The organism is Vibrio sp. Isolate32, from assembly GCF_022397955.1.
Lineage (GTDB): Bacteria > Pseudomonadota > Gammaproteobacteria > Enterobacterales > Vibrionaceae > Vibrio.
In genome coordinates this window covers 1-41710 of record NZ_JAKEUQ010000029.1, presented here as the reverse complement: position 1 = coordinate 41710, position 41710 = coordinate 1, and the positions used below count along the sequence as shown (strand labels likewise).

Genomic DNA, 41710 nt, shown 5'->3' with positions numbered 1-41710 from the left:
GTGGTGGGCACAAGTACAGGAGAGTGGAATTAAGCCATTGCAAGAGTTCGCACGAAAACTGAGTCCTTATCTTCACGGCATTATCGCATCGGCAAGTTATCCGCTTAACACCTGCACATTGGAAGGGATAAACAACAAGATAAAACTAATCAAGCGAATGGGATATGGGTATCGAGATACAGACTACTTCTTCTTGAAGATAAAAGCGGCTTTCCCCGGAAAGCCGCGATGAACCTTTTTTAGTCTAGTGTTAACCTAAAAATTACTTGAATTATGGTAAAAAGGTTCATCGTGGGTTAGCGGGAACTAAAAAAGCCCAAACCAATGTGGTTTGGGCGGATACAAGTATGGGAGTTAATAAGGAAAATGCAGTAATTAAGAAAGCAGAGAGAAAAACAAGTTTGGCGTCCTGTTAAACTTCTAAATACTCTGTTTTCTACTTAATTTATGACTCTCCATTTCGGATTCAGTTCCCAGAAAATTCATTAAATTTTTCTTTTTTCTTAAACCTCCCTCGATTCAATTGGTTAGTGACGATATTTTCATACTGGTACGACCAATTTGTGAAAGTGTGATGTTGCTTGCTTGTTAAATAAATGTTCTCGTCGTATATTTCAAACAGTTGTTTAATACGAGTGATTGAAATGGCACCAAGAAGTACAACCAAAGATAAAATCTTAGACGTAGCTGAAGGCTTGTTTGCTGAGCATGGTTTTAATGACACCTCTTTACGTACTATTACGGGCAAAGCGAATGTCAATCTAGCATCAGTGAACTACCACTTTGGCGATAAGAAAACTCTGGTTCGTGCAGTACTCAATCGCTACTTGGAAGCATTTATGCCTGCATTGCAAGATGCACTAGTGAACTTAAACTTGAACGAAACGTATTCTATGAGTGACGTGTTTGAGTCTTTAAGACAGCCACTACGAGCACTGAATGATGTGAGGCCTAATGGTACTAGCCGATTCATGTTACTTATCGGCAGAGGATATACGGACGTACAGGGGCATTTACGTTGGTTCATTACGACTCGTTATAGCGAAGTACTGACTTTGTTTACCAGCTCAGTAATGAAAGCTAACCCGAACCTCACTCAAGAACAGTTATTTTGGCGTTTGCACTTCACCCTCGGGACTTGTGTATTCACCATGGCTTCCAGTCAGGCTCTCGTAGAAATTGCAGAGAATGATTACGGGAAGAAAATAGATGCCAAAGCAGTGGTCGATATTTTAATTCCATACTTGGCCGCTGGCATGTCAGCAGAAGAATAAAACAATAAAAAGCGAATAAATTCACAACCAATATAGTGAACAAAAGGATCTGAACTATGAGCTCTCTAAGACAAAAATGGGTAAGTGACCCAGCTTTTAAACTCTTTAAAAAAGTACTACCACCACTATCTAGCACTGAGAAAGAAGCGATGGAAGCGGGTAGCGTGTGGTGGGACGGAGAGCTGTTCTCTGGTAAACCAGATTTCACTAAGCTGCACCAATACCCAAAACCTCAACTTTCGTCAGAAGAGCAGTCTTTTATCGAGAATGAGCTAGAAACCTTGCTTTCTATGCTTGATGACCATCAGATTGTGAAAGAAGATCGAGATCTTCCAAAGGAAGTTTGGAACTTCTTACGTAAAGAGCGCTTCTTTTCGTTGATCATTTCTAAAGAGTACGGCGGTAGCGAATTTTCAGCACACGCTAACTCAACGATTGTTACTAAGATCGCAACTCGTAGTATCAGTGCCGCGGTTTCTGTAATGGTTCCTAACTCACTGGGTCCAGGTGAGCTTCTATCTCACTATGGTACTCAAGAACAGAAAGATTACTGGCTGCCACGTCTTGCTGACGGTACAGATATCCCATGTTTCGCACTAACTGGCCCAGAGGCTGGCTCTGATGCCGGTGGTATTCCTGATGTCGGTACTGTGTGTATGGGAATGCACGAAGGTAAAGAAACACTGGGTATCAAGCTTAATTGGAACAAACGCTACATTACGTTAGCACCAGTGGCAACGGTGCTTGGTCTAGCTTTCAAACTGCATGATCCAGAAAAACTACTTGGTGATAAAGAAGACATTGGTATCACTTGTGCGCTTATCCCTGCTGATCACGAAGGTGTTGTGATTGGTGAGCGTCATGACCCACTTGGTCTTGCATTCATGAATGGTCCAACACGCGGTCACGATGTGTTTATCCCTATGGAATGGCTAATCGGTGGCGCAGATTACGCAGGTAAAGGCTGGCGTATGCTGGTGGAATGTCTATCTGCAGGTCGTGGTATTTCATTACCAGCACTGGGTACAGCAATGGGACACCTAACTGCGAGAACAACAGGTGCATACGCATACGTTCGTAAGCAATTTGGTATGTCGATTGGTAAATTTGAGGGCGTTGCAGAGAGTCTAGGTCGTATCGGTGGTTTAACGTATCTACTAGAAGCAACACGAACTCTGACGACGACATCGCTTGATATGAAAGAGAAACCTGGCATCGTAACGGCTATCGCTAAATACCACATGACAGAAATGGCACGTACAATTCTGAATGATTCAATGGATATTCACTCTGGCCGTGCAATTCAAGATGGCCCAATGAACTACTTGGCTGCACCTTACCTAGGTATTCCGGTGGCAATCACAGTAGAAGGTGCAAACATCCTGACTCGTAACCTGATGATTTTTGGTCAAGGTGCGACACGTTGTCATCCATACGTATTGAGCGAGATGGAAGCGGCAGCTAACCCAGACGAGAAGCAAGGTGCGAAGGACTTCGATAATTTGTTGTTCAAGCATATTGGTCACGCGACTAAGAACACGTTCGGCGCGTTTGGCGCAGCACTGACTGGCTCTAAGTTCATTAAAGCCGATATGAGCGGTCCAACAAAGCCGTACTACCAAGACCTGACTCGCTTGAGTCGTGCGCTCGCAGTAAGTGCGGATTTCGCAATGCTTACACTAGGTGGCGAACTTAAACGTAAAGAGCTTATCTCGGCACGTTTAGGTGATGGTCTAAGTTACCTATACATGGCGTCTGCAGCGCTTAAGAAGTATGAAGACGAAGGTCGTCAACAAGCTGACCTAGACTACGTGCATTACGCGGTTCAACACTGTTTCCATAACGCGGCTAAATCGCTACAAGAAGCGTACAGAAATTTCCCGAACAAGATGGTTGGTAAAGTACTTAAAGGTCTAGTGTTCCCTGTAGGTAACCACTTTGAAAAACCAAGTGACAACCTAACGGTACAACTGGCGGAAAGCTTGATGACTCCGGGTGCACACCGTGAACGTCTGACTCACCTTTGCTACATCGGTAAAGAAGAAGAGGATAGCGTTGGCCTAATGGAGAACGCGTTCAATGCGATGTACAGCATTAAGCCTCTTGAGCGTAAGATCTTCAAAGCGGTGAAAGAGGGCAAAGTAGCTCGTAAAGGCTTACTGCAAGATAAACTTGCTCAAGCACTGGCGGCAGATGTTCTTACTCAAGATGAAGTTGACCAAATCATTGCAGCAGACAAACTACGCTACGCAGCGATTCAAGTTGACCACTTCAGTCATGACTTTAGTGAAACTTTGACGCGAAAAGAGTTAAAACCTAAGCTAAATAGCGTTGCTTAGATAAAGAAATGACAAAAGGCACCTAATAAGGTGCCTTTTTTTGTTTTTGTCGTAGAAGTCGCAATAGACGCGTTAACAAATGGTGACTGAGTCAGCAAATATTCGTTGAGTGCTCCAACCACTTGCATTTTCACCACATTTTTACAGAAATTAGATGCCATTTGCGTACGAAACTTTTATCCTTAACCTGATTTTTTAAGGAAGTTGAATATGATCATCAAACCTCGAATTCGCGGATTCATCTGTACTACAACACATCCAGTCGGTTGTGAAGCTAATGTAAAAGAACAAATTGCTTACACAAAAGCTCAAGGCCCAATCGCAAACGCACCTAAACGTGTACTAGTTGTTGGCTCTTCAAGTGGCTACGGCTTGTCTTCACGTATTGCGGCTGCATTTGGTGGCGGCGCTTCAACTATCGGTGTTTTCTTCGAGAAAGCCGGTACTGAGAAAAAGCCGGGCACAGCTGGTTTCTACAACTCAGCAGCGTTCGACAAGCTAGCTAAAGAAGAAGGCCTGTATTCAAAAAGCCTGAACGGCGATGCTTTCTCTAACGAAGCGAAACAGAAAACAATTGATCTGATCAAAGAAGATCTAGGTCAAATCGATATGGTTGTGTATTCACTGGCATCTCCAGTGCGTAAAATGCCAGAGACTGGCGAAGTGATTCGTTCAGCTCTAAAACCTATCGGCGAAACGTACACATCAACAGCTGTTGATACCAACAAAGACACTATCATCGAAGCAAGTGTTGAGCCTGCATCTGAAGAAGAAATCAAAGACACTGTGACAGTAATGGGCGGTGAAGATTGGGAACTTTGGATCAACGCTCTTTCTGAAGCGGGTGTTCTAGCTGACGGTTGTAAAACTGTTGCTTACAGCTACATCGGTACTGAGCTAACGTGGCCAATCTACTGGGATGGCGCGCTAGGTAAAGCTAAGATGGATCTAGACCGTGCAGCATCAGCGCTGAATGAGAAACTAGGCCAAACTGGCGGTACTGCAAACGTTGCTGTTCTTAAGTCTGTTGTGACTCAAGCAAGCTCTGCAATCCCTGTTATGCCTCTTTACATCGCTATGGTGTTCAAGAAGATGCGTGAAGAAGGTATTCACGAAGGTTGTATGGAACAGATCTTCCGTATGTTCAGCCAACGCCTATACAAAGAAGACAGCAGCGCTCCAGAAGTAGATGAAGTGAACCGTCTACGTCTAGATGATCTTGAGCTTCGCGAAGACATCCAAGACCACTGTCGTAACCTATGGCCTCAAATCACAACTGAGAACCTAAAAGAACTGACTGACTACGTAGAGTACAAAGAAGAGTTCTTGAAGCTATTCGGTTTCGGTGTTGAAGGTGTTGATTACGAAGCTGACGTTAACCCAGTTGTTGAATTTGATGTAGCTGATATCTAATTCAATTTATCGAATCTAAACGAAATAGGCGCTCATGAATATATATAGTACCTTAAACTATGTATAATGTGTATTAAGGCAGAGAAATCTGCCTTTTTCTTGCTCGACACGCAACATAGGACTATAGTGTATTATGTGTTTAACATGTACACGGAAGGTTAGTTTGTCATCAGTAAAAGTTAGAGCAACGATTGTAGAGGACAATACGGGCATCAAAAGCCAACTGCCTATCTTGCTAACTGAGCAAGGAGAGTTAAGTACGGTCACAGACTACCTACTCAAGCTAGAGGCAGACGGTGTGAGTAACTCCGTCATGAATGGGTTTATTCAAGCAGTGTCCTTGTTGCTGGATTATATGGAAGCAAATAGAGGATTGTTTGACGATCCGAAGTTGCTCTTTCAGACCTTTTCTAAGCGATTGTATACAGGAACGATTGGTGAGGATGGACTTGACCCATCAGGTTTGTATTGGGTGCCAAGTTCAACCAGTAACGTGAATAAGCATATTCATCGATTGACGGCATTTACAGATTGGTTGGCAAACAAGCACGGCACTGCGTCCATGAATCCCTTGCGTAATGCTACCCCGCATGAGCAGCGATTGAATTACGCTGCATGGTATCGCAAAAACCAAAACGATTTCCTTGGTCATATCGAAGATAAGACCGTCAATAAAACCATCCGTAAGGCGCGAACTATTAAGGGGCGCACACCACTCACCAAAACCGAAGATGACGCCATCGCCTTTCCTGAAAAGCATTGGGAAGATTTTTATATGAACGGCATTGGTGGCGCAAGCGACCCACGAGTGGCACTCAGGGATAAATTAATACTCCTGCTCATGCACGGTGGCGGATTACGCGAAAGCGAGGCTTTAACCCTTTGGGTGACAGATGTGTTTGAAGACCCCTATGAGCCAGATAGTGCAATCGTTCGAATTTACAATGAAGTCGATGGCAAAGCTCCAAGTGACCCTGAAGTTCGTTCTAAAAATCAGAATAGAGAAACGTACTTGAAAGAAAAGTATGCGCGTATCCCTCGACAACGAATGAAAGGCACAGCACATCTCGGCTGGAAATGTCGCGTTGTTGACCATAAAGATAACTACATCCGAGTCTGGTGGTTTCCAACCGACTACGGCAAGACATTTATGGCTCTTTGGAAAAACTATCAAAAGTATCGCGCCAGCATCGACTGTCACCATCCTTATGCGTTCATTTCTTTTCATCACAGCGCGTTAGGCAATCCTTACACCATCAACGCTTTTCATGATAACTACGCCAACGGCTTGAAGCGCATAGGTTTAGAGCCAAACAAGGCAGAAGGCAAAGATCCTCACGGGCATCGACATAATTACGGCAGACGATTAGAACGCGCAGGACTATCCCCCTTCTTGATTCAACGTTGTATGCACCATAAGTCCCTAGACTCACAAATCCCCTACACAGGAAAAGGTCAGCAGGAACTCTCTGACGAACTGACCCAAGCCACACTGCAACTGGCAAACCCCGAATCCAAAGTCAAAGCACTCGACTGGAAAGCTCTGGTTGAACATGGTTTTGATGACATCGACCCACAAGGGTACTTCACGGGCAAACATCCAAAATTGAGAGGCAAATAATGGCGAGAAAAAATGACGGACGTTCATCGGATTTAACCTTCTCATGGATGTTGACCACACTTGGTGCGGAGTGGCAGCAATGGCAGGAACTGGCTGCTGAATGGATGACGACACAAACCGCTAACATTTCTGAAAAACAAAAATCTTTGACGCGTTTTTTTGAATCTTATCTTACTGAATGTGCGCCTTACGCAATCGGTAATATAGATTTGTTTTTTAAGGGTTACTGCGGGCATCGATGCTCTAGCGAAGAGCTAGAAGTGCTAATAAGAAAAACGGTAAATGACTCTAACTACATTCAAAATTTGGTGAACTTTACTTGTGATTTCATTGATTACGTTATTCAACATCATTGTTCTGTCGAGGATGATAATGGCGATTTAGTGCCTGCATTTGAAAACCCACTGAGTAAAATCAAGCGTAAAAATTTGACTACTGAGACCGTGCGTAATCCGTTGCCGTATCGTTACATTCAGGACTTGCGCCAAATCCTTTCTCCGTTGCCTGACAAAACTGGACTCACAGTCATTGAACAAAATCTCAAGGAAGATGAGCAACTACTTCCAGCTTATCACTATCGACATTTCAAGGACTGGACATGGGCGCAGCAGCAAACAGGGCAAAGCGTAAACAGCACTGGTGGTGACTGGTTTGAAGTCGAACCTAAACTGATTGATAAAACCGACCCTGACTGCGTGTGGCGCACCAAAGATGTAACTCGCAATGGCAATAAAGTAACCCTTCACCAAATCTGGTCGCCCGTCAAAGCAATGGTGATATTTATGAAACTCCACCTACCATTGCGTACCTATCAGGTGCGTATGCTAGACAGTGGAGAGGCCGACACATGGCGCTATGAGCAAGGTCAATGGATACTTAACACCAAACATGATTTTGCACTTGGCAGTGAAAAACGCCCGTTCGGAAAAGGCATCTTCCGCCGTATTCACGACACCATGACTGGACTGCATTCAACAGGTCTATACATCAACACCAACAAAACCGCCGATCAGAACAAAGATGAACTGGAGCGGGGTTACATCATCCCTTGGCAGAACGAAGAAGTGCTGTACTGGCTGGAAAAACTACGCAACTGGCAAGAAAAGTATAATTCGATAACAAAATCTACCGACTGCACCACACTGCTGAGAAAGCACACGGGTACAAAGAAATCGGACAAACAGCTAGAAAGTATGGGCGAGACTGCTTTTTTGTTTCGTGATGTCTCTGCAAGTGGAGAGGATAGACACAAACCAATTACAGGTGACGCAAATATAGCGCCTTTCTGGTATCAACTCCTATTGGCGTTAGAAAATCACCTCGCAGAGCAAGGCAATACCTTGGATAACGGAGAACGTTTAAATCTGGTTGTGGACTACCCAGAGGGTACGCCAGAACGAAATAAGGTTGCCACACTCTTTCCTTTACACAGTTTGCGAGTCTCACTAATCACGGCGTATACAATGGATACTCAATTGCCACTACCTGTGATTTCTAAGCTATTGGCAGGGCATACACGTCTGTTGATGACCATCTACTACAACAAAATTACTCCATCCGTGATGGCAGAAAAAATGGAAGAAGCGCATGACGCACTGGATGTGAAATCCAAGCAGTCGGTGCGTAATTTCCTCAAAGATGCCTCTATGGAGCAAATTCAATGCAAGATGGTCTATCATAGCGATGATAGCATTCAGGCGGCATTAGCTAACCGCAATCCAATCGGTTGGGAAGATCGCTCGTGTGGATTGTGTTTGGTTGGCGGTAACACCGTCAAATCGGATGAAGTCAGTACCCTTGGTGGTTGCTGGAACGGTGGTGAGTTGATTAGAGAAGCAAAAGCCGCTGCAAATCGCATTTACGGCAGCGTACCCCACGGTTCTGAAAACTGTATTCGCTGCCGCTGGTTTATTACTGAAGCACGATACCTGCCTGCGCTCAATGCCCACTTCAACCAACTGAGCTACAAAGCACATCAGGCTGCGAACCTATCTGTGGAAATTGAAGGTGAGCTGGAAGCCCTCAAAGACGAACAGTTCTTTTGTGAAGAGCAAGGCAAGCCGTTTATCAAACACGATGAACTGCAAGCCCTACAGCGCCGTTATGAAAAACAGCAAGTCGAAGCCGATGAATACACAAAAGACTGGATAGCGTGTTTTGAGCTTATCAGCAAAATCATTCGTGTCGAAGAAGCCAGAAATGAGGACGACACCAAAGATAAACTGATTGCGGTTGGCTCTGAGCAAGATGTCAGTCATGCCTTGAAGTTTATTGAAACCGACTCTGAGTTGCTGCACCTATCGCTGCTTTGTGACGATGCAGAATTCTATCCCGACTTGCAGGATGAACTGCGTAAAACACCTGCCATAGAAAAGCGCTCACGCAAGCTCAGCCGTGTGCTGATGAAAAAGGGCTTTGAGCCGATTTTCATGGAGATGGACGACAAACAGCAGCTCATCGCTGCCAATGCCATGCTGCGCCAAATGGCAAAAATCGCCGACCCAGACGACAAACTTGAAGGCTTCCGCAAAGTGGCGAGCTACATCGAAGCGGGTGAATACCTGACCGATAACAAGTTGTTTTCCGAGGGTATTAACGCACTGACGGATAAAGCCATTAATCTAGATGGCATCGCACTACCGAACTTATTGGAGGACTAATGGAACTCGATATTGATGTCATTCTGGCGGACTTAAAAGATGGCAAAGTACCTCGCACGCAGCAAAACCTCGATAAGCTCAACGACACGCTGAAAGCCTATGCGGAATCAGGTCAGCGCGATTTCTCCATTACGCAAATTGGGCGAGTTTCTGCCGAAAATGGCGGATTGGCGTATGAGGCTTTGCGTGCTACCCGTAACAAGCACTACCGAACACTCATCGAAGCATGGGCGGCAAAGTACAATACCAGTACCAAAAAACCGCTATCGAACACCTCACGGTCTAAATCCATCCCTGCGGATAATAAACTGTTAGAGCGCATCCCAGACCCTGCGGTACGCGCCTTGTTTGGTCAAATCATTGCCGAGCGTAACCGTTACCGCAAAGAGGTTAATTTGCTCAAGCAACACGCCAATATTACCATCGACAAACGCCCTGTGCGCCAGTTTGACACCACCGCAGAACCAAGCGTGGAAGTGCTGCCATCCCTATCAGGCGTACTCACCGAATCAGAGAAAAAAGCCTTAGCGTATGCCATTTCTGATGAATGTATGGAAAAGAACGACTGGCAAACTACTCAGGCGGGGCAAGTAAAAGACAAGGAATACAACTGTGAAATATTCCCTAGAGGCTTTGTCACAGGACTTCGCAAACTATTGGGTGAGGTAGATGACTAATGGCAAGTGGGCAGCAGAAAGCGCAACAAAATCTTGAGGCATTTGAGGTCTGGAAAGCCACACAGACCGACGACGACTTTAAACAAATCGTGTTCAGAGGTCAGCTTAATCGAATCGAAGTAGCAAAAGGAATTGGTTGCGGCAAATCGGCGTTAAACCAAAATCCTGCCCTCAAGAAAGCACTCAAAGCCTTAGAAGATGAGCTGCGCGGTAAAGGCGTACTGCCACCGTTGACCGACGCTGCCAAGAAGAATGAGGGCAAACCTCAAGCCTACGACAACACAGCAAATCGAAAGCTTCTCGATTCAAAGCGGGTGTCGTCATTAGAAGCTGAGAACATTGAATTAAAAGCCAAGGTCAAGGAGCTTGAAAAGCGACTTGAGCGCTTTGGTGAGCTATCTGAAACCTTATCCGAAATGGGGTTGATGCCACGATGAATACCGCTTTGCATGAAGACCAAATGCGTGTAACCAGTATCCCTTATCGCTCGACCAAGATGGTGATATTCAGCGGTGTACCGCTGGCGAAGGACTCTTACAAAACCAATAGTGGGAAGTATTACGTCACCATCAAAGCCGACCCCGATAGCATCCCTGTGCTTCCAACGCTGGGTCAGCATTGGTCAGTCAAAGGCGCTCGCCAGATAGAAAATATGGCGATGGGTGATTATGTGGTGCAGCAGCACACTTATGAATCACCCAAGCATATTGAATGCACTTTACCCGAAACAGGTGAGCAACTGATACGCTTTATCGCCAGAGAAAGTGACTTTAAAGGTATTGGCGAAAGCAAAGCTAGGGCGCTCTGGCAACTCTTGGGTAAAGACTTCCATGCCACACTGAGAAATGACACCCCAGAGTCCAGAAAGCGTCTGACATCGATTCTGAGTGAAGATTCAGTGGAGGCGCTCTTTAAAGGGTACGCCAAATATAAAAATCTGGCACATTGCAACTGGATGAGCGAGCACAACATCCCCGCCAGTGTGCAGCAACGGCTGCTCAAGCATCACGGTGAAGCCTCCATCGATGTTATCAAGGATAATCCTTATGCTCTCATGGGCTTTGGTCTTTCGTTCAGTGCCATTGAAGATATTATCAAGGTAACGGATTTTAAGAGCGATGTTGCGAAGGATGACCCAAGAAGGCTCAGCGCTGCTCTGGAATCTTTGAAAGACAAAACACTAGTTGCTCAGGCGTTCAAAGCGGGGCACGACAAAGCGCAGTACATTTTAAACCCCGACACGGGAACTTATCATCCCACCGCGCAACTCCTGATGGAAAGTGTCGTTGCCAAACGGCTAAATACACTGATTAAACGAAATGACTTGTTTGATGAAAACGCCAATGCTGCGTATTGCTCTGCGSTTGCRGAGCTTCCCTACGAMYTAACSMSTAAACAAATCGAAGCCGTCACAACGTGTCTGGATAATTCGGTAAGCTGTATTACGGGCGGTGCAGGAACAGGCAAGACAACGGTACTCAGAACGGCACTCAGGGCTTACCATCAACTTGGATTTGAAATACACGCCGTGGCGCTCAGTGGTCGCGCTGCAATGAGACTTCATGAGTCCATCGGTTTTGTTACCTCAACCATTGCCAAATTGCTGCGTGAAGACCCTATTGAACCCAGTGTCGATAAACCCAATCACCTACTGGTGATTGATGAGGCAAGCATGATTGACTTGCCAACCATGTATCGTCTTGTGAATCACATTCACCCCTCTGTACGATTGATATTCACTGGCGACCCCGATCAACTTCCACCCATCGGCTGCGGCAAGGTGTTGGCAGACATCGTTGAAGCAAAAACGGTGGCGAATACGATGCTAGACATCGTTAAGAGACAGGAAGGTTCAACGGGTATCCCCGAATACTCAAAGCTCATTAATCAAGGTGTGACGCCTGAGCAATTAAGTACAGGTGCAATACGCTTTCACGAAACCAGTAAAACAGACATTGCCAAAGTCTGTTGTGAGCTGTGAGCTTTACCCTGGCGACCCCGATCAACTTCCACCCATCGGCTGCGGCAAGGTGTTGGCAGACATCGTTGAAGCAAAAACGGTGGCGAATACGATGCTAGACATCGTTAAGAGACAGGAAGGTTCAACGGGTATCCCCGAATACTCAAAGCTCATTAATCAAGGTGTGACGCCTGAGCAATTAAGTACAGGTGCAATACGCTTTCACGAAACCAGTAAAACAGACATTGCCAAAGTCTGTTGTGAGCTTTACCAACAGTGTCCTGAAAGCAGTCGCGTCATGGCTCCAACCAAGGCACTCGTATCAGAAATCAATAAACTCACCCAACAAGCCGTTAACCCAGATAGCACTAGCCTTGAGTTCGAAATCAATGGTGATAAGTTCTTTTTGCCACTTCGCATGAATGATGCCGTGTTATTCACGCAGAACCATTATGACAAAGGCATTCAGAACGGCTCACTTGGCACACTAACCAACGTCAAACCTTCTGGTGATAGTTACGGTGAAGTGACACTAGATACAGGTGAAAAGGTCGAGATTACACAATCTGTACTCGATTGCATGGAGTTGGGTTACGCAATCACCCTACATAAAGCTCAAGGGTCACAGTTTCCGCGCATCATCATCGCTCTGCAAAACGGAAGAATAGTCGATAAAGCATGGCTCTATACGGCAATCACGAGAGCTGAAAGTGAAATCCATATCGTTGGTAGTAGCGATGATATGAAGCGTATCACCGAGGCACCTAGTCACTCTTATAAGCGGAATAGCTATCTGAAAGAGCTGCTGGGTTAGCAGTTTCAAACTCGTTTTTGCCCCATTATTAGTTACAGCCCAAATTGTTGACTCAGACAATTTACTAGTTTTAATATACAAAAAGTAATGTGTGGAAAAAACGCAAAACCTGCCCCCAGATTGAAGAGCAGCTTCAAAAAATATCAAGGTCGAGGTAAATAATTATGGATACAACAAAAAGTTTTAGGCTGTGGAGCAAGGAAGTATCCAAGCCGCAACGCGCCATTACATGGCTCTTCCTAGTTATGACGGTGCACATGTTCCTTGACTCATTTAGTTTATTCACAGATTCTGAATTTCTGGTCGACCAAAGTTACTCTAAAGACATGCTATTTGTATCAGTATTTGCTACTGTGATATTGATTTTGACCGTGATGCATTTGCATGATAAGGGACTATGGAAGATTTATAAGCAACAAAATAAACATCCGATACTCGCTAAAGGCTCGCTGCTGCTTTCGCCCTTACTTGTCTGGGTTATGCTGCATCTGTATTTCTCGAAGACACTCCCAACCATCTATACAATAGTCAATGGGCAACCTGTACAGGTAAAGGAAAGGCTGATTAAAAAAGACGAGAATCGCCGATACCATTGCAATATTAGGCTTGAGGTCGAGAGGACGGCCACCTTCGTTTATTGCATTTCGAAACAGACGTATTCCCGCCTGCCTGAAGGCGAGTTTGAGGTGACGCTCATAGGGAAAAAGACAGAAGCAGGTATATTGGTGGAAGAGGTCTGGTATCAAGATGAGTTTAGATTGTAAATGTAGAAGTCACCTACAATTGATCATAAGGTTTGGACGTTACAATACTCCAGCTAATCTGGTAAACGTTAAATTCGTGATTCACCAAACTCATTTATGTCCAGAGGCTTCATAGACCTGAAGTTTTACTCATGGCGCTTTTCTAAAAAGTGCCAGCTAGCTCAGATCTGCCCCTTTTCGTGTTACCACACATTTTTACCCATGCCGACAACCCACGATTTACCCTACTTTTGCTATTGTATAAGTTGCAGTGCATGAAATAAATGTGCTTTTAGCGATGTAATTGGCTCGTTTATCGAGAGCTAATAAATGAAACGTCTTAGATATCAGTAAGATGGTTTCGGTAGCCAGTGAGATAATGTGCCAGATCAAAAGACTAAAGTGAGTTGGCTTGTTTTGTTTGCAGTGGATTTTCATGAAATTGATAAGTATTTCATTATAGATTAAATACCTATGCGTTTTGGCATTCACGTATTTAAAAACGAACCAGCAGATTATTAAAGGTGTTATGTTTAATCAATCCATATAGGAAATACAACTATGCCAACTGTACGCGTAAATGGTCAAGATACCGGTGTTGATGCAGACGATGCTCGTGAAGCCTTTCGAAGGTTAGGTGAAGCTATAAGAGACGCGGCGGAAGCTGCTGACCCAGATGATGATGTTATTGAGGTTGAAGTTCCAGATACAAGCGATATTGATCCAGAACCAGAGCCAGAAGATGACCCAGATGACTTTGATTTTGATGAGACAGGCTATTTGGCACCCGGTACTGATCCTGACTCAATACCACCACACCTACTACCATATGTGCGTGGAATAAATAATAGAGATATTCGAATTGCGGAACTAGAAAAACGACTTACGGAGGCTTCTCTTGAAAGAAGAAGGCTATCCGATTTTCAAAATGCAGTGTTAACTGGTAGGACAAACGTATTAGTTCGCAATCGGAACTGACAAGGAGCAAGTCAATGCCACTAAAAAAAATTGACCGGGGGCATAACACGTGGCCGCAAAATGAAGGGTATTGGATGTTGTTTGTGGCTAGAGACTATGTACCAGGCCATGCTTTCATAGTGTGGGCTACAAGAAATCGAGTTAATAATACTTGGAAGAGTTTCGAAGGGTACGGATTGTATCCAGATCCAAGTGCCCCCTCATCGAAAATAGCTTTTGGCACGGTGCCTGGGGGCGTCGTAATGGAAAACATCCGCAGCTTAAATGGAGCTAACAATGGAGTAGCTGTAGCTGTCACTAAACAGATGTATGACTACTCAAAAACTAATGTTTCTGCAATCTCTGCGTATCCTTCTGATTATAATCTGTACAATAAAAACTGTGTTCATTTTACAGATTTAGTGGCGAGGAGCATTTCATTGATAACTCCAAACATTGATGATTCTCTGACTCATCCACAATCATATATTTCTAAGTTGAGGGGTATGAACAATTAAACATAATAATCATATCCACTCGGACATCAAATAGAAGCGCCCGGTCCTTGTGCTTCTATTTGATGCCGGTGATGTGAGGCGTTACTTTTCTATACCTAAGCTAATCCTTAGTTTTCTAATTTAGTAAAGTTACTGACTCATTTATGTCCAGAAACGTGTCACAAGCGATGGTCAAGAAATGTGATGGTCAAGAAAAATCATAAATGCCTAGCGAGTAGTGAGCTGCGCGAGCGTCAGGAGTGGCTTTATTATTTTACTTTACCATCATGTCCCTTAAGTACCCTTTTGGCAGGGTGATGGTTTCACGCAGTGAGACCATCTCCTTGCTAAGCCTTCAGGGACAAAAAAGCGTACACACTATTATACATGGTATGTACGCTTATGAGTTCCATAAGAAGCATTTCTATTAAAGGGCTGTCACTCACTCACACGCGAATAGACATACTTTTTACTATATACTCCGATGTGCGGGGCTTTTTTGTATCTGTAGTAAAGTTAATTGCATGGGTTAGGTATGTTGTCATTCCCTAAAGCGAGGCACGAGCGTAATAGAGAATCTTATGCTCAGAGGTAATAGTGAAAAGATGGTTGGAAAGAGATGCGCTCTACACAGTGCAAAGCGCAAATTTGATTCTAGCTGGTGGAGTGTTTACGAAAGGTTAAACAAACGCTTTAAACTATGAATAAAACCGGATGGCTTATTCTCTTTTTGATAGATGTTCAAGCCATCGTAGAAACTCGCCATGAACTCAACACGGACTTCATCGTCTGTGCTTCTTGATAAGCGAGACAGTAGCTTGGCGGTCGCTGCCGCGTGATCATTAGCTAGGCTGTAATCCATACCTAGTCGACCTTGAATGAACAACCATAAATGCGTTACTAACTTTAACTGCTGAGAGTTAGAGTTTTGAAACTTGTCGCTATGCTCACTGCCTACCGTATTATCGAACACACTTTGCATCGCTTCGCTAGCGTCTTTATTGTTCTCAAAACGATAGCTGGCATCGATATGTTCTTTGGTCAGTAGGCCAAGCAGTGTCTGACGTGCTGAATTATCAGGCTTATTCTCACAAGCGTGTTTAAACAGAGCGTGGTTTTGGTCGATAAAAGACGAGAGCTCTTTCTCGAAACCCGTCGCAATCGCAGTTACTGAATCTAAACCTGACTCTTTCAAGCAAACGTGAAGTTTGGTTCTAGCTTGTTGGTTTTCTTCAAGCTTTTGCTGATTACTGGTTGGAAGCTCAGTCATTACTCTGTAGCTCTTCCCACGTAACTTCAGCTGATTGCGTGTCGCTATTAATGAACGCAGAGTTGCCCGTCAGCATAACTGAAAGGTCCATGGTACGCTCAGTCATTGCGGCTAATTGCTCAATACCATCGTTGTCTAGACGAACAATTTGGGCTTTCAGGTAACCGAATTTACCTTTGTTCTGCTCCCACCAAACGTTTGATTTAGTGTTGAAGCTGAACACACGAACAGACTTTGATAGGCGAGTGGCTTTCTTAACACGTTCTGTGTCAGGTTCGCCCACATCGATCCACTCAAGGATCTGGTCATCTAAAGACTTCTGCCACAAATCAGGTTCTTCGATAGTCGACAACCCTTTAGTAAATTGAAGCTCCGGTGAAGCATTGATACAAAATGCCATGATACGAGCCATCATACGCTGTTCTGTTTCAGAAGGGTGCTGTGCAATCGTTAGATTAAAAGAGTCGTAATAGTCGCGGTTCATATCAGTTAAAGAGATACGAAACTTGTAGATTGTCGGTTTAAGAGCCATTGGTGCGGTGTCTTAGGTAAAAATAGTGAAGGGGAATCTTACCTTAAATCTCTGAATAGCGGGTAAAAAAATAGCCAGCAGAGGCTGGCTATTTTTAGAAAGCTTTAAAATACTAAATTAAAGTACTTTGATGCTGTCAGCTTGTGGGCCTTTTTGACCTTGAGATACTACGAACTCAACTTTTTGGCCTTCAGCAAGAGTTTTGAAACCTTCGCCAGTGATTGCAGAGAAGTGTGCAAATACGTCTGGACCGTTTTCTTGTTGAATGAAACCGAAGCCTTTAGTTTCGTTGAACCATTTTACTGTACCAGTAACTGTGTTAGACATGATGTTATCCCTAAAATTAATTTTTATAGTGAGCCAATTGTGGCACTGATAGCGTGGAAAAGTTTATTGCTATTGCGTACAACACAACGGGGTTACTAGTAATCCAACGAAATGTTTATATACAAAGAACTTTCTTTCTAGCCGGAATCGAGTCTAAATCAAATCAGGGGATAGTCAATCGAATACATAGGGAAAGGTTGCAGAAACTTGGGGGTAGTCAAACTTTGCATTCCTTAAATATCATGTAGTTACAGTTGTATGGTGATTTCTTGTCGTTTTTGTGAAAAACATAGGTAAGTTTGATGACAAAATTAGAGTGGTTGCACTGTTTTTACATATTCTGCTTTCGGAAAAGAAAGCCGCTAAATTGACCTGAAGCCCCGTATTTAACGGCTTTATTTATAAAATCATCTAATATTTATGCTGATTGTTTTAATGGTGTAGCTACCTTTTTAGACGGTAAAGGTTGCCATTGTCAGTACTAAAGAAGATGTCACCATCTGGTGAGGTTTCGATGTCTCTGATTCTTTCGCCTAAGCTTTCTAGAATACGTTGCTCGTCAGTCGCATCACCTTGCTCATTGACCGTTACTACATTGATATGGGTAAGTTTAAGTGCACCTGCTAATAGTTTTCCTTTGAGCTCTGGGAACTTATCCCCTTGATAAACCACTAAGCTGCCGGGGGCGATTGAGGGAATGTAGACCTTTTTAGGCGCTTCGATGCCTTCTTTGGTTTCAGACTCACCAACGCTGATTGGCCCCCAATACTCTTTACCATGAGATGTGACAGGCCATCCGTAGTTGGCACCCACTTTTATTAGGTTAATTTCATCACCACCACGTGGGCCATGCTCAATCGACCATAACTTTTTGGTAGGGAAGTCGTAGAACAGCCCTTGCGGATTTCGGTGGCCATAGCTCCAGATTTCGTTGAGAACTTTGTCGTCGTTTACAAATGGGTTGTCGCTTGGTGTGCTCCCGTCTACATTCAAGCGCAATATTGAACCTGCATGAGTTGAGGTATTTTGCCCGTTATCTCGATCTCCACGGTCGCCAATCGAAAAGTAGAGGTGGCTATCATCGAAGGTAATGCGACTGCCAAAGTGACGTCCAGTGTCGGTTCTCGATTCTGAAACGAATACATCTTGCCAATTAGACACTTCACCATTTTTGTAATCAGCAGAAGCGAGTGTGGTTACACCTTCGTCATCGATGTTTTTGCTGTAAGTAATATAGAGTTTGTTTTCTTCAAAGGGCGAGAAGGTGATATCTAATGCTCCGCCTTGGCCTTTTGCCCACACATTAGGAAGTCTAAAAAGTGTGCTCTGATCACCCGTTTTTAAATTAACATGTTTGATCACACCTTCTTTTTCTGTGACTAGCATGGATCCTTCTTCAACATAGGCGAGCCCCCATGGAATCTCGAGCCCATCGGTGATCTTCTAAGCTTGCCACGCAAAAGCCGTTGTTGAGGTAAGGGGACCAGACACAGCAAGTGCCAAAGCTGAGGTGAGAATACGGTGATAAGTGTTCATTGAAGTCCCTTCATTGTTGCGATCTAGTGTTAGTCTAGCGTGTGTCAGTGACAGGCGGAAAGTTAAGGTGTGTGAAAAGTGACTATTCACATATTTAGTTCAGCCAGTGTTGTATGATTATACGAGCTAACGTATGTTTACCCTGCGACAGTCCAATCGATCCTTTCGGAGCACCATGAATATCATACCTGCAACATTCTCTCTATCTTCTATATCTCTATGTTGTGAGGTTGATAAACCAAACCTTTTGACTACGTGCACAGCCTCATGAGCCGTCGATTTGATTTTAAGTCAATCTTACTGGCGTGTTTGGTCATCAGTATCGGCCAACTCAGTATGGGTTTGGTATTTCCTTCTTTACCTTGGATCGCAAAGGACTTTGATGTCTCGCTAGAGCAAGCTCAGCTGTTGGTGAGTGTCTACCTGCTAGGCTTCGGACCTTCGCAGTTTGTTTATGGTCCAATTTCAGATGCTTTAGGGCGTAAAAAGGTACTATTGAGTGGCTTACTACTCGCTATGCTTGGCTTGTTGATGATCATCTTCTTCAGCCATTCTTTTACCAGTATGGTGATGGGGCGCTTCCTACAGGGGTTAGGTACAGGCTGTTGTGCTGTATTGGCTCGCGCTTCCACACGAGATAGATTCAACGGGGCTGACTTACCATTAGCGATGTCTTACATTGCGATGGTTGCGTCGATTACACCTCTTATTGCGCCCGTCATCGGTGGCTTTATCAACTTCCACTTTGGCTGGAGTATGGTGTTTATCTCGCTACTTGGCTATGTCTCATTAGCTTGGGTCGTATTGGCGTTTAAATTCAAAGAAACCGTTGTACAGCTGTCGCCAATTCCCTCCCCAAAGAAGATGGCATCGCAATACAAAGAGCTACTTACTTCCCGCTACTTTATGAGCTTTGCGAGCATTGGTTGGCTTAACTTTAGTCTCATGATCACCACGGTGTCGGTGATGCCATTCATCATGCAGAACCAAATCGGAATGACATCCGATGAATACGCGATGTGGGCGGTTATTCCTGCGTTGGGTATGCTTGGCGGGACAAGTTTGTGTAACCGTATCCGTCCAATGTTAGGTAATAAGAAAACACTGTTATGCACGCCTGTGTTACATATTTCGGCAGCGTTGTGGCTTTTCTTTTGCCCACTTGAACCGCTTTATCTAATGCTAGGTCAGTTTTTGATGATACTGGGGAATGGTATCGCGTTACCTTGTGCTCAAGCTTTGGTGATGTTGCCTTACAAAAAGAACGCAGGTGCAGCGGCTGCGATGTCGGGAGGCGGCCAAATGGTTGTGTCTTCGCTGGTAAGCATGGGGTTGGTTAAACTTGGTCTTGGCGAAGCGTGGCATTTGTCATTGGTTATCGCACTATTCACTGCGATTACGTTATTGAATATTTTGCGTGGCTTTAGTAGCCAAGAAGCCAGAGACGCTCAGCTTAGCTAGTGAAATGAGTTATCGAATCTAAACTGAAAGGCCACTGACATGAAGAATTTCAATAGCCTTTTTAATGCTCTAACGGCTTTGGTTTCATTTGCCGGGATATCTGCTATTCGCAAACCACGGCGACTTTCTCACTGGCTGCAGTCTTAGCTGGGACCGGATGGTCGATCAGTCGAATAGGGGACTCATAGAGCTCAGATAAGGCCTGTTCATTAAGTAACTTATCAGCGCTGCCTTCAAAGGCGATTTTACCTTTCTTTAGAGCGACTCTGTGTGTCGCGTAACGCAGTGCAAGGTTCAAGTCGTGCAGAATCACGATGATACCAACGTCTTCTTTCTTATTGAGCTCTGACAGCAAACCCATCAATTGGAACTGGTGATGAACATCTAGCGCGGATGTTGGCTCGTCGAGAATCAATACGGGAGACTGTTGGGCGAGCAACATTGAAACCCACGCTCGTTGGCGTTCACCGCCGGATAAGTCATCCGCTAAAGCTTGTGAAAACTTGGTAACGCCTGTTCTATCCATAGCTTGTTGGATAATGGATTGATCTTCAGCGTTCCAACGGCCAAACGCGCCTCGCCAAGGAAAACGTCCTAAACGAACCAATTCTTCTACCGTTAAGCCTGCCGAAGCAGGGAGCTTTTGAGGTAAATACGCAATATTCTTGGCTAAGTCTTTGCTTTTGAAAGAAGAGATAGAAGCGCCATCCAGCTTTACTGTGCCGTGATCAGGTGTCATTTGACCTGAGAGCAAGTTAACCAGCGTTGATTTACCAGAACCATTGTGACCAAGAACGACCGTAAGTTTATTGGTTGGAATGGAAAGCTCGTCAATTGAGAGAATAGTGCGTTCGTAACGAACTATTTTTATATTTGAAAGCTGAAACATGTCAGTCCTGGATTTTTAGATTAAGTGATAGTGATAGTGTTAAGCGGTTTTCTTATTGTCTGGGTGTCTAGGGCAATCGTCACAATATTTTCTAGAGTCACACTTGTAGACTAAGCAACAACTGACCCTAACGAGCTTAAGCAACCCTGTTGTATCGTCGACTTTGAGGCTGTCTAAGTGGTTCTCTGGTAGTTGGCACGCTGTTAACCATAGCCTTGCTTGCTCAGTGATGTACTCATTAGTCAGGCTTTGTTCGCGCTGTTGCAGTTTGATCAAACAACCCAACAGTAGATCTGCGAGTAAATGGTTGGTAAACCCCGGGCGAATGCGTGTCCACTCGCTAATCTGGCTGCGGAAAAACTCTGTAAGGTCCAGTATGGCTTGACCCGCATGTGGGATTAGCTCTTCTGGTGTACCGTGTTGGTGATCACCATTAAAGAAGCGGTATCCTGTGACGAATTCTTTATACCTAAACTGACCGATATTCTTGATATCTGGCAATGAATGAAGGCCATAGATAGAAACGAAGGTGACGTAGATTGGCTGCCAGCAAACTAGATCCCAAGTTCGGGTTAACCAATAAGCTTTACCTGCTTCGGAATGGTTTTCCGCTAAGCCATCGTAAACGCGCTTTATCTCGATGTGGCTTTTGTCATTTGTGATGGCGATACTTTTGCTGCTCAGAGAACCATAACTGCCTTTTTAAAGGCGAAATCTGAACTCATCGCAAGCTGCGTGCTAGGGGCGTTGTTGCTTTGTGTGACCGATAGTTTGGCGATTTTCTTGGCGCAATGGTCATTGGATATGATTCCTACAGGAACGGCAACTGCGGTGATTGGTGCACCAGCTTTGATCATTATTGCTCGTAAGCAAATGTCAGCTCAGGATCAGCTATTTTTCTCGATGCCTAAAGGGCCAAGGTCTATTTCACCTCTGGCTTATTTATTAAGGGGGGCGATGATCTTCGCTTTACTGGCGTTGAGTACAATGTCACAGCCAGCTTCTGATATGGGCTACTTTGTTATACCAGATTCATTTGAATGGTCTATTCGTTGGCCTAGAATGTTAACCGTAATATTCGCTGGCGGCGGTTTTAGGCCTGATTTTCAGTAGCTTGTTTATGGGATACTCGATTCATTCATTAAGCCCGTGGGTAGCGTTTTTAGGCAGTGCGATTGCCTTATGTTTGTTGCTGCTCCTTGGTAAAAAGCATCAGTTTGCACTTTCGATTCTCATTCTCACTGGTATCTCATTGACCGCCGTGTTGGAGGCTTTAGTGCAATTTTCTCTAACACGAGTCGGCGAGGGGAAATACACTTTATTGGCTTGGTTGGCAGGCTCTACGTATCGTGTTGAACCTGATACCGCGACGATCATGGCTTTAGTTGTCACCGTTTGTATTGGTGTTGCCTTATTGCTGAGCCCTTGGGTGACGCTAATTGCAACGGGTCGTCAATTCGCGAGTGCTAGAGGGCTGAATATCAACATCGCCTATGTGGCTCTGTTGTGTATTGTCGCGGTTTTATGTTCGATGGTAACAACCACTATGGGGCCGGTCGCTTTTGTTGGTCTACTGGCTCCACATATCGCCGCTATGGTTGGTGCTCGCTTGGTTCGAGAGCAGATTATCTTATCGTTTTTGATTGGTGCTGCACTGATGCTATTCGCCGACTGGTTAGGACAAGTGGTGGTGTTCCCAGCTCAGCTTGCGGCAGGCACGTTGGTTTCTATCATAGGCGGAAGCTACTTCATCTTCTTGTTGCTGAAATCTCGGAGAGCGTAAGTGAAGGCCCAGCACTTTGTCTGCTGAAATCAGTATTAAAGGTAGTGATTGATGTTATCTATCGCTGCCTTTTTAGTTTGTATGCGTTATTCAACCTGAGCGTAAAATGATCAACCTAGCTCTCGCTTTTGATACGCAAACTTTGCATATGTTAACAAGATGTATGACGCTAAGGTCTGACCACTTAGTTGAGTAGCCCATATGACCGACCTATCTCGTATTACTTGTTCCATTGATGAAAACCAAATTGCGACGGTGGCATTAAATCGCCCTGATAAGCTAAACGCCATTGATATGGATATGTTTCAAGGCGTTAATGACATGGTTAAGGCGCTTAAAAACAACACGGAAATTCGAGCTGTGATCGTGAAAGGTAATGGAGCTGATTTTTGTTCCGGACTTGATGTGAAGTCGCTGCTGAACAGCAAATCTGGTGCGATGAAGCTTTTGTTTAAGTGGTGGCCAACACGTCCTAATGCCGCGCAGTATTTCTCGGTTGGTTGGCGAGATATTCCATGCCCAGTTATCTTTGCAATCCATGGCCGCTGTTGGGGAGGTGGCTTGCAATTGGTGAGTGGGGGGGACTTTAGAATTGCTAGCCCTGATGCGAACTTTTCTATCTTAGAAGCTAAGTGGGGCTTGATTCCTGATATGGGAGGCGCAATAGCCTTTCGAGAGCTAATGCGTAAAGACCACACTCTAGAAATGGCAATGACCGCTAAGGTGATCGACAGTGAAACCGCAAAAGAATACGGGCTTGTCACAAAAATAGCCGAAGACCCGTACGCGGAAGCTTATGCTTTGGCATTGGAGTGTGCGAATCGGTCACCAGATGTTGTCGCCGCCAATAAAAAGCTCTACAACAAAACTTGGTGGTCTAGCCCTGGTGTCGCGTTATTCTACGAGACTTGGTACCAAATCAAAGTCGCGTTAGGTAAGAACAGAGCGATAGCAGCACAGCGTGAAATTCATCCTGATAAACCACGCGCCTACTTAGCAAGAAAGTTCAAATAACGTTTGTACAGGAATAATCGATATTCCCTTTGTTTATAGGGTCTTGCGGTAACCTTAGAGTAATTTTATGTCTAAGGCTAAATGAGCATCCTGATGAACAAAACTTTTACCTACTCTCTAGCTGTCTCCGCTATCCTAACTAGCTTAAATGCGTTCGCAAGTGGTCTATTTTTACAAGAAGCTGTTGTCGCCAACGCGGGTACTACGGGTGCTGGTGACGGTGTGTACACTCGTTCTGCAGCGGCGATGTGGACAAACCCTGCCACTATGTCTCACATGGGCGAAAGTAAGACGACCATCAACACAATGGCGTTCGATCTTGAGATGAAATATCAAGACAACGGTGATAAGCAAGATGGTAAAGCTCACTCAGTGATGCCTTCATTTGGCGCTTTTCACGCGCACCAAGTGACTGACAAATTACACCTTGGTATTGCACTTGGTGCCGTTGGTGGCTCTAGCGTTGATTACGGTAACGAATGGGCAGGTCATCTTTTACTTCAAGATATTACGCTTACTGCGATGCAAGTTAATCCATCACTGAGTTACCAACTGAATGACCAGTGGTCGGTTGGAGCGGGTGTACAATTAAGTTGGGCTGCATTACAGCAATCATCTTATCTTTTTACAGCTAAGCAAAACACTGATTGGGCTTATGGCTACAACCTAGGTGTCATGTACACACCGACAGACAAGCTTAAACTGGGTGCTAGTTATCGTTCTAAACTCGAACATGAATTTAATAATGATGTGAATGTATTTACTGGCGGCCAGCGTTCATTAAATACTGGTATAGATGTACCTGAAATTGTTGATGCCAGTTTGAGTTATGCATTTAATACTCAGCTTGATCTATTAGCTAGTGTGCAATTTCATCGTTGGAGTCAATGGGATAGCACTGTTTTAGATTTGGGTACAAACCCAAATGGTGGCCTTCCAATTAATCAAACACTAGTGCGCGATTGGGACGATGTATGGAAGTTTGCAGTTGGTGCAGATTACCAACTTAACTCAGACTGGCGCTTAAAAGCTGGCTTCTCTTACGAAACTTCACCGCAGGATGATCCGTCAATGCAATGGGTTGATCTTCCAGTGGGTGAACAATATCGTTACTCGGTAGGTGCATCTACCTACTGGGATGATATCTTGATTGACGTGTTCTATGAATATGCAGAACTAGGTTCAGTGGAGATGGATCGCTATGGTCGATTCGGTAAGGTTAACCTGTTAAATGGCTCATTCGATGGTCGTATCCACTTTGTTGGCGTTAGCGCGACCTTCTAATGACATTACGTAATCTACTCGTTATTGGTGTGGCAATACTGGGTTCAACGGGTGCTTTGGCTGAAGAGAAGCACCCAGATGATCCAACCAAGATTGTTACTAAAGCCGGCTTTGCCTACAACGAAGAGCTCAAGTTCTCTGGCTCAATTGGGCTCGACGAAGCGCGAATGATCAACGCTCGTGTTAATGCTGACGGTGAAGAGTGGCGAGTGGGTGGTTCTTGGTTATTGCCTTTGGGAATCGTCAACTTTAACTTTAGTCGTTCTGAATACGACAACGATGCTTATAAGAATAACTACAGTATCGGGACATTTGTTCCACTGAGTTACTTTGACATCGAGCCTTTTGGTTGGCAAATCTTCCCAATGGCGGGTTACAGCTATAACGATGGTGAAGTAGCCGTTTTCGATGATGAAAATGTCGGCTCGGATTATGTGTTGATGCCGAGCTCAACACATGGTGGCTATGTTGGTGCCTTCGGCTTAAAAACGATTACTGACGAGTGGTCGATAATGGCCTTTGGTGGGGGCTCAAGGGGTTCTGATGATTATTCAGGCCACTGGACTGGTGTAGGTGCAAGCTACAGGTTGACTGATGCACAGTCGTTCAATTTCTTCACTATTTTTTCCGAGGATGACTTTGGTGAAAATAACAGTGTCGGTGCTTCTTACACCTACGAGTTTAAATAGTTTTTCTGCGTATTGTCTTAAATAATTAGAACTGAGAGTAGGCTTATCTATTGGGTAAGCCTACTCTTAGAATCTATTATAATCCTTTCTTTGTTGGTAATAGTTGCCTGTTTCTTATGTGAGAGTGCCGTTCTCTTAATCTAGATTAAGTTTTACCTGCGATATTCTCAGTAGTATCCGCATCAATCAGTGCTCCGCTAGATGGGGCAGTTGCGTAACACGATTGAGTGAGGATTAGATTTGAGTACTTTGTTTGTAGAAACCCGCCTTGGCACCATGACGCTTAAAAACCGCTTTATGAGAAGTGCGACGTGGGAGAATATGGCGACAGAAGATGGCCATATGACAGATAAACTGTACGCTATCTATGAAGAGTTGGCTCAAGGTGAAGTCGGCCTGATCGTGACGGGTTACGCGAACATCGTGGAAGAAGAAAAGCCGAATGCGGGCATGATGGGGATGTATAACGACTCGTTCATTGCAGAGTATCAGAAGCTGACTCAACTGGTACACGACAACGACTCTAAAATCGTCATTCAATTGGCTTACGGTGGCACCAAAACCACACATGACCTTGGCGAACGAGTGATCTATGCACCAAGTGAGGTTCCAGAAAAAGGAACTCAAACACTAGGTAAAGCGATGACCAAAGACGAGATCGACTACATTGTTGATGCCTTTGCTCAAGCGTCTTTGATAGCGCAGAAGTCAGGTTTTGATGGCGTTGAAATTCATGCCGCTCACACTTACCTGATTAACCAGTTCTTAAGCCCTTATTACAATCAACGTGAAGATGAATACGGCGGTAGCTTAGAAAATCGCATGAGATTTTTGTTAGAGATCTATACCGCGACGCGTAAGCTGGTGGGCGATGATTTCCCTATCTTGGTTAAGCTTACAGCTTCGGAGTTTTTTGAAGGTGGCGTCACCTTTGAGGAAACACGTATTGTGTGTAAAAAGCTTGAACAAGTGGGTGTAGATGGCATTGTCGTGTCAGGTAATATTCATGGCAAAGCAGATGCTATGATTGGCGAGTCGCACGATGGTTTTACCATTCAAGCTGAAGGCTACTTCCATGAGTATGGTCACGCGATCAGCCAAGACATTAATATCCCAGTTATCACGGTTGGCGGCCTAACGGATTTTGATGCTATCGAAGCGATTGCAAACAACACGGGCATTGAATACTTCGCGCTTTCAAGACCGCTGCTTTCTGAACCACATTTAGTTAAGCGTTGGAAAGAAGGGGATAGAAGCCCTGTTAAATGCGAACGATGCTCTAAGTGTCGTACTAAGCGCGGTAACTTTTGCGTGGTGAACAAAGACAGAAAAGTACAGCTTACTCGCATGTAGTCGCTGAACCCGGCTCCAAGCGAGAGCCGAAGTTTATAGCTGAGTTTAAGTTTGAGCCTGTGTAATACCACAGGTTCAGCTCACTTTTCCGTAAGATAATATCAAAGACTATTTATGTAATGACGTGCTATTACAGGCATGTGATTTGCGGCAGTGGAGTAGGAGGCGAGTCTATACTGTTATTTACTAGAGTTTGACTTCGCTGGAATAAGTGCGGTGCCGTTACTTACTAAAGTATTACTTGGTTTGACTATATTTTATGTAAGTAATTGAAGGGTGAACGAAATTTTTGGAGCGTGCAGCGGGAATCGAACCCGCATCATCAGCTTGGAAGGCTGAGGTAATAGCCATTATACGATGCACGCACACTGTCTTATGAGTAAGAGTGATGCATTAAGAGACTTGGAGCGTGCAGCGGGAATCGAACCCGCATCATCAGCTTGGAAGGCTGAGGTAATAGCCATTATACGATGCACGCACATCGTCTTAACGAGTTTGATAATGCCACATCTAACTGAAAACGAAACCTTTTTCTTCCATTTTTATTCTAAGTGCTCGCATAACCACCACTCCGCTAGTTTTTCAATCACGTCAGCTATTTCGTGGTTGCATAAAGTGTGACTAAACTCTCGTTAAGCGCTCTGTGCTATAATTTAATGAGTACCGCAAGTTTGGGCGAAGTTTAACCTTGGTTTATAAAGCGCCGCATTGTTTGCTCTTTATTCGGTATTTAACCTCTGTTCTATGAATAACCTCGTTAACATGGGCGGAGTTTTTGAGCAGGTTTGGCGTCCCGCTTATAACAATATAGATACATAGATTTAACTTATGAACAATTCTTATTATTCATGAGTTTAACCCTAAATGAGTAGAGTCATTCGTGCTTTTGAATGTTCGCAGAAAAAAGTAACGAATTTAGTTGATAAATCACGCAAAAACCTCGTCATTTCGTCTATCGTCTGGTACATTTGCCGCACATTTTGTTTCCCCTAAAATACCCATGCCTTCTCAGTACCGAATTAACAAAATTGTTGACATTGGCGATACACTTCACCGCAGTGGTTGTGCTCCTTATAAGCTTGAAAAATATACACAGCATTATGCTAAAAAGCATGGTGTAGATGTAATGATTCAAGCAACACCGACCGCGATTAACTATCAATTTCCAGACGATAACAATGCCGTTATTCTCAAACGTCTAAAGCCAGCTTCAATCAACCTGAGTTTGTTGGCAAATACCATTATTCGTATCAATCAACCAAGCAGTGAACCTGTCCCTGAGCCCGTGGGTTACTCTAAATGGGTTACCGCATTGGCGAATATGGGGATTCCACCTGCGTATCTAATGTTGGTCGGCAGTACTTTAGAAGCGGTAGGCTTTTCTGCGTTACTTGGCTTGATGGTTTGGGTATGCCAGCAAGTTCTCCATTCACGCCGCGCGATTGCGGTTGAATTCATCTCTGCGCTATTAACCGGTATTGCTGTGGCGTTTTTGGCAAGCACAGGGCTACCGATTCCGGTATGGGCATTATGTATTGCCTCGATCGTTTTGTTTGTTCCCGGGTTATCCATAGCCAATGCATTAGAGTGTTTGGCTTTTAACGATTTAGTCTCTGGTACCAGCTTACTAGGGCAGAGTGCCTTAACACTGATAAAACTGTTTGTCGGCATCATTATGGGGCTCAATATTGGTGAGGCCGTGTGGGGACAAGCGGTATCCATTGATTACACCAATGCTGTGCCGACTTGGATGCATATTTCCGGTTTGGTGCTGATTTCGGTCTCTATCGGTGTGATGTTTAATGCGCGTCCAACCGACATTCTCTTAGGCTTGCCAGTTGCAGTTCTCGGTATGTGGGGCCCATTCTATCTGGGTTTTGATAGTGGTTGGGTCGTCGGCACTTGGGTAACGACGGTATTAATTACACTCTACGGTACTTGGATTGCGAAGAAGATGGATCTAACTGGTTCTATCTATATTGTTCAAGGGATCATTATCTTGGTTCCGGGTAGCCGTGTTCTGGTGAGTGCCAGTCAATCGGTATTTGAACAGTCTATCCTACCGATTCCGAGTATCGGTTTATCGGCATTATTTATGTTCTCTGCAATTGTTGCAGGCCAAATCACCGCATACTCGATTTACTCGCCAAAAATCGAACGTTGATCCGTTCCGCTTTTCAAGTCTTTAAACAAACACGGCTTAGCGGCCAGGGTGAGATCGTGAACGTTTTTTAATCAGAGTCATGATCGATTTGACGAACACATTTAGCTGTGATCATATGCTCTCTTTTTAGGGAGAGCATCATGCCCATTGCCACTTCAAAGAACATTTTCAAACGATTACCGGCCAACGCCAAGGTGTAAAGATCACATATTGCCTGTTTGACGTTCTTTTTGGCTCGCTATGCGCGGTGATTGCAGGTGCGAAAGGCTAGTTTGATATTCGTGACTACATTCTCGGTCATCATAATTGGTTTAAGCCTAATCATGAATGAAGATGCGTGCTAGACATACAAAGAGCACTGTACAGATAATTTGTTATGCCTACTTCATATGAGCTGAACATGCGCCGAGAAGAGCCAACCAAGCTAAGCATTGTAGGTAAGCAAAAGCGATACATGATGAATACATCCATGCTAGGGGCTGTATTGAGTGATGGTTTTAGTCAGAGGGTGAAACCATCACTCATGCGGTCACCCTGCCTAAACGCCGACAATTATATCGGCGTTTTTATTTTTTAGTATTAAGTATTGATTAAACGACAAGTTTACATACCATATTAAATGTCGGTATGGTGCTCTGTAATTTTCTAATTAGAGGTAAGTTGATGTCTAAATTAGCCCAAGACATCAAGTCGTGTGAATTGATCTTGCCTCATACTGATGTTGCTTCCGGCCAGTCTGAATTCAAAATACCCCAGTAGTGGTTGAACCGTGTGGCTATCGCATCTCATCATCTAAGAACCCGATGGAGCTAGTGATTCAGTTCGCTAACACATTATCTTCCTTACTACGGCAACAAATCGTTCAAGAACTACAGCTCTGCCAAGCTGGATCATCAAAGTATTGATTGGCTGGTGGAATGCCTAACCAGAAAAGCCGATGAAGAGTTCGAAGTTGAGTTTTTGCTCGTTAGGCAATCCGATTGAAAGATAAGTCATATTGTTTGGTACATCTTACTGCATTGGATATACAAAGAGTTATAAGTTGCTTTCTTTCTCTGCTTTGACTTTACTGTTAATGGTCTTGAAGTGACGCCACAACTTACCCATTTCTAGTGTCATATCCTCAGTCGAGAAGCGGTAGAGTTTTATTTCAGCGGTGATCGGTGAAATCGTCTCTGAAAACCTCATCAACAAACCTTTATCTAGCTCTTCTTGGACAAATCCCTCTGGCAGCCAGGCGACCCCATGGCCTGATAACACCATTGATTTGAGAGAATGTGTAACAGCGTTTTCGTAAACGACATTAAAGTTACAGAGGCTTTGAGCCATGGAGCTATGCTTTTCTAATACTTGCGCGAAGAAGGTATTTGATGGGTAACTGAGTAAAGGTACGTTCGAGTTCTTGCGATCATGATAAAGCGCAGAGCCATCTCTTTTTGTGGCAACTAATGGTATTAGGCGTTCATGTCCAATGATCACCGACTCAACCTCAGGATTCGGTACGTAGAGACGACTTCCCTTGAAAGAGAGACCGATAAGAAAGTCCGAACGATTGTCGATAAAGGCCTGAACTGAATCATGTAAGTTATTTGGACTGACATAGACTAAGAGTGTTTTAAACGTATCGGTGTATTCGTTAATCATCTTGTTCACAACATATTCTGATAATGAATGCTGGGTGTGAAACGTGATCTTTGTTTCATTATTGTTAAAATTATTGACGGTTTCTAATCTTGCGTAGTCGATCTGCTGTTTTAGGTCGTTGGCATGTTTAAGAAAACGGAATCCTGCTTTGGTGAAGGTGGCTGGGTAGGTATTTCTATTTACCAAGTCAGTGCCGACCCATTCTTCTAATAGCTTGATTCTTCTCCCAAAAGCGGGTTGAGTGATGTTTCTGGCTTTTGCGGCTTGTGCGAAACTTCCATACTGAGATAAGGACAAAAAATCCTCAATCCATTTTAAATCCATTTCCATTATTCCTATAAATAAATGCATTTCCCATACAATCTGTTAAACAAATAGTAACAACCCTATAAGGATAAAGCATTATCTTTCGAGTGATATCACGGGCTACTGTAAGTGCGTATTCAATAAATTACTAATTAAACAGTGTAAGGAGAACTGAAATGCATTTAGCGCGCTACCCTCGTTTGAACTTTGCTTATTTAGATACGCCATTAGAGTTAATGGAAAACCTAACAAAGGAACTCGATGGGCCAAATATTTGGATTAAGAGAGATGATTGTACTGGGCTTGCAGGAGGCGGAAACAAGACCAGAAAGCTTGAGTTTCTAATGGCTGATGCGGTTGATCAGGGGGCGGATACCATCATTACTCAAGGTGCTACTCAATCGAATCACGCACGTCAAACCGCAGCTATAGCGACAAAACTGAATTTGGATTGCTTTGTTTTACTTGAAGACCGCACGTCAAGTGAAGACCCTGATTACAAGTTCAACGGCAACGTGATGCTTGATCAGCTGTTCAACGCAAAATTATCTAAGTATCCAGGTGGTACAGATATGAATGCAGCAATGATAGATGTCGCAGCAACGTTGCGTGCAGAAGGCAAGAAGCCATACATCATTCCAGGCGGTGGCTCAAACCACATTGGTGCGCTTGGTTACGTAAATTGCGCACTAGAAATTCTAAAACAAAGCAATGATCAAAACCTTAAAGTTGACCATGTCGTTCACGCTACTGGAAGTGCTGGTACGCAAGCAGGGCTAGTTGTGGGGTTTGCCTTAACGAATAGTCAAATCCCAGTACTTGGTGTGGGCGTTCGTGTCGATAAACTAACGCAAGAAGGCAATGTCTTTAAACTGGCCGAGCGCACCGCAGAACATTTAGGCGCGGCACATGCGGTTAAACGTGAGGATGTGGTCGCGAATTGTGACTACGTTGGCGAAGGTTATGGAATTCCAGCACCTTCAACGATTGAAGCGATCAACATGTTCTCTCGCTTTGAAGGGATTTTGCTAGACCCTGTGTATTCAGGTAAAGGTGCTGCTGGCTTGATTGACTTAGTGCGAAAAGGTCACTTTAAAAAGGGTGAGAACATTGTTTTTGTTCACACCGGTGGTGCACAAGCATTATTCGGTTATCGCGATAGCTTTGACTTCCCTAATTACGAGTAGTGCGTAATGGGCTGGAATTATAGCCATGTTATCCAAGTCTTTACAACGACTGAATATCGCTGCTGTCTATCTCACGACAAATGAAAAGCGTAAATAAGTCGATTGATGATTTTATGGTTATAACTCTCAGCTCGTCGCTGACGTACTTTCTTAGCTTTTGAAACCAATCACATTAAATACGGAAATAAAATGGAATTTATTAAAACAGCAGTTAAAAAAGATCAGGCAGTAGGCAACGACCAACAAATACGTGCAACGGTTGAAGGTATGTTGAAAAGGATCGAACTTGAAGGCGAAAGTGTAGTTGCAGAGTATGCCCAAACGTTCGATGGTTGGACTTCTGACTTCGTACTGACTAATGAAAAGCTTCAACAGTTAATAGAGTCGGTGCCGCAAGATGTAAAAGACGATATCGATTTTGCGCACAAACAAATCAAACGTTTCGCAGAAGCACAACGAAATAGTCTGACGGAGTTTTCGATTGAAACGGAGGAGGGTGTCACCCTTGGGCAGAAAGTGATGCCAGTGCAAGCGGCTGGTTGTTATGTTCCGGGTGGTAGATATGCGCACGCAGCATCAGCTTTGATGAGTGTTGCGACAGCTAAAGCCGCAGGAGTAACTAATGTTATCGCGTGCTCACCACCACGAGGAGAAAGCATCAACGCCGCCGTAGCGTATGCAATGCACGTTGCAGGTGCTGACATCATTTTAGAAATGGGTGGTGTGCATGCTATAGCGACGATGGCAAATGGACTGTTTGGGACGCCAAAAGTCGATATTATCGTTGGACCGGGAAATGCATATGTTGCTGAGGCAAAGCGTGCGTTGTTTGGGCCAGTTGGTATCGATGTGTTTGCTGGTCCTACAGAGTCTGCGATTATTGCAGATAAATATGCTGACGCTATGACGATTGCCGTTGATTTGGTTTCTCAAGCCGAGCATGGCATTAACTCCCCTGTGTGGTTATTTACGACATGTCGAGAAATCGGTGAAGAAGTATTGGCAATTATGCCTTCTGTTATTGCAGACATGCCAAACGCTGATGTTTGTGAGGCTTCTTGGCGTGATTACGGTGAGATCATTTACAGCGAAGACAAAGAAGAACTAGCTCGAATCAGCGACGAATATGCTTGTGAGCACCTTCAAGTCATGACTGAAGATCTTGAATGGTGGAAGAGCAACCTGAACAACTATGGTTCTCTTTTCTTAGGGGAGGGTAGTACGGTTACTCATGGCGATAAGTGTTCAGGTACAAACCATATTCTCCCTACCAAATGTGCTGCTCGATACAGTGGTGGTTTGAATGTCCAGAAGTTTATGAAAGTCCTAACTTACCAACAAATTAGCAACGAAGCTAACCTCGTGTTTAGTGCGGCTGGTTCAAGAATATCAAGGACTGAAGGGATGGAAGGGCATGCTCGTGCTTGTGATTGGAGATTAAGAAAATACTTCCCTGACATGGAATGGGACTTCGAAGTTTATCAACAGCAATCGTACAAGTCCGAGGAAGTGTAAATGAAAACGTTCACCAAATCTTTCACTAAACAAGCTGCAATCCCTGAAGAGGGAATCGCGTTAGCTATAGATGTCATGCGAAGTGGACGCCTGCACCGCTACAACGTTGAGCCTGGAGAAAAAAGTACCACAGATCTACTGGAAATCGCGTTTGCAGACTATATGGGCATGGAACATTGTTTGGCCTGTGCTTCGTGCGGCTATGCGTTGCACATCGCATTACGAAGTGTAGGTGTAAGAAGCGGTGACTTAGTTCTTTGTAATGGTTTTACCTTAGCCCCAGTACCAGGTGCGATTCACAACGCTGGTGCTATTCCGGTGCTTGTCGATATTGATGACAATCTATGTATCGATTTAGACGATCTGGAGCTAAAAGCGAACCAAAGTGGAGCTAAATATCTATTACTTTCTCACATGAGAGGTCACATCGCAGATATGGATAAAGTGATTGATATATGTCATCGGTTCGACCTGACGCTCATTGAAGACTGTGCACATACTATGGGAGCTAGATGGGATGGTAAATTGAGTGGAAGCTTTGGTGACGTTGCGTGTTTTAGTACTCAAACATACAAGCATATGAACTCAGGTGAAGGTGGCTTATTAGTGACGCCTCATAAGACAGTAATGGCAAAAGCTATTATTTTCTCTGGTTCATATATGCTTTATGACCGTCATCATGCGGCGCCTAAAGCACATGAATTTAAAGATATTCGTTTAGATACACCTAACTACAGTGGCCGGATGGATAATCTAAGAGCTGCAACATTATTGCCACAACTTACCCGTTTAGATGCTGACTGCAAGGATTGGAATTTACGCCATGACATCGTCGCTGAAGTGCTATCTAAATCTAGCAAAATCAAGCTTACTCAACGCCCAGATAAAGAGCAGTATGTTGCAAGTTCAATCCAATTTAATTTACCACAATTAGAAGTGAGTAAGTTTCCCTTATTGGTAGAGCGTTGTGCAAATCGTGGTGTTGTTCTTAAGTGGTTTGGTAGTGATACACCAGAGAGTTACACCAGCAAATACGACAGCTGGTCGTACTTAAACGATGACTCTCGACTTAAAAATACTGACCAGGTGCTACGTACACTATTGGATATGCGTTTCCCCCTGACTTTTGATGAACAAGACTGCGGGCTAATCGCTCAAATTATTGTTGAAGAAGTGGAGTCGATATATGACTAATCATCTTACTCCAGGGGTTATTGGGGGAATGGGGCCAGAAGCTACGATTGATCTAATGTACCGTGTGTTTCAACAAACCATTGCGGACGATGATGAAGGACATATTCGCTTGCTTGTCGACAATAACCCCAAAGTCCCTTCACGTATCAAAGCCATCATTGAAGGTAATGGACAAAGCCCAGCCCCTTGCATGATTAAAATGGCAAAAGGTTTGGTGAACCAAGGTGCAGACTTCCTCGTGATTCCTTGTAACACTGCACATTTTTACTACCGTGACGTTGCTGAATCGGTTGATGTTCCCGTGATTAACTTGCTTGATATTACCGCGCAGCAAATGCTGAACGAACAGTGTTTGAAGGTAGGCTTATTAGGTTCTACCGCTCTACAATTAACCAATATTTACGGTGATGTATTCAAGCAATATGGTTTAACGCCGACTTACCCGGCCCCAACTTATCAGGACGAATTGATGTCTTTAATCAAAGCGATTAAAGCAAAATCGTTCACTGAAAACGATTTGAGTATTCTCCATACGCTACAGACACATATGGCATCTAAAGGTGTTGATTGTCTGGCCTTAGTTTGTACGGAGCTATCTGTAATCAAAGACAAAATACAATCCGAAGTTCCTATATTCGATACAGTAGACATTCTATCGAAGGAAATTATTGAACGCGCACAACTAATAAAACCAAACCTATAAGGGATTAAACAATGAAAAAGACACTTATCTTAAGTACAGCAATGTTGCTCTCGTTGTCTGCACATGCTGCAAAGTGGAATATTGCAATTGGTGATGGTGCTGGCTCTACTCAAGAAGTCATCGCTCAAAAGTTCTCTGAAATATTGATTCAAGAAACTGACGGTAAGATAGAAACTGCACTATTCGTTAATGGTCAATTAGGTTCTGAGCAAGCTACGGTGAATGATGTTTCAATGGGGCTTTTAGATATGTCGGTTGTAGGGAGCTCTAACCTTGCGGCGTTATCGCCCGCGATTGGACTATTTACATACCCTTATATGTTTCACAACATTGAAGATGCAAAAAAAGCACTTGAAAGTGATGTGACAAAGAAAATAGAGAAGGACGTTCTAGCACAAGCAAATGTGCGTATTGTGTCTTGGACATATTCAGGTTTTCGCCGCTTAACAAACTCCGTTCACCCAGTAACTAACATGAGCGATCTAAAGGGGCTTTCAGTTCGCGTACCGAAAAGCAAAGTCATTTTGGATACGTATAAGTCGTTAGGAATAGGAGCGACGCCAATTGCATGGAGTGAGACATTTACTGCACTTCAACAGGGTGTAGTGGATGGCCAAGAAACACCATACGCAGCGATACAATCAATGAAGTTCGGTGAAATTCAAAAGTACCTGACCGAGACCCATTATCTTTTCCAAATCGAGCCTGTATTGATGTCTGAGAGTCTTTACCAGTCACAAAGTGATGCCGTTAAACAAGCCATTGACAAAGCAGGCGATGAAGCAGAAGCCTTCAGCTACCAATATCTGATTGATACAGAGGATCAAATCAAGAAGAACCTGATTGAAAACTACGGAATGCAAATCAGTGAACTTGAAGATGAGCAAGAGTGGATTGAGAAGCTACAGAAAGAAGTGTGGCCAAAATACTTCACTGAGGTAGGTGGAAAAGAGCGAGTTAACGAATTGCTAAAAGCAATGGGACGTGACGCTCTATAAATCAAAACCAAGCATTGATATGGGGAGAGTGTTCTCCCCATACCTGTGACAGGGAAGTAGTATGTTTAATAATGTTATCGAGAACTTAGAAAACTATATATGTCGATTTCTGCTTATTGCATTTACCTCGATTTTGTTTATGCAGATTATAGCTAGAGAATTGTTTGGGCATTCGATCAGTTGGAGTGAAGAGTCAGCTGTATATCTTTTTGTGTGGTTTGTCTTCTTTGGAGCAAGTAGAGCAATCAGGATTGGGGCGCACAACAGAATCGACTTTCAATATAAATACCTACCTAGAAAAGTGGTCACATCATTTAAGATTGGTTCTGAACTGTCTTGGTTGGTTTTCAACTTGTATTTCTTCTATCTGAGTTATGACTTCGTTTTCAACAAAATGAATTTGTATTGGAAATCTCAAACTATTGGCATCCCAATGAAGGTGATCTACGTGATCATGCCAATAGCATTTTTCTTAATGACACTCAGGCATATTCAAGTAAATGTAAAAAAAATCATGGCACCAACTGCCGTAAATAGTGAAGTAGAATCAGAGCAAATTAAGGAGATAGTATGATCCCTCTGAGTATCACGTTTGTCTTATTTGCGACTTTCTTCCTGCTTTTAGTTATCGGTGCACCAATAGCTGTCGCTCTTGGTGGAGCATCGGTGCTTTCATATCTTCACTTGGATCAAAACCCAATAAAATTAGTGCAGTTGGGATTCAATGCGATTGGTTCGTTTCCGTTGATGGCTATTCCCGCATTTATTTTTGCTGGCGCGATTATGGAAGCAGCAGGAATTTCCAAACGTTTAGTGCATATAGCGGAAACACTGTCAGGCTCGTTTACTGGTGGTATTGGCGCATCGACGGTCGTGGCGTGTATTTTCTTTGGTGCGATCTCTGGATCGGGACCTGCAACGACAGCGGCTGTTGGCATGTTGATGATTCCTGCAATGATAAAGCATAATTACGGTAAAGATTATGCTGCCGCTATGACCGCCGCTTCAGGGGGGCTTGGAATTATTATCCCTCCGTCAATTCCCATGGTTATTTTCGGTATTTCTGCCATGGGTATCGCAGCACCATTTAGCGCTATTTCGGAATTCGGAAATTTTCAGTCTGTATCAATCAGTAAAATGTTTGTCGCCGGGGTTATCCCAGGCTTGATAATGTCGCTTAGCATTTTGATATACAACTTTTGTTACTGTAAGAAAAATAAAATCGAGAAAAGTAACCACAAATGGTCACTCAAAGAGTCGATTCAGGCGAGTAAAGATGGCGTTTGGTCGCTTAGCGCACCTGTCGTGATTCTTGGTGGCATATATACAGGTCTATTTACGCCCACGGAGTCAGCCATAGTTACGATATTTTATGTACTCTTTGTTGGCGTTTTTATCCATAAAGAACTGACTTGGGGGGAGTTTACCAAGTGTATTGATTCTACAGCTTGGTTGTCTGGACGTATCATGCTGATACTTTTGACTGCGACGGCATTTGGTCGTCTCCTCGTTGAAAATCAAATCCCAGTAGTTATTGTAGAAGCGTTAACGTCTATGACGACTAACCCTTATATTATTTGGCTCGTTATTATTGGGATCCTGTTATTTGTCGGTATGTTTATGGAAACATTAGCAGCAATAATGATTCTGACACCGGTCCTACTACCGGTAACCTATGCATTAGGGATCGACCCGGTTCATTTTGGCGTTGTAATGATATGTGCACTATCTATAGGATTCTCTACACCACCTTTGGGAGAGAACTTATTTGTAGCATCAGCCATTGCTGAAACGCCATTTGAAAAAATAACAGCTAAAGTTACACCTATTGTTTGCATTGCTGTCGTCGCAGTGATAATTGTTGCGTTTGTGCCACAGATTTCTCTCTGGTTACCGAGCTTATTCTATTAAAACATAGAGTTATGAGAAGCGCTGTCAAACTATGACAGCGCTTTGTTGTTGTCTTACAGTCTGTAAGCGCAGTTACGATAGGTAAAATTAATGAGTCATATAACGGCTTTATTCCACAAATACACTCACCAGATGTCTGAACAATCGAAAGGCATAGCTGCCTCGATACTTTGTTCTATGCTGTTTGCTTGCATTCCAGCCTATGTACAAATCCACCCAGACATGGGGCCAAGCTTAATTGAAGGCGGAGATAGTCACTGGCTTGCTACGCAGCGTATTATTTGGAGTACCATACTGTTCTTTATCTTATTGTTCCTCACTAAGCGACTGCCGCTGCTTTGGGAGTCGTTGAAAAAGTGGCGTAAGTGGCCGAAATACATAACTTCAGCTGTACTGGTTGCGCCGCAATATTGGTTGTTCGTTTGGGCTCCGGCTAATGGAGAAACCTTAAACCTCGCGCTAGGCTATTTCACCATGCCTATCGTGATGATTCTTATCGGTTGTTTTTATTACAAAGATAGCCTCTCTAAGCTGCAAAAAGTCGCGTGCTATTTTGCCTTGGCCGGTACTTTATATGCCTATGTGTGGGCATCAGGTCTGTCTTGGGTGGTATTAGTGGTGGCGCTTGGCTATCCAATTTACTTTATGTTTCGTAAAACCAATCCAATGCCAACCGATATTGGCTTAGCGGTTGATCACATTATGATGCTTCCTTGGGCCATCTTGTCGATGTTCTACCTTTATCCGGCAGAGCATTTTATGAACTTGCAAGCTAGCTCCTACTTGTTCTACCTTGGCCTCGCGATAGTGTCTGTTACGCCAATGCTGCTTTATCTATTTGCTTATTCAAAGCTGCCAGTGTCTCTATTTGGCTTAATGGGTTACGTAGAGCCAACTTTTATCTTTATTGTGGGACTGTTAATTGGCAACAGCGTTCGACTGTATGAAGTGCCGACTTATCTATTCATCTCTTGTGCGTTAGTCGTTGTGGTAATCGATGGCTTTAAACGAATTAAGGCCAGTAAGAGTCTTAAACGTGAGCAGTTTTAGAGTCCCACCATAATTTCCATTCAAAAAACGCAGACAATAATGTCGGCGTTTTTATTTTCTTACGAACACTCTTGATCATACTTACCAATCATCATGCTAAATGAAAAATTTGAACGAATACCTCGGTTCGACAGAAGATTCATATTAAAATGACAAGTAACACACATATTCGTTTTAGGTGTTGTTTTTTTCTACGTTAAATTACGCTATCGAAAATTGGTTAGATTTATGCTCGCTAAGCCAGGCAAGAGCCATTAAAATGGAACAAATTCTATTTAAATGAAGTATTAACGTATGTCTTTATCTTCTTGCCCACAGTGCCAATCTGAATATGTCTATCAAGACCAAAACAACCTAATCTGCCCTGAATGTGCCTACGAATGGAATCCAGAAGAAGAACGTTTGGAAAGAGAAGCTGCGCGAGTGAAAGACGTTAATGGCGTTGTGTTAGAGCCCGGCGATAAAGTCACCTTCATCAAAGATTTAAAAGTCAAAGGCAGCTCTAGTGTGCTAAAAATTGGTACCAAAGCTGTGATTCGGCGCATCAATGAAGGTAAAGATCATCAGTTAGATTGCAAACTGGATGGTGGCGGTGAAATGTTAGTAACCGCGAAATACGTGAAAAAACAGTAATCTATATTTTGCACGATTGTCGTGAATGTTCAATTCTTCACTTAGCTTTTTCGCCATACTCCCTAGAACATTAATGACACTGGGTACTAAATGATGATTAGAGAATACAGCACAGCTGACACCGATACCGTTTTAGATATTTGGCTTGACGCTTCCATCAAGGCGCATGACTTTATAGCGCCTGAGTTTTGGAAGTCACAAGTGGGCAACATGCGTAATATCTACCTTCCCGCTTCACAAACCTATGTTTATCTGATTGATGGTCAAGTTTGTGGTTTTTATTCGCTCCATGAGGGTGTATTGGCGGCGTTCTTTGTGAGCCCAACAGAGCAGGGGCGTGGTATCGGAAAACAACTCATGACACATGCCAAGCTGCAGTGTCCGAATATGTCTTTGAGTGTGTACCGAGAGAATCAAGCAAGTATTGGATTTTACCTTTCCCAAGGCTTTGAAATTGTTCGCGAACAAGCTGATGAACATACAGGGCATCAGGAGTACTTCATGCGTTTAGCTTATCCGCAGCCATACTCAGACAAGCATTAAGTAGGAATGAAAACGACATGGATATAGTCAAAGCCGATTTATCGCATTCAACAGCCTTTCATCATTATGTGAATGCTTGTGCTGAAGATGGGCTCGATATCTACACTGGCATTTCCGATAGCAGTGATGCCTATTTAAAAAGACGTATTGCTTATTCTAAAGGTGAAGCATTGCCTGAAGGTTGGACTCCAGCTTCTACCTATTTTTGTATAGATTGTGGCGAGATCCTTGGTGTTATTCGAGTTCGTCATGGAACGACTGAGTACATCCATGATGTCATCGGACACATAGGCTATGAGACTTTGCCCCAAGCGAGAGGGCGAGGTGTCGCTAGCTATATGTTGTCTTGGATACAACATCACGCGTTAATAGAAAGCGCTATCATTACTTGTGAAAGTGGCAATATCGCTTCGAAGAAAGTGATTGAGAAGTGCGGTGGTCGGTTCTTGAGTGCATTTTATTCAGAGCAAGACAGACACGAAGTATTGCGATATCAACTAGACCCTAAATAAACGTAAGCGCTCCATAAAACCCGCATTCTAATCGCCTAGCGCGAAGAATAAGATCAAGTCTCCAACCATGAGGAGATTTGAAATGGGAAAACGACACACTAATCAAGAATGGCAAACGCTCATCGCTCAGTCTGAATCGAGTTCATTGTCAACGCTTGCATTTTGTAAGCTTAATGAACTCAATCCCTCGACGTTTTATGCTAAGCGCCAGCAACTCAAAAAAGCAGATGTCTCTCAAGGCTTTGTACGGTGTACGG

Annotated in this window: 35 protein-coding genes, 2 tRNA genes and 5 pseudogenes; 33 read left to right on the top strand and 9 right to left on the bottom strand. The window is 43.8% G+C overall.

All coding sequences use genetic code 11. The features are described from left to right. The 13 genes from L1D11_RS18760 to L1D11_RS18700 form a co-directional block, all read left to right on the top strand. A partial coding sequence (locus tag L1D11_RS18760) for a transposase (protein WP_239862674.1) occupies positions 1-232 on the top strand: 232 nt, incomplete at its 5' end. Between the two features lie 412 nt (positions 233-644). After that, positions 645-1274, top strand: a complete 630-nt coding sequence (locus L1D11_RS18755) for a TetR/AcrR family transcriptional regulator (RefSeq protein ID WP_239834554.1) — start codon at positions 645-647, stop codon at positions 1272-1274. Between the two features lie 56 nt (positions 1275-1330). Then, positions 1331-3613 carry an acyl-CoA dehydrogenase gene (locus L1D11_RS18750; RefSeq protein ID WP_239834555.1) on the top strand — a complete coding sequence of 761 codons (2283 nt, stop codon included), beginning with the start codon at positions 1331-1333 and terminating at the stop codon, positions 3611-3613. A gap of 210 nt (positions 3614-3823) precedes the next feature. Continuing rightward, complete coding sequence (gene fabV / locus L1D11_RS18745) at positions 3824-5026, top strand: enoyl-ACP reductase FabV (protein WP_239834556.1); 1203 nt, start codon at positions 3824-3826, stop codon at positions 5024-5026. Positions 5027-5189: 163 nt separating this feature from the next. Beyond that, positions 5190-6647, top strand: coding sequence for a gamma-mobile-trio recombinase GmtY (gene gmtY / locus L1D11_RS18740; protein WP_239834557.1), 1458 nt, complete (start codon positions 5190-5192; stop codon positions 6645-6647). Further along, the gene (locus tag L1D11_RS18735; protein WP_239862672.1) at positions 6647-9307 is read left to right on the top strand and encodes an integrase family protein; all 2661 of its coding nucleotides are present in this window, start codon (positions 6647-6649) and stop codon (positions 9305-9307) included. Before gmtY ends, L1D11_RS18735 begins: the two co-directional genes overlap by 1 nt. Beyond that, positions 9307-9984, top strand: coding sequence for a gamma-mobile-trio protein GmtX (gene gmtX / locus L1D11_RS18730; protein WP_239834560.1), 678 nt, complete (start codon positions 9307-9309; stop codon positions 9982-9984). Before L1D11_RS18735 ends, gmtX begins: the two co-directional genes overlap by 1 nt. Continuing rightward, entirely contained in the window at positions 9984-10421 is a 438-nt protein-coding gene (locus L1D11_RS18725; protein ID WP_239834561.1) for a VPA1267 family protein, read from the top strand. The genes gmtX and L1D11_RS18725 overlap by 1 nt, the downstream gene beginning before the upstream one ends. Beyond that, complete coding sequence (locus tag L1D11_RS18720) at positions 10418-11965, top strand: AAA family ATPase (protein WP_239862671.1); 1548 nt, start codon at positions 10418-10420, stop codon at positions 11963-11965. Before L1D11_RS18725 ends, L1D11_RS18720 begins: the two co-directional genes overlap by 4 nt. Beyond that, the gene (locus L1D11_RS18715) at positions 11940-12758 is read left to right on the top strand and encodes an ATP-dependent RecD-like DNA helicase (protein WP_239862669.1); all 819 of its coding nucleotides are present in this window, start codon (positions 11940-11942) and stop codon (positions 12756-12758) included. Before L1D11_RS18720 ends, L1D11_RS18715 begins: the two co-directional genes overlap by 26 nt. A gap of 164 nt (positions 12759-12922) precedes the next feature. Further along, a complete protein-coding gene (locus L1D11_RS18710) occupies positions 12923-13522 on the top strand; it encodes a hypothetical protein (RefSeq protein ID WP_239833448.1) in 600 nt (199 codons plus the stop codon). A gap of 540 nt (positions 13523-14062) precedes the next feature. Then, positions 14063-14479: a hypothetical protein gene (locus L1D11_RS18705; RefSeq protein WP_239834795.1), complete on the top strand. Its 417-nt coding sequence runs from the start codon at positions 14063-14065 to the stop codon at positions 14477-14479. 14 nt (positions 14480-14493) lie between these two features. After that, entirely contained in the window at positions 14494-14976 is a 483-nt protein-coding gene (locus L1D11_RS18700; RefSeq protein ID WP_239834796.1) for a hypothetical protein, read from the top strand. 649 nt (positions 14977-15625) lie between these two features. Here L1D11_RS18700 and L1D11_RS18695 read toward each other — a convergent pair. The 4 genes and pseudogenes from L1D11_RS18695 to L1D11_RS18680 all read right to left on the bottom strand — a co-directional run bounded on the left by L1D11_RS18695 (position 15626) and on the right by L1D11_RS18680 (position 18620). After that, positions 15626-16225 (bottom strand): hypothetical protein, encoded by a 600-nt coding sequence (locus tag L1D11_RS18695; RefSeq protein ID WP_239834832.1) that lies wholly within the window; start codon positions 16223-16225, stop codon positions 15626-15628. Continuing rightward, positions 16218-16757 carry a YaeQ family protein gene (locus tag L1D11_RS18690; protein WP_239834831.1) on the bottom strand — a complete coding sequence of 180 codons (540 nt, stop codon included), beginning with the start codon at positions 16755-16757 and terminating at the stop codon, positions 16218-16220. The genes L1D11_RS18695 and L1D11_RS18690 overlap by 8 nt, the downstream gene beginning before the upstream one ends. Before the next feature lie 117 nt (positions 16758-16874). Then, positions 16875-17084, bottom strand: a complete 210-nt coding sequence (locus tag L1D11_RS18685; protein ID WP_004737278.1) for a cold-shock protein — start codon at positions 17082-17084, stop codon at positions 16875-16877. Between the two features lie 444 nt (positions 17085-17528). Beyond that, a pseudogene (locus tag L1D11_RS18680) lies at positions 17529-18620 on the bottom strand (PQQ-dependent sugar dehydrogenase). Positions 18621-18887: 267 nt separating this feature from the next. Here L1D11_RS18680 and L1D11_RS18675 point away from each other — a divergent pair. Next, on the top strand, positions 18888-20081 hold the full coding sequence (locus tag L1D11_RS18675; RefSeq protein ID WP_239833274.1) for a multidrug effflux MFS transporter: 1194 nt from the start codon (positions 18888-18890) through the stop codon (positions 20079-20081). 103 nt (positions 20082-20184) lie between these two features. Here the strand turns inward: L1D11_RS18675 and L1D11_RS18670 are convergent, their stop codons facing one another. Together L1D11_RS18670 and L1D11_RS18665 are read right to left on the bottom strand one after the other, a co-directional pair. Continuing rightward, positions 20185-20970: an ABC transporter ATP-binding protein gene (locus tag L1D11_RS18670; RefSeq protein WP_239833273.1), complete on the bottom strand. Its 786-nt coding sequence runs from the start codon at positions 20968-20970 to the stop codon at positions 20185-20187. Positions 20971-21009: 39 nt separating this feature from the next. Further along, positions 21010-21669 (bottom strand): annotated as a pseudogene (locus tag L1D11_RS18665) (siderophore ferric iron reductase); the annotation flags it as partial. Here L1D11_RS18665 and L1D11_RS18660 point away from each other — a divergent pair. From L1D11_RS18660 to L1D11_RS18640, 5 genes and pseudogenes are all read left to right on the top strand, one after another. Beyond that, a pseudogene (locus tag L1D11_RS18660) lies at positions 21670-22753 on the top strand (iron chelate uptake ABC transporter family permease subunit); the annotation flags it as partial. Positions 22754-22954: 201 nt separating this feature from the next. Beyond that, entirely contained in the window at positions 22955-23767 is an 813-nt protein-coding gene (locus tag L1D11_RS18655) for a crotonase/enoyl-CoA hydratase family protein (RefSeq protein ID WP_239833272.1), read from the top strand. Positions 23768-23860: 93 nt separating this feature from the next. Then, positions 23861-25051 (top strand): outer membrane protein transport protein, encoded by a 1191-nt coding sequence (locus L1D11_RS18650; RefSeq protein ID WP_239862666.1) that lies wholly within the window; start codon positions 23861-23863, stop codon positions 25049-25051. Beyond that, positions 25051-25740: a hypothetical protein gene (locus L1D11_RS18645; RefSeq protein WP_239833270.1), complete on the top strand. Its 690-nt coding sequence runs from the start codon at positions 25051-25053 to the stop codon at positions 25738-25740. The genes L1D11_RS18650 and L1D11_RS18645 overlap by 1 nt, the downstream gene beginning before the upstream one ends. A 240-nt stretch (positions 25741-25980) precedes the next feature. Then, positions 25981-27093: an NADH:flavin oxidoreductase gene (locus L1D11_RS18640; RefSeq protein WP_275665942.1), complete on the top strand. Its 1113-nt coding sequence runs from the start codon at positions 25981-25983 to the stop codon at positions 27091-27093. A 290-nt stretch (positions 27094-27383) separates the two neighbouring features. Here the strand turns inward: L1D11_RS18640 and L1D11_RS18635 are convergent. Together L1D11_RS18635 and L1D11_RS18630 are read right to left on the bottom strand one after the other, a co-directional pair. Continuing rightward, positions 27384-27458: transfer RNA gene (locus L1D11_RS18635), tRNA-Gly, on the bottom strand. Positions 27459-27496: 38 nt separating this feature from the next. Next, a tRNA-Gly gene (locus L1D11_RS18630) sits at positions 27497-27571 on the bottom strand. Between the two features lie 522 nt (positions 27572-28093). Between L1D11_RS18630 and L1D11_RS18625 the strand changes: the two genes are divergently transcribed. Together L1D11_RS18625 and L1D11_RS18615 are read left to right on the top strand one after the other, a co-directional pair. Beyond that, entirely contained in the window at positions 28094-29257 is a 1164-nt protein-coding gene (locus tag L1D11_RS18625) for a threonine/serine exporter family protein (protein WP_239833278.1), read from the top strand. Between the two features lie 675 nt (positions 29258-29932). Beyond that, positions 29933-30241: pseudogene (locus L1D11_RS18615) on the top strand (nitrate reductase); the annotation flags it as partial. A gap of 51 nt (positions 30242-30292) precedes the next feature. Here the strand turns inward: L1D11_RS18615 and L1D11_RS18610 are convergent. Next, the gene (locus L1D11_RS18610; RefSeq protein ID WP_239833269.1) at positions 30293-31225 is read right to left on the bottom strand and encodes a LysR family transcriptional regulator; all 933 of its coding nucleotides are present in this window, start codon (positions 31223-31225) and stop codon (positions 30293-30295) included. Between the two features lie 158 nt (positions 31226-31383). On the opposite strand from L1D11_RS18610, the gene L1D11_RS18605 reads away from it, so the two are divergent. The 12 genes and pseudogenes from L1D11_RS18605 to L1D11_RS22780 all read left to right on the top strand — a co-directional run. Next, entirely contained in the window at positions 31384-32394 is a 1011-nt protein-coding gene (locus tag L1D11_RS18605) for a D-cysteine desulfhydrase (RefSeq protein ID WP_239833268.1), read from the top strand. Positions 32395-32583: 189 nt separating this feature from the next. Further along, positions 32584-33909, top strand: a complete 1326-nt coding sequence (hisD, locus tag L1D11_RS18600; RefSeq protein WP_239833267.1) for a histidinol dehydrogenase — start codon at positions 32584-32586, stop codon at positions 33907-33909. Further along, on the top strand, positions 33910-35103 hold the full coding sequence (locus tag L1D11_RS18595; RefSeq protein ID WP_239833266.1) for a DegT/DnrJ/EryC1/StrS family aminotransferase: 1194 nt from the start codon (positions 33910-33912) through the stop codon (positions 35101-35103). Further along, positions 35096-35806 carry an amino acid racemase gene (locus L1D11_RS18590; RefSeq protein ID WP_239833265.1) on the top strand — a complete coding sequence of 237 codons (711 nt, stop codon included), beginning with the start codon at positions 35096-35098 and terminating at the stop codon, positions 35804-35806. The genes L1D11_RS18595 and L1D11_RS18590 overlap by 8 nt, the downstream gene beginning before the upstream one ends. An 11-nt stretch (positions 35807-35817) precedes the next feature. After that, entirely contained in the window at positions 35818-36804 is a 987-nt protein-coding gene (locus L1D11_RS18585) for a TRAP transporter substrate-binding protein (RefSeq protein ID WP_239833264.1), read from the top strand. A 61-nt stretch (positions 36805-36865) separates the two neighbouring features. After that, the gene (locus tag L1D11_RS18580; RefSeq protein WP_239833263.1) at positions 36866-37378 is read left to right on the top strand and encodes a TRAP transporter small permease; all 513 of its coding nucleotides are present in this window, start codon (positions 36866-36868) and stop codon (positions 37376-37378) included. Next, positions 37378-38715, top strand: coding sequence for a TRAP transporter large permease (locus tag L1D11_RS18575; RefSeq protein ID WP_239833277.1), 1338 nt, complete (start codon positions 37378-37380; stop codon positions 38713-38715). Before L1D11_RS18580 ends, L1D11_RS18575 begins: the two co-directional genes overlap by 1 nt. 90 nt (positions 38716-38805) lie before the next feature. Then, positions 38806-39765 (top strand): EamA family transporter RarD, encoded by a 960-nt coding sequence (rarD, locus tag L1D11_RS18570; protein WP_239833262.1) that lies wholly within the window; start codon positions 38806-38808, stop codon positions 39763-39765. A gap of 294 nt (positions 39766-40059) precedes the next feature. Further along, positions 40060-40398, top strand: a complete 339-nt coding sequence (locus L1D11_RS18565; RefSeq protein ID WP_239833261.1) for a zinc ribbon domain-containing protein YjdM — start codon at positions 40060-40062, stop codon at positions 40396-40398. Between the two features lie 93 nt (positions 40399-40491). After that, positions 40492-40941 carry an N-acetyltransferase gene (locus tag L1D11_RS18560; protein WP_239833276.1) on the top strand — a complete coding sequence of 150 codons (450 nt, stop codon included), beginning with the start codon at positions 40492-40494 and terminating at the stop codon, positions 40939-40941. 17 nt (positions 40942-40958) lie between these two features. Beyond that, complete coding sequence (locus tag L1D11_RS18555) at positions 40959-41453, top strand: GNAT family N-acetyltransferase (RefSeq protein WP_239833260.1); 495 nt, start codon at positions 40959-40961, stop codon at positions 41451-41453. 82 nt (positions 41454-41535) lie between these two features. Then, positions 41536-41710 (top strand): annotated as a pseudogene (locus L1D11_RS22780) (IS66 family insertion sequence element accessory protein TnpB); the annotation flags it as partial.

Excerpts from the sequence above, each read along its gene's own strand:
- L1D11_RS18590 (WP_239833265.1), top strand. The coding sequence starts at position 35,096 with ATGACTAATCATCTTACTCCAGGGGTTATTGGGGGAATGGGGCCAGAA.
- L1D11_RS18595 (WP_239833266.1), top strand. The coding sequence starts at position 33,910 with ATGAAAACGTTCACCAAATCTTTCACTAAACAAGCTGCAATCCCTGAA.
- L1D11_RS18580 (WP_239833263.1), top strand. The coding sequence starts at position 36,866 with ATGTTTAATAATGTTATCGAGAACTTAGAAAACTATATATGTCGATTT.
- L1D11_RS18735 (WP_239862672.1), top strand. The coding sequence starts at position 6,647 with ATGGCGAGAAAAAATGACGGACGTTCATCGGATTTAACCTTCTCATGG.
- L1D11_RS18675 (WP_239833274.1), top strand. The coding sequence starts at position 18,888 with ATGAGCCGTCGATTTGATTTTAAGTCAATCTTACTGGCGTGTTTGGTC.
- fabV (WP_239834556.1), top strand. The coding sequence starts at position 3,824 with ATGATCATCAAACCTCGAATTCGCGGATTCATCTGTACTACAACACAT.
- L1D11_RS18605 (WP_239833268.1), top strand. The coding sequence starts at position 31,384 with ATGCATTTAGCGCGCTACCCTCGTTTGAACTTTGCTTATTTAGATACG.
- L1D11_RS18685 (WP_004737278.1), bottom strand. The coding sequence starts at position 17,084 with ATGTCTAACACAGTTACTGGTACAGTAAAATGGTTCAACGAAACTAAA.
- L1D11_RS18755 (WP_239834554.1), top strand. The coding sequence starts at position 645 with ATGGCACCAAGAAGTACAACCAAAGATAAAATCTTAGACGTAGCTGAA.
- L1D11_RS18750 (WP_239834555.1), top strand. The coding sequence starts at position 1,331 with ATGAGCTCTCTAAGACAAAAATGGGTAAGTGACCCAGCTTTTAAACTC.
- L1D11_RS18690 (WP_239834831.1), bottom strand. The coding sequence starts at position 16,757 with ATGGCTCTTAAACCGACAATCTACAAGTTTCGTATCTCTTTAACTGAT.
- L1D11_RS18710 (WP_239833448.1), top strand. The coding sequence starts at position 12,923 with ATGGATACAACAAAAAGTTTTAGGCTGTGGAGCAAGGAAGTATCCAAG.
- L1D11_RS18705 (WP_239834795.1), top strand. The coding sequence starts at position 14,063 with ATGCCAACTGTACGCGTAAATGGTCAAGATACCGGTGTTGATGCAGAC.
- L1D11_RS18585 (WP_239833264.1), top strand. The coding sequence starts at position 35,818 with ATGAAAAAGACACTTATCTTAAGTACAGCAATGTTGCTCTCGTTGTCT.
- hisD (WP_239833267.1), top strand. The coding sequence starts at position 32,584 with ATGGAATTTATTAAAACAGCAGTTAAAAAAGATCAGGCAGTAGGCAAC.
- L1D11_RS18565 (WP_239833261.1), top strand. The coding sequence starts at position 40,060 with ATGTCTTTATCTTCTTGCCCACAGTGCCAATCTGAATATGTCTATCAA.
- rarD (WP_239833262.1), top strand. The coding sequence starts at position 38,806 with ATGAGTCATATAACGGCTTTATTCCACAAATACACTCACCAGATGTCT.
- L1D11_RS18650 (WP_239862666.1), top strand. The coding sequence starts at position 23,861 with ATGAACAAAACTTTTACCTACTCTCTAGCTGTCTCCGCTATCCTAACT.
- L1D11_RS18610 (WP_239833269.1), bottom strand. The coding sequence starts at position 31,225 with ATGGATTTAAAATGGATTGAGGATTTTTTGTCCTTATCTCAGTATGGA.
- L1D11_RS18555 (WP_239833260.1), top strand. The coding sequence starts at position 40,959 with ATGGATATAGTCAAAGCCGATTTATCGCATTCAACAGCCTTTCATCAT.
- L1D11_RS18560 (WP_239833276.1), top strand. The coding sequence starts at position 40,492 with ATGATTAGAGAATACAGCACAGCTGACACCGATACCGTTTTAGATATT.
- gmtX (WP_239834560.1), top strand. The coding sequence starts at position 9,307 with ATGGAACTCGATATTGATGTCATTCTGGCGGACTTAAAAGATGGCAAA.
- L1D11_RS18695 (WP_239834832.1), bottom strand. The coding sequence starts at position 16,225 with ATGACTGAGCTTCCAACCAGTAATCAGCAAAAGCTTGAAGAAAACCAA.
- L1D11_RS18725 (WP_239834561.1), top strand. The coding sequence starts at position 9,984 with ATGGCAAGTGGGCAGCAGAAAGCGCAACAAAATCTTGAGGCATTTGAG.
- L1D11_RS18700 (WP_239834796.1), top strand. The coding sequence starts at position 14,494 with ATGCCACTAAAAAAAATTGACCGGGGGCATAACACGTGGCCGCAAAAT.
- L1D11_RS18645 (WP_239833270.1), top strand. The coding sequence starts at position 25,051 with ATGACATTACGTAATCTACTCGTTATTGGTGTGGCAATACTGGGTTCA.
- L1D11_RS18670 (WP_239833273.1), bottom strand. The coding sequence starts at position 20,970 with ATGTTTCAGCTTTCAAATATAAAAATAGTTCGTTACGAACGCACTATT.
- L1D11_RS18625 (WP_239833278.1), top strand. The coding sequence starts at position 28,094 with ATGCCTTCTCAGTACCGAATTAACAAAATTGTTGACATTGGCGATACA.
- L1D11_RS18655 (WP_239833272.1), top strand. The coding sequence starts at position 22,955 with ATGACCGACCTATCTCGTATTACTTGTTCCATTGATGAAAACCAAATT.